At 61.1% G+C, this 56272-nt stretch carries 56 protein-coding genes and 1 tRNA gene (1 of these 57 cut by a window edge); 29 read left to right on the top strand and 28 right to left on the bottom strand.

Going from position 1 to position 56272, the window contains the following annotated elements:
• Positions 1–16 precede the first annotated feature (16 nt).
• The 4 genes from R1W01_RS06550 to R1W01_RS06565 form a co-directional block, all read right to left on the bottom strand.
• Positions 17–187: a hypothetical protein gene (locus tag R1W01_RS06550; RefSeq protein ID WP_243613531.1), complete on the bottom strand. Its 171-nt coding sequence runs from the start codon at positions 185–187 to the stop codon at positions 17–19.
• A 242-nt stretch (positions 188–429) separates the two neighbouring features.
• Entirely contained in the window at positions 430–1032 is a 603-nt protein-coding gene (gene msrQ / locus R1W01_RS06555; protein ID WP_297755155.1) for a protein-methionine-sulfoxide reductase heme-binding subunit MsrQ, read from the bottom strand.
• A 3-nt stretch (positions 1033–1035) separates the two neighbouring features.
• On the bottom strand, positions 1036–1938 hold the full coding sequence (gene msrP, locus R1W01_RS06560) for a protein-methionine-sulfoxide reductase catalytic subunit MsrP (RefSeq protein ID WP_243613533.1): 903 nt from the start codon (positions 1936–1938) through the stop codon (positions 1036–1038).
• Positions 1939–2003: 65 nt separating this feature from the next.
• Positions 2004–3503 carry an FMN-binding glutamate synthase family protein gene (locus R1W01_RS06565; protein ID WP_243613534.1) on the bottom strand — a complete coding sequence of 500 codons (1500 nt, stop codon included), beginning with the start codon at positions 3501–3503 and terminating at the stop codon, positions 2004–2006.
• A 127-nt stretch (positions 3504–3630) separates the two neighbouring features.
• On the opposite strand from R1W01_RS06565, the gene R1W01_RS06570 reads away from it, so the two are divergent.
• Positions 3631–4074: a DUF302 domain-containing protein gene (locus R1W01_RS06570; RefSeq protein ID WP_317275168.1), complete on the top strand. Its 444-nt coding sequence runs from the start codon at positions 3631–3633 to the stop codon at positions 4072–4074.
• Positions 4075–4162: 88 nt separating this feature from the next.
• Here R1W01_RS06570 and R1W01_RS06575 read toward each other — a convergent pair whose 3' ends face one another.
• Both R1W01_RS06575 and clpB read right to left on the bottom strand, forming a co-directional pair.
• Positions 4163–4504, bottom strand: a complete 342-nt coding sequence (locus R1W01_RS06575; protein WP_297755146.1) for a hypothetical protein — start codon at positions 4502–4504, stop codon at positions 4163–4165.
• Positions 4505–4708: 204 nt separating this feature from the next.
• The gene (gene clpB, locus R1W01_RS06580; RefSeq protein ID WP_297755143.1) at positions 4709–7324 is read right to left on the bottom strand and encodes an ATP-dependent chaperone ClpB; all 2616 of its coding nucleotides are present in this window, start codon (positions 7322–7324) and stop codon (positions 4709–4711) included.
• A 168-nt stretch (positions 7325–7492) separates the two neighbouring features.
• Between clpB and R1W01_RS06585 the strand changes: the two genes are divergently transcribed.
• Genes R1W01_RS06585 through R1W01_RS06595 form a run of 3 tightly spaced genes read left to right on the top strand, consistent with a single transcriptional unit; the run spans position 7493 to position 10231 of the window.
• Complete coding sequence (locus R1W01_RS06585; RefSeq protein WP_243613538.1) at positions 7493–8224, top strand: phosphatidylethanolamine N-methyltransferase family protein; 732 nt, start codon at positions 7493–7495, stop codon at positions 8222–8224.
• 27 nt (positions 8225–8251) lie between these two features.
• Complete coding sequence (pyrF, locus tag R1W01_RS06590; RefSeq protein WP_297755141.1) at positions 8252–8950, top strand: orotidine-5'-phosphate decarboxylase; 699 nt, start codon at positions 8252–8254, stop codon at positions 8948–8950.
• A gap of 27 nt (positions 8951–8977) precedes the next feature.
• Positions 8978–10231, top strand: coding sequence for a DNA polymerase IV (locus R1W01_RS06595; RefSeq protein WP_297755138.1), 1254 nt, complete (start codon positions 8978–8980; stop codon positions 10229–10231).
• Positions 10232–10233: 2 nt separating this feature from the next.
• Here R1W01_RS06595 and R1W01_RS06600 read toward each other — a convergent pair whose 3' ends face one another.
• Positions 10234–11094 (bottom strand): N-formylglutamate amidohydrolase, encoded by an 861-nt coding sequence (locus R1W01_RS06600; RefSeq protein ID WP_297755135.1) that lies wholly within the window; start codon positions 11092–11094, stop codon positions 10234–10236.
• 265 nt (positions 11095–11359) lie between these two features.
• Here R1W01_RS06600 and R1W01_RS06605 point away from each other — a divergent pair.
• Both R1W01_RS06605 and ykgO read left to right on the top strand, forming a co-directional pair.
• A tRNA-Val gene (locus R1W01_RS06605) sits at positions 11360–11434 on the top strand.
• A gap of 76 nt (positions 11435–11510) precedes the next feature.
• Positions 11511–11636 (top strand): type B 50S ribosomal protein L36, encoded by a 126-nt coding sequence (ykgO, locus tag R1W01_RS06610; RefSeq protein WP_012177066.1) that lies wholly within the window; start codon positions 11511–11513, stop codon positions 11634–11636.
• Between the two features lie 250 nt (positions 11637–11886).
• Here the strand turns inward: ykgO and R1W01_RS06615 are convergent, their stop codons facing one another.
• The 8 genes from R1W01_RS06615 to R1W01_RS06650 all read right to left on the bottom strand — a co-directional run bounded on the left by R1W01_RS06615 (position 11887) and on the right by R1W01_RS06650 (position 20705).
• Positions 11887–13107, bottom strand: a complete 1221-nt coding sequence (locus R1W01_RS06615; protein ID WP_297755112.1) for a phenylacetate--CoA ligase family protein — start codon at positions 13105–13107, stop codon at positions 11887–11889.
• 171 nt (positions 13108–13278) lie between these two features.
• On the bottom strand, positions 13279–14097 hold the full coding sequence (locus R1W01_RS06620) for an ABC transporter ATP-binding protein (protein WP_243613543.1): 819 nt from the start codon (positions 14095–14097) through the stop codon (positions 13279–13281).
• A gap of 77 nt (positions 14098–14174) precedes the next feature.
• Complete coding sequence (locus R1W01_RS06625; protein ID WP_297755108.1) at positions 14175–15455, bottom strand: ABC transporter substrate-binding protein; 1281 nt, start codon at positions 15453–15455, stop codon at positions 14175–14177.
• An 82-nt stretch (positions 15456–15537) separates the two neighbouring features.
• Positions 15538–16614 (bottom strand): branched-chain amino acid ABC transporter permease, encoded by a 1077-nt coding sequence (locus R1W01_RS06630; protein WP_243613545.1) that lies wholly within the window; start codon positions 16612–16614, stop codon positions 15538–15540.
• A gap of 6 nt (positions 16615–16620) precedes the next feature.
• Positions 16621–16902: a hypothetical protein gene (locus R1W01_RS06635; RefSeq protein ID WP_243613546.1), complete on the bottom strand. Its 282-nt coding sequence runs from the start codon at positions 16900–16902 to the stop codon at positions 16621–16623.
• A 4-nt stretch (positions 16903–16906) separates the two neighbouring features.
• Positions 16907–17908 carry a branched-chain amino acid ABC transporter permease gene (locus R1W01_RS06640; protein WP_411028149.1) on the bottom strand — a complete coding sequence of 334 codons (1002 nt, stop codon included), beginning with the start codon at positions 17906–17908 and terminating at the stop codon, positions 16907–16909.
• A 14-nt stretch (positions 17909–17922) separates the two neighbouring features.
• On the bottom strand, positions 17923–18738 hold the full coding sequence (locus R1W01_RS06645; protein WP_243613547.1) for an ABC transporter ATP-binding protein: 816 nt from the start codon (positions 18736–18738) through the stop codon (positions 17923–17925).
• On the bottom strand, positions 18735–20705 hold the full coding sequence (locus R1W01_RS06650; RefSeq protein ID WP_297755101.1) for an AMP-binding protein: 1971 nt from the start codon (positions 20703–20705) through the stop codon (positions 18735–18737). Before R1W01_RS06650 ends, R1W01_RS06645 begins: the two co-directional genes overlap by 4 nt.
• A gap of 195 nt (positions 20706–20900) precedes the next feature.
• On the opposite strand from R1W01_RS06650, the gene R1W01_RS06655 reads away from it, so the two are divergent.
• The 6 genes from R1W01_RS06655 (at position 20901) to R1W01_RS06680 (ending at position 25287) form a co-directional block, all read left to right on the top strand.
• Positions 20901–22808, top strand: a complete 1908-nt coding sequence (locus tag R1W01_RS06655) for a PAS-domain containing protein (protein ID WP_297755097.1) — start codon at positions 20901–20903, stop codon at positions 22806–22808.
• Positions 22809–22812: 4 nt separating this feature from the next.
• Entirely contained in the window at positions 22813–23517 is a 705-nt protein-coding gene (locus R1W01_RS06660; RefSeq protein WP_243613550.1) for a response regulator transcription factor, read from the top strand.
• 154 nt (positions 23518–23671) lie between these two features.
• Positions 23672–23941 (top strand): PepSY domain-containing protein, encoded by a 270-nt coding sequence (locus R1W01_RS06665; protein WP_317275169.1) that lies wholly within the window; start codon positions 23672–23674, stop codon positions 23939–23941.
• Positions 23942–23949: 8 nt separating this feature from the next.
• A complete protein-coding gene (locus R1W01_RS06670) occupies positions 23950–24465 on the top strand; it encodes a cytochrome b/b6 domain-containing protein (protein ID WP_297755091.1) in 516 nt (171 codons plus the stop codon).
• Positions 24466–24477: 12 nt separating this feature from the next.
• Positions 24478–24996, top strand: a complete 519-nt coding sequence (locus R1W01_RS06675; RefSeq protein ID WP_297755088.1) for a helix-turn-helix transcriptional regulator — start codon at positions 24478–24480, stop codon at positions 24994–24996.
• A 42-nt stretch (positions 24997–25038) separates the two neighbouring features.
• Complete coding sequence (locus R1W01_RS06680; protein ID WP_243613554.1) at positions 25039–25287, top strand: WGR domain-containing protein; 249 nt, start codon at positions 25039–25041, stop codon at positions 25285–25287.
• Here the strand turns inward: R1W01_RS06680 and R1W01_RS06685 are convergent.
• A complete protein-coding gene (locus R1W01_RS06685; RefSeq protein ID WP_243613555.1) occupies positions 25284–26483 on the bottom strand; it encodes a hydantoinase/carbamoylase family amidase in 1200 nt (399 codons plus the stop codon). The genes R1W01_RS06680 and R1W01_RS06685 overlap by 4 nt on opposite strands.
• A gap of 122 nt (positions 26484–26605) precedes the next feature.
• Positions 26606–29377, bottom strand: a complete 2772-nt coding sequence (gene fdhF / locus R1W01_RS06690; RefSeq protein ID WP_297755085.1) for a formate dehydrogenase subunit alpha — start codon at positions 29375–29377, stop codon at positions 26606–26608.
• A gap of 171 nt (positions 29378–29548) precedes the next feature.
• Between fdhF and R1W01_RS06695 the strand changes: the two genes are divergently transcribed.
• The gene (locus tag R1W01_RS06695) at positions 29549–30208 is read left to right on the top strand and encodes a histidine phosphatase family protein (RefSeq protein WP_243613557.1); all 660 of its coding nucleotides are present in this window, start codon (positions 29549–29551) and stop codon (positions 30206–30208) included.
• Positions 30209–30290: 82 nt separating this feature from the next.
• Here the strand turns inward: R1W01_RS06695 and R1W01_RS06700 are convergent, their stop codons facing one another.
• Positions 30291–30476, bottom strand: a complete 186-nt coding sequence (locus tag R1W01_RS06700) for a zinc-finger domain-containing protein (protein ID WP_243613558.1) — start codon at positions 30474–30476, stop codon at positions 30291–30293.
• An 87-nt stretch (positions 30477–30563) separates the two neighbouring features.
• Here R1W01_RS06700 and R1W01_RS06705 point away from each other — a divergent pair, with 87 nt between their 5' ends.
• Positions 30564–31496, top strand: a complete 933-nt coding sequence (locus R1W01_RS06705; RefSeq protein WP_243613559.1) for an ABC transporter ATP-binding protein — start codon at positions 30564–30566, stop codon at positions 31494–31496.
• Here R1W01_RS06705 and R1W01_RS06710 read toward each other — a convergent pair.
• Entirely contained in the window at positions 31493–33070 is a 1578-nt protein-coding gene (locus R1W01_RS06710) for a DUF5928 domain-containing protein (protein WP_297755081.1), read from the bottom strand. The two genes, R1W01_RS06705 and R1W01_RS06710, sit on opposite strands and share 4 nt — an antisense overlap.
• 148 nt (positions 33071–33218) lie before the next feature.
• Here R1W01_RS06710 and R1W01_RS06715 point away from each other — a divergent pair, with 148 nt between their 5' ends.
• Positions 33219–34037 (top strand): sulfotransferase family protein, encoded by an 819-nt coding sequence (locus tag R1W01_RS06715; protein WP_243613561.1) that lies wholly within the window; start codon positions 33219–33221, stop codon positions 34035–34037.
• Positions 34038–34092: 55 nt separating this feature from the next.
• Here the strand turns inward: R1W01_RS06715 and dapA are convergent, their stop codons facing one another.
• Entirely contained in the window at positions 34093–34965 is an 873-nt protein-coding gene (dapA, locus tag R1W01_RS06720) for a 4-hydroxy-tetrahydrodipicolinate synthase (RefSeq protein WP_297755076.1), read from the bottom strand.
• A 163-nt stretch (positions 34966–35128) separates the two neighbouring features.
• Here dapA and R1W01_RS06725 point away from each other — a divergent pair, with 163 nt between their 5' ends.
• The gene (locus R1W01_RS06725) at positions 35129–37078 is read left to right on the top strand and encodes a lytic transglycosylase domain-containing protein (protein ID WP_297755073.1); all 1950 of its coding nucleotides are present in this window, start codon (positions 35129–35131) and stop codon (positions 37076–37078) included.
• 2 nt (positions 37079–37080) lie between these two features.
• Here R1W01_RS06725 and R1W01_RS06730 read toward each other — a convergent pair whose 3' ends face one another.
• Together R1W01_RS06730 and mnmD are read right to left on the bottom strand one after the other, a co-directional pair.
• Positions 37081–37947, bottom strand: a complete 867-nt coding sequence (locus R1W01_RS06730) for a DMT family transporter (protein WP_297755070.1) — start codon at positions 37945–37947, stop codon at positions 37081–37083.
• Positions 37944–38618, bottom strand: a complete 675-nt coding sequence (mnmD, locus tag R1W01_RS06735; protein ID WP_297755067.1) for a tRNA (5-methylaminomethyl-2-thiouridine)(34)-methyltransferase MnmD — start codon at positions 38616–38618, stop codon at positions 37944–37946. Before mnmD ends, R1W01_RS06730 begins: the two co-directional genes overlap by 4 nt.
• 57 nt (positions 38619–38675) lie before the next feature.
• Between mnmD and R1W01_RS06740 the strand changes: the two genes are divergently transcribed.
• Positions 38676–39710: an NAD(P)/FAD-dependent oxidoreductase gene (locus tag R1W01_RS06740; protein ID WP_297755063.1), complete on the top strand. Its 1035-nt coding sequence runs from the start codon at positions 38676–38678 to the stop codon at positions 39708–39710.
• A gap of 10 nt (positions 39711–39720) precedes the next feature.
• Here the strand turns inward: R1W01_RS06740 and R1W01_RS06745 are convergent, their stop codons facing one another.
• Complete coding sequence (locus R1W01_RS06745) at positions 39721–40503, bottom strand: MaoC family dehydratase N-terminal domain-containing protein (protein ID WP_317275170.1); 783 nt, start codon at positions 40501–40503, stop codon at positions 39721–39723.
• A gap of 62 nt (positions 40504–40565) precedes the next feature.
• On the opposite strand from R1W01_RS06745, the gene R1W01_RS06750 reads away from it, so the two are divergent.
• Entirely contained in the window at positions 40566–40964 is a 399-nt protein-coding gene (locus R1W01_RS06750; RefSeq protein ID WP_297755057.1) for a VOC family protein, read from the top strand.
• Here the strand turns inward: R1W01_RS06750 and R1W01_RS06755 are convergent.
• The 3 genes from R1W01_RS06755 to R1W01_RS06765 form a co-directional block, all read right to left on the bottom strand.
• A complete protein-coding gene (locus R1W01_RS06755; RefSeq protein WP_317275171.1) occupies positions 40961–41521 on the bottom strand; it encodes an NADPH-dependent FMN reductase in 561 nt (186 codons plus the stop codon). The genes R1W01_RS06750 and R1W01_RS06755 overlap by 4 nt on opposite strands.
• Before the next feature lie 103 nt (positions 41522–41624).
• Positions 41625–42275, bottom strand: coding sequence for an OmpA family protein (locus R1W01_RS06760; RefSeq protein WP_243613570.1), 651 nt, complete (start codon positions 42273–42275; stop codon positions 41625–41627).
• A gap of 117 nt (positions 42276–42392) precedes the next feature.
• On the bottom strand, positions 42393–43241 hold the full coding sequence (locus tag R1W01_RS06765) for a bifunctional helix-turn-helix domain-containing protein/methylated-DNA--[protein]-cysteine S-methyltransferase (RefSeq protein ID WP_297755052.1): 849 nt from the start codon (positions 43239–43241) through the stop codon (positions 42393–42395).
• Positions 43242–43373: 132 nt separating this feature from the next.
• Here R1W01_RS06765 and nth point away from each other — a divergent pair, with 132 nt between their 5' ends.
• Both nth and R1W01_RS06775 read left to right on the top strand, forming a co-directional pair.
• Positions 43374–44018 (top strand): endonuclease III, encoded by a 645-nt coding sequence (nth, locus tag R1W01_RS06770; protein WP_297755049.1) that lies wholly within the window; start codon positions 43374–43376, stop codon positions 44016–44018.
• A complete protein-coding gene (locus R1W01_RS06775; protein ID WP_297755046.1) occupies positions 44015–44998 on the top strand; it encodes an adenosine kinase in 984 nt (327 codons plus the stop codon). The genes nth and R1W01_RS06775 overlap by 4 nt, the downstream gene beginning before the upstream one ends.
• Positions 44999–45161: 163 nt before the next feature.
• On the opposite strand, the gene ubiB is transcribed toward R1W01_RS06775, so the two are convergent.
• On the bottom strand, positions 45162–46694 hold the full coding sequence (ubiB, locus tag R1W01_RS06780) for a 2-polyprenylphenol 6-hydroxylase (protein WP_297755044.1): 1533 nt from the start codon (positions 46692–46694) through the stop codon (positions 45162–45164).
• Complete coding sequence (gene ubiE, locus R1W01_RS06785; protein WP_297755041.1) at positions 46691–47443, bottom strand: bifunctional demethylmenaquinone methyltransferase/2-methoxy-6-polyprenyl-1,4-benzoquinol methylase UbiE; 753 nt, start codon at positions 47441–47443, stop codon at positions 46691–46693. Before ubiE ends, ubiB begins: the two co-directional genes overlap by 4 nt.
• Before the next feature lie 123 nt (positions 47444–47566).
• Here ubiE and mutM point away from each other — a divergent pair, with 123 nt between their 5' ends.
• The 9 genes from mutM to R1W01_RS06830 form a co-directional block, all read left to right on the top strand.
• Positions 47567–48418, top strand: a complete 852-nt coding sequence (gene mutM, locus R1W01_RS06790) for a bifunctional DNA-formamidopyrimidine glycosylase/DNA-(apurinic or apyrimidinic site) lyase (protein WP_243613576.1) — start codon at positions 47567–47569, stop codon at positions 48416–48418.
• Positions 48419–48482: 64 nt separating this feature from the next.
• Complete coding sequence (locus tag R1W01_RS06795) at positions 48483–49259, top strand: enoyl-CoA hydratase (RefSeq protein ID WP_297755037.1); 777 nt, start codon at positions 48483–48485, stop codon at positions 49257–49259.
• 249 nt (positions 49260–49508) lie between these two features.
• Positions 49509–50432: a glycosyltransferase family 2 protein gene (locus tag R1W01_RS06800; protein ID WP_297755034.1), complete on the top strand. Its 924-nt coding sequence runs from the start codon at positions 49509–49511 to the stop codon at positions 50430–50432.
• On the top strand, positions 50433–51326 hold the full coding sequence (locus R1W01_RS06805; RefSeq protein ID WP_297755031.1) for a glycosyltransferase: 894 nt from the start codon (positions 50433–50435) through the stop codon (positions 51324–51326).
• A gap of 170 nt (positions 51327–51496) precedes the next feature.
• Positions 51497–51760 (top strand): 30S ribosomal protein S20, encoded by a 264-nt coding sequence (rpsT, locus tag R1W01_RS06810; RefSeq protein WP_243613580.1) that lies wholly within the window; start codon positions 51497–51499, stop codon positions 51758–51760.
• Positions 51761–52287: 527 nt separating this feature from the next.
• Entirely contained in the window at positions 52288–53661 is a 1374-nt protein-coding gene (dnaA, locus tag R1W01_RS06815; protein WP_243613581.1) for a chromosomal replication initiator protein DnaA, read from the top strand.
• Between the two features lie 214 nt (positions 53662–53875).
• Positions 53876–54994, top strand: a complete 1119-nt coding sequence (gene dnaN / locus R1W01_RS06820; protein WP_243613582.1) for a DNA polymerase III subunit beta — start codon at positions 53876–53878, stop codon at positions 54992–54994.
• A 61-nt stretch (positions 54995–55055) separates the two neighbouring features.
• On the top strand, positions 55056–56168 hold the full coding sequence (gene recF, locus R1W01_RS06825) for a DNA replication/repair protein RecF (RefSeq protein ID WP_297755025.1): 1113 nt from the start codon (positions 55056–55058) through the stop codon (positions 56166–56168).
• Positions 56169–56185: 17 nt separating this feature from the next.
• Positions 56186–56272 carry the beginning of a hypothetical protein gene (locus tag R1W01_RS06830; protein WP_297755022.1) on the top strand. Its footprint extends 432 nt past the window's final position, so 87 of the gene's 519 nt are visible here — the first part of the coding sequence; it begins with the start codon at positions 56186–56188; its stop codon lies off the right edge, out of view.

Below are 56272 nucleotides of genomic sequence, written 5' to 3' on the forward strand. Positions count from 1 at the left end.
CCGAAACTCCCGAACCTCAGTCCGTCGCCCCGTCTGGCGTCCCGTTGTGCGCCTCAGCGCCGCCGGTGAGGGGGTATTTACGGATAACACCAAACACCCGCAACCCCTTTTTCGCAATTTCGTCATCTTTTTTTGAATTTTCTGATTTTTCCCATGTTTTGAGGGGGTTGCACGCAATGCGTTTCAAAACAGGTCGCCATCACGCAAGAATGTTACCGCCCATCATGGGCCAGAAATGCTGCAGGTGCAGTTATCCACAGGGTTGCTCGGGAATGAGCGCCTCAGACGCCCGAGTCAGACCGAGAATCCGCCGGAATCGCGTGTCGGTATCACGTCGGTATTGCGTCTGTATCGCGTTGGTGGCGGATTCGGGGCGACAGATCGGGGCGACTCGGGTGGGCGCCCCGATCAAGGGCCCCACGGACCGAGTCAGGCAGCGCGAATGCGCCGGCGTCGGGGAATACGGCGCAGCGACAGAAGAAGAAGCACCGCGCCGAGATAGAGGAGCGGCTCGATCTGAAAGCCCTTCACCAGCATCACGTAATGCACCGCCCCTAGGATCGCGACGAGGTAGGTCAGTTTGTGCAGCGTGATCCACTTTCGCCCCAACCGCCGGACGGATGTGTTGTTTGACGTGATTGCAAGCGGCACCATGAGGAGGAACCCGGCCATGCCAATGGTGATATAGGGACGCTTCACGATGTCGGCCCAGACCTGCGAGGCGATCTGCACATCGAGGACGAACCACACGAGCAGATGCAGCGCGATATAGAAGAAGGTCAGCAGACCGAGCGCGCGGCGGAACTTCAGGAGGTTCAAACCGACGAAACGGCGTAGCGGCGTCACCAGCAGCGTCACCAACAGGAGCTGAAGCCCGGCTTTACCGATTGCGTGCTCCAGCGCCTTGACCGGATCAACGCCAAGCGCCCCGGTCATCCCCTGATAGAGAAGCCAGACCGGATAAAGCACACCGAGTATATAGAGAGGCCATGTCGGCACGCGCCTCAGCCAGAGATTCAGGTGGTCAATCATGGCTCAGAAGTTCTTGGTCAGGTCCATGCCACTATAGAGAGATGCGACCTCTTTCTCGTAGCCATTGAACATGAGGGTCGGTTTGCGCTTGGCAAAGAAGCCGCCGCCGATGGGCCGTTCCGTTGCCTGCGACCAACGCGGGTGATCCACCTCCGGGTTCACATTACTATAGAAGCCATACTCGGCGGCGTTCGCCTTGTTCCAGCTTGTCGGCGGTTCGCTATCCGTCAGGGTGATACGCACAATCGACTTGATCGACTTGAAACCATATTTCCACGGCACCACGAGACGGATCGGCGCGCCATTCTGGTTCGGGATCGGTTTGCCATAGATACCCGTCGCCATGAGGGTCAACGGGTGCATTGCCTCATCAAGGCGCAATCCCTCGACATAAGGCCATTCAAGAACCGGGAAGCGTTGGCCCGGCATTTCCTCGGGGCGCACGAGGGTTTCAAAGGCTACATACTTTGCCCCCTCTTTGACCCCGGCCATATCGAGAAGATCGGCAAGCTCGAACCCGTTCCACGGCACGACCATCGACCACGCCTCGACACAGCGGAAGCGGTAGATGCGTTCCTCGATCGTCATCTTCGCGAGAATGTCACCCAAGGCATACGAACCGGGCCGCTCCACCATGCCGTCGATCTCAATGCTCCACGGCTCTGTGGTCAGGCGGTCGGCATATTTGAGCGGGTCGCCCTTGCCGGTGCCGAACTCATAGAAGTTGTTGTAGCTCGTAATTGCTTTTTCGTCCGACGGCTCGAGCGTTTCGGCGCGCGCAGCTGGGGCGGCCAGACCGGCAAGCCCGACACCGGCCAGCCCGGCGATGATTTGGCGTCGATTCATGAAGAGCGACTCGGGCGTCACATCCTCTTGGGTCAGGTCGGGGGTCCAGCGTTTGGCCATGGTCTATCCTCTTTGGTTTCTAGAAGAAGTATCGCCCCTGCCCGCCAAAGCCAAAGCACAGGTTCTCACGTTGGCGGGAGGGAATTGTAACTTGGATAGATCTTGTTCATCGGCACGGACCGACCATTCGGCTGCACGAGGCGCACGTGGCGGCGGCGCATCTGGCGCGGTTCGGATACGCCAACGGAATGAGCGATGGTCTCCACTTCCTTGATGACCGCCTTGGCATAGCGCGCGACCCGCTTGTATTTACGTTCGACCACGAGCCCCTTTTGCAGACGTTCGTCATGCGTGGTGATCCCCGTCGGGCAGGTGTTCTTGTTGCACTTGAGCGCCTGGATACAGCCGAGAGAAAACATGAAACCACGCGCCGAGGTCACGAAATCCGCCCCCGCCGCGATGGCCCATGCCACATCGCCGGGATTAACCAGCTTGCCCGAGGCGATGACGCGGATGCGGTCATGCAGGTGGAATTCATCGCGCAGATCGACGATCAGCGGCAGCGCCTCTCGCACGGGCATCCCCACCAGATCAATCAGCGGCATGGGCGCAGCGCCGGTGCCGCCTTCGCCGCCATCAATGGTAATAAAGTCCGGCGCCATATCCGAGCCACGCCGGTCAATCGTCTCGAACAATCCACGCATGGCGTCTTCGGAACCCGCGACCGTCTTGATGCCGACCGGCTTGCCTGTGACCTCGCGAATATGGGCGATCATGTCGAGCAGGTGATCGAAGGTGTCGATCTCCTTGTGGCGGTTTGGCGAGATACCGTCCTGTCCAACGCGCAGGCCGCGGATCTCGGCGATCTCTTCGGTCACCTTGGCGCCAGGCAGGATACCGCCCTTGCCGGGCTTGGCCCCTTGCGCGAGCTTGATCTCGAACATGCGGATTTGCGGATGGGCCGCGACGGCGCGCAGCTTCTCATCCGAAAGGCCGCCGTGTTCATCGCGCACGCCGAATTTCGCGGTGCCGATTTGAAACACGAGGTCACAGCCCGCAGCGAGGTGAAACGGTGACACCCCACCCTCGCCCGTATTGAGCCAGACGCCCGCCTCTTTCGCGCCTTGGGCCAGCGCCTCGACAGCGGGGCGCGAGATCGCCCCATAAGACATGCCGGAGATATTGAAGAAGGACGGCGCGAGGAAAGGCGCGCGCGCGGTCGGCCCGATCAAAAGCGGTTCGGTCGAAGCGAATTGATCGTCGAGCGGCGGAAAGGGGTCGTTGACGAAGATCGTCGTACCCACGACGCTCAGGTTGCGGGTCGAGCCAAAAGCCACGGTATTGCCCTTGCCCTCGCCCGCCCGCGTGACCCAGTCGCGCTGTGCCCGGTTGAAGGGGAGTTCCTCACGGTCCATGGCAAAGAAGTACTGACGGAAGAATTCCCCGAGCGTCGAGAACCAATGTCGGAAGCGCCCGATGAGCGGGTAGTTGCGGCGGATCGCGTCGCCTTTCTGGACCCGGTCGATGATGAAGAGCGCCAGCGCCACCATCAGCAGCAGCCCAACCAGACCCACAAAAATCAGACCGAGAAACTCGACGATATGAAAGGCGCCGCCGACAGACATATTCAAAACTCCTGATGTTTTGTTTGATCCGCAGCCCTGTCCCATGTATCAAGGGCGCAAACCTGTATGTGTTAAGAGTGCGGTGTCTATTGGCGCGCCGCAAGGGAAAGTATTTCGGGAGGACCACATGAAGACATTTTTCCTGGCCATCGCGCTGGCCATTGGCGCGACGCTTGCTACGGCGGAGGAGACCGCGGTGACCTATACGGTCGACCAAGACTATGACGACGTCATCTTCGGCCTTGAAAGCGCGATCACCGATGAGGGGCTTCTGATCGACGCCGTGAACCATGTCGGCGCGATGCTCGAACGGACTAAGGAGGATGTCGGGGGAACACAGACCGTGTTCCTCAAGGCAGAGGTCTTTAGCTTCTGCTCGGCCACGCTCTCGCGGAAAGTCATGGAAGCGGACCCGATGAACCTCCAGTTCTGCCCCTATGGCATCTTCGTCATGCAGACCCCGGAAAACCCCGAGCAAACCACCATCGGCTACCGCATCATGCCGGAAGGGCCGATGAAAGAGGTCGAGGCTCTGCTTGAAAAGATCGTGCAGGGCGCGATTGAGATGTGAGGCGGGGGAGTAGGCCCGTTAGAAAGCGCCGTTGGTCGGAGACGATCAGCGGCGTTTTTTTGGTTTGGTTTCCGGAGCGTCTCAGAGTCTACCAGTTTCCGTTCTCTTTCGGCAGTTCCCAGACTTGGACCAGTTCCACTTCCTGTTCGTGAAGCGAAAACGAATACTCTCCGCCATCCAGCAGTTTACACTCTCCCGCACAGATCTCGACTTTCTGATCTCCAAATTGATAGGCGATCGCGCCTCTAAGAACGAAGCAGCGACATGGAGCCATAGAACCGAACGGGCCTGAGCCGTTCATCCAATCGACATCACCTGAAGACAGCACCCTGTACGAAACTCGAAACGTATCGGGGGGAAACAGCTTGCGAATTTTCTCCAGATCGAGAGGAGTTTCGCCTCCCAGTTTCGATGTGCTTCCTTTCTTCATGAGTATTCAATCCACAGCCGCTCGATGATCTCCCTAGCCAGCGCCAACTTCGCGGCCTCGAACCCATCCTAGCATATGCGTAATCCTTTACTTCCAAAACCACCAAGAAAAGCACCTAGGAATTCAGCCACCCCCCAAACAAAAACACCCCCGCAGGACCCTGCGGGGGTGTTTTGAGGTCAGCACAAAGCCGTCCCCTTTCCTTTAATGCACCACGGCGTCATCCGGCTTGGGCCGGTTGCTCGCGCCGATGCGGTCGCCGATGATGAGGCCGTCGGCGCCGACGCTGACGGGGACGGTGTCGCCGTCGAGGATCTCGCCGCCGAGGAGCATTTCGGCCAGCGGGTTCTGCAAGGCGCTTTGGATCACGCGCTTGAGCGGGCGGGCACCGAAGACCGGGTCATAGCCCTCATCGGCAAGCCATTTGCGCGCGTCCGCGTCGAGGGAGATCTCGATCTTGCGCGATGCGAGACGCTTCTTGAGGCGGGCAAGCTGAATATCCACGATCCCGTCCATATCCCCACGGCCAAGACGGTCGAAGATGATCGTCTCGTCGAGGCGGTTGAGGAATTCCGGGCGGAAATGGGCGCGCACGGCGTCCATCACATCGCGCTTGGCCTCGCTCGCATCGGCCCCATCCGGCAGCCGCGACAGCGCCTGTGCCCCGAGGTTCGAGGTCAGGATGATGAGCGTCTGCTTGAAATCGACCGTGCGGCCCTGACCATCGGTCAGCACACCATCGTCCAGGACCTGCAACAGCACGTTGAACACGTCCGGATGCGCTTTCTCGACCTCATCAAAAAGGACGACCTGATAGGGACGACGGCGCACCGCTTCGGTGAGCACCCCACCCTCGTCATAGCCGACATAGCCCGGCGGCGCGCCGATCAGGCGGGCAACCGAATGTTTCTCCATGAACTCGGACATGTCGATACGCACCATCGCGTTGTCGTCGTCAAAGAGGAACTCGGCCACGGCTTTGGTCAGCTCGGTCTTGCCAACACCCGTCGGCCCGAGGAACAGGAAGCTCCCAAGCGGGCGGTTCTCGTCGTTAAGCCCGGCCCGTGCGCGGCGCACGGCATTGGCGACGGCGGTCACGGCGGCATTTTGGCCGATCACGCGGGCATGCAGGTCGTCTTCCATGCGCAGGAGTTTCTCGCGCTCACCTTCGAGCATCTTGGAGGTCGGGATACCCGTCCAACGCTCGACCACGGCAGCGATCTGCTCGGGGCGCACGGCCTCTTCGACCGTGACGCCATCTTCCTGCGCCTCGGCCTCGGAAAGCTGTTTCTCAAGCTCGGGGATCACGCCATAGGACAGCTCCCCCGCCTTGCCGAGATTGCCTTCGCGCTTGGCGATGTCGAGTTCGGCGCGCGCCTGGTCGAGTTTTTCCTTGAGATCACGCGCGGAGGCGAGCTTATCGCGCCCGGCCTGCCATTGTGCCGTCATCTCGGCGGATTTGTCCTGAAGATCGGCGAGGTCTTTCTCGAGCTTTTCGAGACGGTCTTTCGACGCGGTGTCGTCCTCGACCCGAAGCGCCTCAGCCTCGATCTGCTTTTGCAGGATTTCGCGGTCCAGCGCGTCGAGTTCTTCCGGCTTGGAATCCACCTCCATGCGCAGGCGCGACGAGGCCTCGTCCACGAGGTCGATCGCCTTATCCGGCAGGAAACGGTCGGTGATATAGCGGTGCGAGAGCGTCGCCGCCGACACAAGCGCCGAGTCGGAGATGCGCACACCGTGGTGAAGCTCGTACTTCTCTTTGATGCCGCGCAGGATCGAGATCGTGTCCTCGACCGTCGGCTCGGCGATCATCACCGGTTGGAAGCGGCGGGCAAGGGCGGCGTCTTTCTCGACATATTTGCGATACTCGTCGAGCGTCGTCGCACCGATACAATGCAATTCCCCCCGCGCAAGCGCCGGTTTGATGAGGTTGGCCGCATCCATCGCACCATCGGATTTGCCTGCGCCCACAAGCGTGTGCATCTCGTCGATGAAGAGGATGATCTGGCCCGCGGCCTCGGTCACTTCGGTGAGGACGGCCTTGAGGCGTTCCTCGAATTCACCGCGGTATTTCGCACCAGCGATGAGCGCGCCCATATCAAGCGCGAGGAGTTTCTTGTTGCGCAGGGATTCGGGCACGTCGCCATTGATGATCCGAAGCGCCATACCTTCGGCAATCGCGGTCTTACCGACGCCCGGTTCACCAATGAGGACTGGGTTGTTCTTGGTCCGGCGCGACAGAACCTGCATGGCGCGGCGAATCTCGTCGTCGCGGCCGATGATCGGGTCGATCTTGCCCTGTTCGGCAGCCTCGGTCAGGTCACGCGCGTATTTCTTGAGCGCATCATAGCCCTCTTCGGCGCTGGCCGAGTCGGCGGTGCGGCCCTTGCGAATATCGTTGATCGCAGAGTTGAGCGCCTGTGCGTTCACCGCGCCCGTCTCAAGCGCGTCCTTGGCCTTGGATTTGACCATGACGAGCGCCATGAGGATACGCTCCACCGGCACGAAACTGTCGCCCGCTTTCTTGGCGAGGGTCTCGGCCTCGGCAAGCACCTTGGCGGTTGTGTTGTCGAGATAGGTTTGCCCGGCATCGCCGCTCACCTGCGGGATCTTCCCAATGGCAAGGTCAACCGCTTCGCGAACCCTCTCGGGCGCACCGCCAGCGCGTTTGATAAGGTTGGCCGCGAGCCCCTGCTCGTCGTCCATCAGTGCTTTTAGAATATGCTCGGGTGCAAGCCGCTGATGGCTTTCCCGCATTGCAATGGTCTGCGCTGCCTGAATAAACCCGCGCGACCGTTCCGTGAACTTGCTCAAGTCCATGGTCTCTCTCCTTTTTACAAGCGCCCGCGTCCTGAAGCGCCCGCTTTGCGGCACGCCCCTGTTTGGGCCTCGTATCTCATTTGGGCAATGCGTCACGTGGGTTCAAGGCCTATGCGACAAAACCGTCCCACTAGACAAGCGCCGGGGCGTGGACGCAGACTAATCCTTATGTCCCGTCTAGCTGATATCCGAGCCAAGAGCCGTCTTCGTGACATCCTCGAGGGCCAGCCGCAGCATATCGGCATGGCGGTCTTCATGGCCTGTGGCGCGGTGTTTCTTCTGCGCGAAGGGTTTGGCCCGGATCAATACACCCCGCTCGGCCTCGATGCGGCGCGATGGGCGATGATCGGCATTGCCTTCGCGATCCTGCATCAGGTGATCGTGGCGATTGGCTTTCGTCTTCAACTACATTGCAACCTGCTGTCGCGGCTTTTCGGGCGCTGGGACATGGCGATCTGGGCGGCCCTGTTCATGCCGCTTCTTGTGGCGCGACCGGTCTTTGTCAGTCTGGTCGGATGGACCGATTCCGTCCCGATCACCGAGTCGCGTGGCGTCGAGATCGCGCTTGGCCTCGCGCTCCTTGCCCCGGCGATCTGGGGGATGCATTCGGTTCTGGTGCATTTCACCATCCCTCGCGCCTTTGGCGGGGATCACTTTCGTGACGAGATCGCCGCCCTACCGCTCGTGAGCAAGGGCGTGTTCCGCTACGTGGACAATGCAATGTACGGGGTCGTCTTCCTTGGGCTATGGGGAATCGCGCTTCTCTTCGGGTCTTGGAACGCCCTCATCCTCGCCGCGTTTCAACACGCTTATATCTGGGTGCATATGTATACGGTCGAAGGCCCCGACATGGCGTGGATCTATGGAGACAGGGTTGAAGCGGAATCGGAACAGGGCTAAGCAACGGCGAGCCACAGGAGCCTTCCCATGACCGCAGATGACCGCCTGATTGTCGCCCTCGACGTGCCCAACGCGCTTGAGGGCTTGAAGCTTGCCGAGACGATCGGCGATGCCGTGTCCTTCTACAAGATCGGCCTTGGCATGCTGACCGGCGGGGGCCTCGCGCTCGCCAACGAACTCAAGCAGGATCATGGCAAGCGCATCTTCCTCGACATGAAGCTCTTCGATATCGGCGCGACGGTGGAAAACGCGGTGCGCGGACTGGCGCAGTTTGATCTCGATTTCCTGACCGTGCATGGCGACCCTTATGTCGTGAAGGCCGCCAAGGAAGGCGCGGCGGGCAAGGATTTGAAAATCCTTGGCGTGACCATCCTGACCTCGCTTGACCGGATTGACCTTGATGGCGCGCTTATCAAGGATGGCGATATCCGCGACCTCGTGCAGGAACGCGCGGGAAAGGCATTCGAAGCCGGGGCCGATGGTGTCATCGCCTCGCCGCAAGAAGCCGCACTCATCCGTGCCCTGCCCGAAGCAGAAGGCCGCCTCATCGTGACCCCCGGCGTGCGCCCGACCGGCGCGGCGCTTGGCGATCAGAAACGCGTCGCCACCCCGGCAAGCGCGATTTCGGATGGCGCGGACCATATCGTCGTGGGCCGCCCGGTCTGGCAAGCCCCGAGCCCGCGCGACGCCGCCCGCGCGATTGTCGATGAGTTGGCTGCTCTCTAAGGCGCTGCCCTGTGCTAGGCTGTGTTCATGCAAGCACTTTGCCGCGATTGCCTGACCTCGTTTGACACGGAGGGGCGCTGCCCCTCCTGCGGTAGCCTGCGCGTCGTGCGTCACCCAGAACTATTCGACCTCTCCATCGCGCATATGGATTGCGATGCGTTCTATGCGAGCGTCGAGAAACGCGACAATCCCGACCTCCGCGACAAACCCGTCATCATCGGCGGCGGGCGGCGCGGCGTCGTCTCAACCGCCTGCTATGTGGCGCGTATCCGAGGCGTGCGCTCGGCCATGCCGATGTTTCAGGCGCTCAAGCTCTGCCCTGATGCCGTGGTGATCCGTCCGCGCATGGAAGTCTATGCCGATATCTCGCGCAAGATCCGCGCGATGATGGACGAGATGACCCCGATCATAGAGCCTCTCTCGCTCGATGAAGCATTCATGGACCTCTCTGGCACGGCGAAACTCCACGGTGCGCCACCGGCGGTCATGCTTGCGCGACTGACCAAGCGCATGAAGGACGAGCTCGGCCTCACCGGCTCGATCGGTCTCAGCCACAACAAGTTCCTCGCCAAAGTGGCCTCGGACCTCGAAAAGCCACGCGGGTTCTCTGTTATTGGCAAGACGGAAACCGCGGATTTCCTACATGACAAACCGGTGCGCATGATCTGGGGCGTGGGGGCCGCAACGCAGGCCTCTCTTGACCGCGCAGGCATCCATACCTTTGCTGATCTCCTGCGCTGGGACGAACGCGACCTGACGGCGCGGTTCGGCTCGATGGGAACCCGGCTCTGGCATTTGGCGCGGGGCGAGGACCGGCGCCGCGTCTCGGCCAACGCACCGATGAAATCTATCTCCAACGAGACCACCTTTTTCGAGGATACCGGCAACCTCGATATCCTCGACGGGCATCTCTGGCGGATGGCGGAAAAAGTCTCGGACCGGGCCAAGGCCAAAGGCAAGGCCGGCCGGGTTGTCACGCTCAAACTCAAGCGCGCCGATCATAGCCTGATCTCGCGCCGCATTGCCCTCAGGGACGCGACGCAAATGGCCGACACCGTGTATCACGAGGCACGTGCGCTCTTTGACCATGTGGGCGATCAAGGGCCCTATCGCCTTCTCGGTGTTGGCCTCTCCGATCTTGTGTCGGCGGAGGCGGCAGACCTCTATGGCGACCTTCTCGACCCGAAGGCCGCACAACGGCGCAAGGCCGAACGCGCCACGGACGAGATTCGCAAAAGGTTTGGAAGCGACGCAATCCTCAAGGGGCGCTCCATGCGCTAACGCTACTCCGCCGCGAGACTTTGGCGCGGAAGGCCGAGTCCCACAAGCTCGGACACCACCGTGTCGATGAGAGCCTTGAAGCTGTCGAAGTTGCCATTGGGGAGAATCTCTTTCTCATCGAGATACAGCGCGCGGTCGATCTCGATCTGGATCGCGTGCTGCTTGCGGGCGGGACGCCCATAATGGCGCGTCACATAGGCCCCGGCAAAAGGTGCATTGCGCGCGACCCGCAGGCCCGCCCCGGCAAAGATCGCCTCGATCTGGTCCACGATCTCCGACTCGGCAGACGCGCCAAAGCGATCCCCAAGGACGATCTCCGGGCGCGACAGGCCCGAGCGCGCGACACTGTTCACCGCCTCGTGCGGCATGGAATGACAATCAATGAGAATCGCCCGCCCGAACGTTTCGCGCGATTCATCGAGAAGCGCCTGAAGCTGCGTGTGGTAGGGGCGCCAGTATTTCTCGATTCGCGCCTCGGCCTCGGAGAGGGGCATCTTGCCCTCGTAGATCGGCCGCCCGTTCGAGACCACGCGGGGAATCACGCCGAGCCCGGAGGCGACGCGCGGATTGTGTGGTGCCTTGGAAACCCCCCGGATCAGGGCCGGGTCGAGTTCGTTGGAATCGCGGTTGAGATCAAGGAAGGCCCGCGGCGCCCCGGCAACAAGAAAGGGCGCACCGTATTGCGGTGCACTCTCGAAGAGCTTGTCGACAAAGGCATCTTCAGAGCTTCGGATCGTATGAGCATCAAGAAGCGAGCGGCGCACGAACCATTCCGGATAGTCACAAGCACTATGAGGCGACGCAAAAACCACCGCAGAAGTCCTCTCGGACGGGCGCAGAAGTGTAAACGGGCGCTTCGGCATCGGTTCTCCTGATGCGACCGGCGCTTGCCCAGTGATAGCGGGCTCATGGCGGGGCGCATGCAACGCTCTTCAGTGTCTCCGCATCCCGCCAGACGCCATGTCTCAGGCTTTGGGTGGGACGCTTTGTTAAAAAAATATATAGCCTGAAAAAGAAAGGAACCAAAAGCCCTTGAACCCTGCCGCGATTCCTTTTAAAGACCCCGCTACCGGCGCGGAATTCCGCGCCCCTGTTTGTTCGGGGGCAAGTTTTTCAGTTGGTTAGAGTGGGCGATTAGCTCAGCGGTAGAGCACTTCGTTGACATCGAAGGGGTCACAAGTTCGATCCTTGTATCGCCCACCATTCTTATTCACCGCTCCCATGTTTGGGGGTGCCCGTTCAACCCGGCGCATGTCGCGCCCAATTGAGGAGAAAGGCCATGAAGGTCAAGAACTCGCTCCGCTCGCTCAAGCAGCGTCACCGCGACTGCCGTGTTGTGCGCCGCAAGGGCCGCGTTTATGTCATCAACAAGACGCAGCGCCGCTTCAAGGCACGTCAGGGCTAAGCCCAGACGCCTTAGCGACCCGATCAAAGCCGCCCCTCGAGGCGGCTTTTTTCTTGTCTGCTGCCGATCACCGGCCATGAAAAAACCCGCCGCGCCGGGAGGTCAGCGGGCGGGTTTTCTCATTGGAGGAGAGGTGGTTAAAGCGTTTCGAGAAAAACCTGAGGCACAGCTTTTCGCGAAACGCGTGCAACATATGAAGGTCGCGCGCGTTTCACCTTATCTTCGTGCCTCAAGTATAATGTGAAACGCTTTAGTCGTATTTTCGTTGATCTTCGATGACGATGCCATCCTTGGGAAGACTATCTGGCGCGACGATCTCGATCTTGCCCTTGAGCTTGAGCGTGTCCGCCACAGAGGCGCCATAGGCGGTGGCGTCGTCCGCCGTTGTCTCGATCTGGACGGTCATCACATCCATCTCGCCGTCGCGGGTGGCAATCACACGCGCTTTCGAGACTTCGTCATGCTTGGCCACGAATTGCGCGACCTGCTCGGGGCGCACGAACATGCCCTTAATCTTGGCGGTCTGGTCCGCGCGGCCCATCCAGCCCTTGATACGCATGTTGGTCCGGCCACAGGGGCTTTCGCCTTCCATCACCGCCGAAAGATCGCCCGTCGCGAAACGGATCAGCGGGTAATCGGGGTTGAATGTCGTGACCAGAACCTCGCCAACTTCGCCCGGTGCGACCGGGGTGCCGGTGCCGGGGGTGACGATCTCGATCAGCACACCCTCGTCGACGATCATGCCTTCCATGGCTTCAGATTCGTAGGCAACCGACCCGAGATCGGCCGTACCATAGCCCTGAAGACACTGAATGCCGCGATCGGCGTATTCCTGACGCAGAGAGGGAAAGAGCGCCCCGCCGCCGACGATGGCCTTGGTGATCTTGAGCGTCTCGCCCATCTCGTCGGCCTTATCGAGGATGATCTTGAGGTAGTCGGGCGTCCCGGCGTAGGCGGTCGTACCGATATCGGCGGCGGCGCGCACCTGAAGCTCGGTCTGGCCAATGCCCGCGGGAAGCACCTTGGCGCCGACAGCGCGTGCACCGCTTTCAAACATGATCCCCGCCGGGGTCAGGTGATAGGCGAAGCAGTTGTGCACAATATCGTCTTTGCCGATCCCCGCAGCATGAAGTGCACGGCCAAAGCGGAACCAATCGCCGCCGTTGCTGCCGGGTTCGTAGATCGGACCGGGGGATTGGAAGACGTGGGAAATGCTCTCGCGAGTCATGTCGGCATATCCCCCGAGCGGAGGATGCGCCTTCTGCGCCGCGCCGATTTCGGACTTGCGCAGAACCGGAAGCGCGACAAGATCTTCCACGCTCGTGATCTTGGCGGGATCCACGTCGGCGAAGGCTTCGGCATAGCCCGGAAGCGCCTTGGCGCGGGCGATCTGCTCGGGAAGCTTCTTGGCGATATCCGCCGCGCGGTCTTGCGCGGAGCGCGTTTCCAGGGTGTCGAAATACTGGCTCATCAGGCCGTCCTCTTCATCTGCGCGGACCCAATCACGCGGGTCGCTCTATGCCCTTTGGGCGTAGCTGTCTCGGGAACAGGGCGGGATCGCCCTGCTCGGTGATATCTTTGGTCGTGTCAGACCTTGGGCCGGATATGTCAGGCGGTCATCCGGCAACCCGCGGTCCCGTGCTTAGCTCAGCCAACGCTTGCGGCGACGATAGGAACGCACATCGCGGAACGACTTGCGGCCCTCGTCGGACATGCCGAGGTAGAATTCTTTCACGTCCGGGTTCTCGCGCAGTTCGGCAGCGGGGCCGTCCATCACGATACGACCACTTTCAAGAATGTAGCCATAATGCGCATAGCGCAGCGCGACGTTGGTGTTCTGCTCGGCGAGAAGGAAGGTCACGCCCTCGTTCTCGTTGAGGCTTTTGACGATACCAAAGATCTCTTCCACGAGCTGCGGCGCGAGACCCATCGACGGTTCGTCAAGAAGGATCGTCTCGGGGCGGGACATGAGCGCGCGGCCAATGGCAACCATCTGCTGCTCACCGCCCGAGGTATAGCCAGCCTGCGATTTGCGGCGTTCGCGCAGGCGGGGGAAATAGTCATAAACCATCTCAAGATCGCGGGCGACCTCGGCGCCGGAGCGGGTATAGGCCCCGGTCAGCAGGTTTTCTTCAACGGTCAGGTGTTCGAAGCAATGGCGCCCTTCCATGACCTGGATCACGCCTTTCTTCACAAGCCCAGCCGGGTCAAAACCCTCGAGCTTTTCACCTCGATATTGGATCGAGCCCTTCGTCACCTCACCACGCTCCGATTGAAGCAGGCTGGAGATGGCTTTGAGCGTCGTGGTCTTGCCGGCGCCGTTGCCGCCGAGAAGCGCGGTGATGCCGCCCTTGGGGACCGAAAGGCTGACACCTTTCAGCACGAGGATCACGTGGTTGTAGATCACCTCGATGTTGTTGACCTCGAGAAGGGTCTCTTCAGTGTGACCAGCGTCGAGCATGTGCCTTGTCTTTCCTGTCGCGTTTGGGATCCCCCGGCCGGATCAGGCCCGGCCGGGGAAAAGTCACTACCGTGTGCTTACTTGCACTGCGGCTCGATGTTGTTCTCGGAGGCATACGAGGCCGAGTCGGCTTCGATCAGGCCACCGATGACTTCGGTGTCGGTCGGTTTGAAGTCAGAGATCAGCGACCAGGTCTTGGTGTCCGCGTCCCACTGGGTCACACCAACGAGGCCGGGGCCACCGTGGTTTTCGCAGGAAACGTTGAACGCCGGACCAAAGTTCGGCATGCCGAGGGCCGCCATTTTCTCTTCGGTGATCTCGAGGGCTTCCATACCGTCGCGCATCATCGCCGGGGTGATGTCCTTGGTGCCGTGGATGTCCATCGCAGTTTTCGCGGCTTCTGCTGCGAGCATCGCGGCATAGAGACCACGGTTGTAGAGGACGTTACCGATCTGATCGCCAGCACCGGCTGCTTTACCCGTATCGACAACATGCTTCTGGATGTCGTCGAAGACCGGGAAGTCGCGGCCAACGTTGTGGAAGGTCAGAGCCTTGTAGCCATCCGACGCAGCGCCCGAGGGCAGCACGTCATGCTCGGCACCGGACCACCAGATACCGATGAAGTTTTCCATCGGGAAACGGATGTTCGCGGCTTCCTGAATGGCAACCTGGTTCATCACGCCCCAGCCCCACATCACGACATAGTCGGGACGCTCGCGGCGGATCTGAAGCCACTGCGACTTCTGTTCCTGACCGGGGTGGTCGACCGGCAGAAGGCTCAGCTCGAAGCCGTGCTTCTTCTGGAGCTCTTCGAGGGTACGGATCGGTTCCTTACCATAGGCCGAGTTGTGATAGACCAGCGCGATGCGCTTGCCTTCGATGTTGCCATCGTTGGTTTCGAGCAGGTAGTTGATCGCGCCCGAAGCACCGTTCCAGTAGTTCGCCGGATAGTTGAAGGTGTGGCTGAACACGTCGCCGTTTGCCGCCGAGGTCCGACCATAGCCCATGGTGTGCATCGGGATGTCGTCTGCGGTGGTTTTCGGGATCAGCTGATAGGTGATGCCGGTCGAAAGCGGCTGATACACCAGAGCGCCTTCGCCCTTGGTCGATTCGTAGCACTCAACGCCTTTTTCGGTGTTGTAGCCGGTTTCACACTCGACCATGCGGGTCGGCACACCGTTGATGCCGCCATCACGCTCGTTGAGCAGGGTGAAATAGTCGGCATACCCGTCTGCAAACGGGATACCACCCGCGGCGTAGGGGCCGGTGCGGTAGCTAAGCGACGTGAACGTCAGGTCAGCCAGCGCAGGGGCTGCGGCCATAACGGCGGCAACTGCAGTGATAATTGTCTTTTTCATCGGGTTAATCCTCCCTTTGGTTTGTCCGATGTTGTGGTCCGGGGCCTCCTCCTGCCCCGAATGGTATGGTCGCGGCCCCGCCTTAGTGCGGGAAGGGCCACAGCCGAAGTTTCTCCTTAGCCACGCGCCAGAGCTGGGCGAGACCATGGGGTTCCGCGATCAGGAAGACGATAATAAGCGCCCCCACGATCAGGAATTCGAAATGCGCCGCCGTATCCGTCGGCCAGCCGAGGCTCCCGACGAGCACGTTCTTCAGGAACACCGGCAGCAGGACGAGGAACGCCGCACCGGCAAAGCTCCCGAAGATCGATCCAAGGCCGCCGATGATGATCATAAACAGCACGAGGAACGATTTGTTGATGCCAAAGGCTTCGCCAACTTCCACGGCCCCAAGATAGACCGAGAAGAACAGCGCACCGGAAATCCCGATAAAGAAACCGGAGACGGCAAAGGCGCTTAGCTTGGCGGTCAGCGGGTTCACCCCGATGATCTCGGCGGCGATGTCCATGTCGCGAATGGCCATCCATTTCCGGCCCGTCATGCCACGCGTCAGGTTACGGGCAATGATGGCGCTCCCGACCAGGAAGACAAGGCAGAACAGGTAAACCGCCCAAGCTTCGGTGTTGGGACCGGTGACCTCGATGCCGAACACCGTGCGTTCCGGCGCGTTGATCTGACCCGAGGCAGAGTAGTTGTAGAACCACGGCACCCGGTTGAAGAGCCAGACGAGGAAGAACTGCGCCGCGAGCGTCGCCACCGCGAGGTAGAACCCCTTGATGCGCAGCGACGGCAGACCGAACAGAACACAGACAATCGCCGTGATCCCCCCCGAAAAGATGACGTGGAAGAAGATATTGATCTCGGGGAAGCCGGTCATGAACTTGTAGCAGGCATAGGCCCCCACAGCCATGAACCCCCCGGTCCCGAGAGACACCTGCCCGCAGTAGCCCACGAGGATGTTCAGACCAATCGCCGCAATGGCGTAGATCAGGAACGGCAGGAAGATCGCGCTGGCCCAGTAATCATTGATGATGAACGGGATGACCAGGAACGAGACCAGCAGCACGAAGTAATAGCGATACCGGTCGAAACGGATCGGGAATGTCTGGTTGTCAGCAGCATAGGACGTTTTGAAATCGCCCGCTTCACGATAGAACATTGTTTCTTATCTCCCCTCGACCTCGGCAACCGCTTCGGCGTTTATTTCGTGTGCGCGGTTGCGTTCTTCCGCGCTGAGTTGGTTGGTGCGGCGGGCATAGCCGGTGGCTTCTGCCGCGCGCACAAGACGGAAATAGGCAAGCATCCCAACGATCAGGCCGACAAAGGCCAGGATTGCAGCGGTGGTCATCTGGGCGGAGCCAAGATCACCCGATGTGAGGGCGATGTATCCGAAGGCCCAAAACCCAGACCACGCGACCACGTTGAGAACGGCAATCAGCTTGCTCATGATGCTACACCCTCTCGATGATCTTCTCGCCGAACAGACCTTGCGGACGGAAGACGAGGAAGAGGAGCGCGAGCACGTAGGCGAACCAGTTTTCGGTTGCACCGCCGAGCATCGGGCCGAATTGATATTCGAAGAGCTTTTCGCCCACCCCGATGATAAGCCCGCCGACAATCGCGCCGGGGATCGAGGTAAAGCCGCCAAGCATCAGCACCGGAAGCGCCTTGAGAGCGATCAGGGAGAGCGAGAACTGCACCCCGGACTTGGCACCCCACATGACGCCGGCGACGATGGCAACGAAGCCTGCGAGCGACCACACCAGAACCCAGATGAAGTTCAGCGAGATGCCGACCGACAGCGCGGCCTGGTGATCGTCAGCCACGGCGCGCATGGCGCGGCCCTGCTTGGTATATTGCGCGAAAAGGACGAGCGCGATCACGAGGATGGCCGCAACAACGGTCGCCACCATATCGAGGTTATCGATATACATCCCATAGTAGCGCGCACCTTCGGCAGCCCAACCCGCCGTCAGGTCTTCGATGGCAAAGGAGCCACCCTGCGGCAGACCAACATCGAGCGTCTTGATGTCCGAGCCCCACATCAGGTCACCAAGACCTTCCATGAAATAGGCCAGACCGATGGTCGCCATGAAAAGGATGATTGGCTCCTGCCCGACGAGATGCCGGAACACGAAGCGCTGCACACAATAGGCCAGCGCCACCATCACCACCATGGTGAATAGGATGCCGAAGAAGGCATTGATATGCCACCCAAAGTGGTGAATCTCAGTGCCCAGAACAGCGTTGATGAGGTGACTGAAAGGGACTTGCCCTTCCATGATCCCCACAAGCGTCAGAGCCGAGAAGAGCGCCATGACGCCCTGTGCGTAGTTGAAGATTCCCGACGCCTTGTAGATGAGCACGAAGCCCAGAGCGACGAGTGCATAGAGGACGCCAGCCATGAGGCCGTTCATCGTCACTTCCATGAAGTTTAGAAATGCTACGGGCATATTGCCTGTCCTCCTTAGTCGTGCGCCACGCCGAGATAGGCGTCGATTACTTCCTGATTGTTGCGCACCTCGTCGGGGGTGCCGTCACCGATCTTCTTGCCGTAGTCCATGACCACGACACGGTCGGAAAGGTCCATCACCACGCCCATATCGTGTTCGATAAGCGCGATCGTGGTTCCGAATTCGTCGTTCATGTCGAGAATGAAGCGCGACATGTCTTCCTTTTCCTCGACGTTCATGCCGGCCATCGGCTCATCGAGAAGCAGAATCGAAGGCTCCGCTGCAAGCGCACGCGCAAGTTCCACACGCTTCTTGAGACCATAGGGCAGACGGCCCACAGGGGTTTTCCGGATGGCCTGGATTTCGAGGAAGTCGATGATCTTCTCGACGAACTCGCGGTTCTCGACCTCTTCCTTCTCGGCCTTACCCTTCCAGAGCGCCTGAGACAGAAGCCCGGCGTTCATCTGGCGCAAACGCCCTGTCATCACGTTATCGAGCACGGACATGCCTTCGAAAAGCGCGATGTTCTGGAAGGTCCGGGCGATGCCCTGCTGCGCGACCTGATAGGGTTTCATCGGCGGGCGCTTCTTGCCCTTGTACCAAACCTCGCCTTCCTGCGGGACATAGAACCCCGAGATCACGTTGAGCATCGACGATTTCCCGGCACCGTTCGGGCCGATGATCGCACGAATTTCGCCTTCGCGAATATCAAAGGAGATGTCTGTGATTGCCTTCACACCGCCAAAACGCAGCGTGATGTTCTTCATTTCCATCACGGTCGGGCCGATGGTGCGGCCGTCCTCGGTGACGTAGCTTTCCTGCGTACTCATTCTGCGGCTACCTTGCTGGCGGTGGGGAAGACCTTGGCGTCGCGCAGCTCGAGCGTGGCGCTGATGCTGCCCTTGCGGCCATCCTCATAGGTGACTTCGGTTTTGGTCGAGACGGTCGTGGACCCGTCATAGAGCCCTTCCACGAGGTCTTTGAACTTCTCCGCCACGATGACACGGCGCACCTTGCGGGTCCGGGTCATCTCGCCGTCATCGGCATCGAGTTCCTTGTGCAGAACGAGGAAGCGATGGATCTGGCAGCCCGAAAGCATCGGGTCTTGCGCGACCGATTCATTCACGGCTTCCACGTGCTGCTGAATCGACTCGAGCACACGCGGGTGACCGGCAAGCTCTTGATACGATGCATAGGCGACGTTGTTGCGCTCGGCCCAGTTGCCGACCGCCGTCAGGTCGATGTTGATGAAGGCAACGCATTTGTCCTTACCATTGCCGAACAGCACCGCCTCGAGAATGTCGGGATAGAACTTGAGTTTGTTCTCGACATATTTCGGAGCGAACATAGACCCATCGGCCATTTTGCCCACATCTTTCGCGCGGTCGATGATGCGCAGGTGGCCTGTCTCTTCCTCGAAGAAACCGGCATCGCCTGTCGCGACCCAACCCTCTGCATCCTTGGTCGATGCCGTGGATTCGGGGTTGTTGTAATATTCGACAAAAACGCCCGGCGAGCGGTAGTAGATCTCGCCGTTGTCCTCGATACGGATTTCCACGTCCGGCGCAGGCACACCGACAGTATCGGCGCGCACTTCGCCATCGGGCTGCACCGTGATGAACACGGTCGCCTCAGTCTGGCCGTAGAGCTGTTTGAGGTTGATGCCGAGCGAGCGGTAGAACTCAAAGATTTCCGGCCCGATCGCCTCACCAGCAGTATAGCCGACACGCACACGGCCAAAGCCGAGCGTGTCCTTGAGCGGCCCATAGACGAGCGCATTGCCCAGTGCGTATTTCAGGCGATCCATCGCGCCGACGGGTTTGCCGTCGAGGATCTTGCCACCAACCTTCTTGGCGTGGGCCATGAAGTAATGGAACATCTTGCGCTTGAAGTTGCCTGCATCTTCCATGCGGATCATGACGTTGGTCAGCTGCGTCTCGAAAATCCGCGGCGGCGCGAAGTAATAGGTCGGCCCGATCTCGCGCAGGTCGGTCATCATCGTGTCCGCGCTTTCGGGACAGTTGACGCAGAACCCGCACCAATAGGCCTGACCGAGCGAGAAGATGAAGTCCCCGACCCATGCCATTGGCAGGTACGAAAGGATTTCTTCGCCCGCGCCAAGATTGTCGAACTCGGCCGAGTTCTTGGCGCTTTCGATCACGTTGCGGTTCGACAGAACCACACCCTTCGGCTTGCCCGTGGTGCCCGAGGTGTAGAGCATCACACAGGTGTCGTCATAGGTCAGCTTTTCACGGCGTGCCTTGAGATCGGTGATGAACTCGTCATAGGCGGCACGGCCCTGGTTCTGAATATGGCTATATTCATGGAGCGCATGGTGATCGTATTTCCGCATGCCGCGCGGATCGATATAGATCATGTGCTCGAACTGGTGCAGGTGCTCCTGGATCTCGATGATCTTGTCGACCTGCTCTTGGTCCTCGACGATCGCGAAGCGCGCGCCGCAATGACCAAGGATATATTCCATCTCTTCCGCCGCGCTGTCGTTGTAGACAGGAACCGGAACCGCGCCCACGGATTGGGCCGCGGTCATTGCGAAATAGAAATGCGGGCGGTTGCGCCCGATGATGGCGATGAAATCGCCTTCGTTTACCCCAAGGTTGATGAGACCGAGGGCCAGAGCTTCGACCTCTTTCTCGGTTTCCGCCCAGGTCCAGGTCTGCCAGATCCCGAACTCCTTCTCCCGATATGCGGACTTCTCCGCATAGAGGGTGGCGTTCCGCTGCAAAAGCGCCGGAATGGACGCAAGTCCCCCGGTCGCCTGTGACGACTGTGCCAAATTATATTCCTCCCTTAAGCCCGCCTCCACGGGCCAAATCGCCGAAGCGATTCCTATGACCAATAAGGTGCGGGAATCACACTGGTCGTCAACTTTTTCCTGAACATTTCCCAAATCTTACGAATTGTAACAGGATCGATTTGAGACTTTCCGCCCCCCGCGCCGGGTGCTAGCGAATAAGAGGGAGGACGTTCCATGGAGGCCAGCTCCGCAAGCCGACAGACGATGATCAACGCGGGTCTGAACCTGATCCAGCAAGCGTTGACCATCTATGACAGCGATCTAAAGCTCGTGGTTGCGAACCGCCGCTTCCGCGACATGTTTCGCCTGCCCGACCCGTTCAATACGCCGGGTGCCGATTTCGGCGCCACGATCCGTTATCTCGCGGAACAAGGCGAATATGGCGATATCTCTGATATCGATGCCTTTGTGCAGTCCCGCGTTGATCAGGCGATGGCCTTTGAGCCGCACTACCTTGAGCGTCGGATGAAGAACGGCCGCTGGATCAGTGTCGAAGGCTCGCCCTTGCCCGAAGGCGGCTGGGTCGCGGTCTATACCGACATCACCCGCACCAAGCGACAAGAACAACTCCTGCGCTCGCGCTCTGAGGAGTTGTCGGATCAGCTTTTGCTTTACGCAGAAGAGCTCTCAGCTACCAACCGCCAGCTCGAATCAACAGTGACGGCGCTCGAAGAAGCAAAGCGGCAGATTTCCGAATCAGAGGCCCGCACCCGGCTCACGGCGGAAATGATGCCCGCCCATATCGCTCATGTCGGGCCAGACCGGCACTATACCTACTCGAACCGCCGCCTCTCTGCTGTGATGCCGGGGCGCGGGTCCGATATCATCGGTCGCCCGATCCGTGAGGTGCTCGGCGAGATCACCTACCGCGCCATTCGCCCCCACCTCGACGAAGCATTCAGCGGGCGGCAATCGGTGTTCGAGTTTACCGATCACGAATCGACCCGCCGAATCCGCGGGGCCTTTACCCCCGATGGCAACACCGGACAGGACCGCGGCGTCTATATCCTGTCGATGGATGTGACCGAGGAAACTCAGGCCCGCGTCGCCCTGCAACAGACCCGCCGTCGCGAGATTGCGGCGCAAATGACAAGCGGCCTCGCGCATGATTTCTCAAATCTGCTGACCGTGATCCTCGGTCTTCAAAGCAAATTGCAGCGCCTCAACCGCAACAAAGAAGCAGGCGAGTTGATCGAGGCGACGCTTGCCGCGGCGCGACGCGGCGGAACGCTCCTCGATCAGATCGCCGACATGACCGGCCATCGCGCGCCAGAGGTGCAACCAACAGACATCACGCAATTCCTCACCGACTTGCACACGCTCGCCCATTCGACCCTGCCACCGGGCATTTCACTCGAGATAGACAACACGATCGCCTCCACGCCGATCCTCGTCGATCCCGGTATGTTGCAGGATTCGCTCGTCAACCTGATCCTCAACGCCCGCGATGCCTGTGACGGTGAGGGCGAAATTCGCATCTCGGCCTGCACCGTGCAGGATACATGGGTCCAGTTTCAGATTTTCGATACCGGCACCGGCTTTGGCGAAGAAGCGTTGAAACATGCGCTCGACCCCTTCTTTACCACCAAGGGCGCCGAAGGCTCCGGACTTGGCCTCGCCATGGTCTATGACATGACCAAGCTTGCAGGCGGCGAGGTCCGTATCGGCAATACCGAGACCGGGGGCTGCGTGACGCTGCGCCTGCCGCTCCGGCGTGGCAAGACCGATAGCACCCCCGGCCTCGTCCTCCTTGTCGAAGACAATGCCGACCTGCGCGGGTTGATCCGCGAAATGCTGACCGGGATGGGTCATTCCGTGATCGAGGCCACATCGGTGGACGAGGCCCAAACGCTTATCGCCGACCTGCCCGATATCTCTCTTGTGCTGTCGGATATCTCTCTCGAAGGCGCCGCTACGGGCGTCGATCTCATCCGAGCCTTGCCCGCCGACGGCGTTCCGGCATTCCTGATGACGTCCTTGCCGAAGACGCACCCGCTCTATATCGAGGGCGCGGCCCGGGCTCCGGTGCTATCCAAACCCTTCGATTCCGGCCGCTTGGCCGCTTTCCTGCATCCGAGGTAACGCGATGACCGCCCCGCTTGTGACCATTCTGGACGATGAACCGGAAATCCGCTCGATGCTCGCCGATGCGCTTGAGGATGCGGGCTTTCGCACCATGGGCTTTGGCCGCGCCACAGAGTTCGAAGCCATGCTCAAGACCACGGTGCCGGATGTCTGCCTCGTCGATCTCGGCCTGCCGGATAAGGACGGTCTCACCCTTGTGCATCGCCTCGCCCTCGAACAGGGCGCTGCCGTCATCATCATATCTGGCCGCGCCCATGTGAAGGATCGCGTAACGGGGCTCGAACTTGGGGCCGATGACTATATCATCAAGCCCTTCGATCCCGCCGAGGTCGTTGCCCGCGTCCGCGCCCGCCTGCGCAAGGGAGCCACGACAACGCCTGCGACGGGCATGGTCGCGCGGTTCAATGGTTGGACGGCCTATTTCGATCGCTATGTGCTCGAGGATGAAACCGGCACGGAAACCCCGTTCAGCCATGCCGAAGGCGAAGTCCTGCGCCTTTTCCTCGAAAGCCCCAAGCGCCTTATCAGCCGGTCCCAGATGCAGGAAATCCTCGGTGGCGCGGCGGGCGAGAGTTTTGACCGGGCCATGGACGTGCGTATCTCTCGCCTGCGCACGAAGCTGCGCGAAGATCCGAAGAACCCCCGCCTTATCAAAACGATCTACGGCGCCGGATATATCTTTCTCGGGGATGTGAACTGGGCCTGAAACGGTCCCAACCACGGTTTAGCCCCCCAAACTCGGGTTCAGAGGCCCCGCCCCAAACCTTGGTCCAATAGCGCGACCCGTCCTTCCGCCGCATGTTCGCTTGAGCAACGACACACCTGTCGCCTGCCGCAACATGACAACGAAAGGACACCTCATGCTCAAACCGCTCACGCTCGCCGCCTGCATGGCACTCGCCGCACCGATCAGCGTTCAGGCCTCGTCGGACGACAGCTATGACTATGCCCGCCTGACGCCCGAAACCAAGGCCCAGATCCGCGCCCAGCTTACCGAAAAGGGCTATGAGGTGCGCAAGATCAAGATGGATGACGGCTACTACGAAGCCTACGCCCTGAAGGACGGCGCACGCCTGGAGATCTACCTCGACAAGGATCTGAAGATCGTCAAAACTAAGTCCGACGACTGAGGCACATCATGGCACGTATCAAGGTCTGGGATCCGTTTATCCGCCTGTTTCACTGGTCGCTTGTGATCCTCTTTGCGGCGAATTCCCTTTTCGTCGATGACGACAGCACGCTGCACATCTGGGTCGGCTACGCGATACTCGCCCTTGTCGGCCTGCGGATCGTCTGGGGGTTTGTCGGCACGCCCCATGCCCGCTTTGCCGATTTTCCCCCGTCCCTCACGGGCGGTATGGCGCAACTTTCAGAGATGGCCACGCGGCGCAAACATGCCCATGCCGGGCATAGCCCGCTCGGCGCTCTCATGATCTATAACCTGATCCTGACGCTTCTTGTTATTTCGCTCTCTGGCTACCTGATGACCACCAATATGTTCTGGGGAACGGAATGGCCCGAAGAACTGCACGAGGTTGCCGTGGCCTGGGCCCAGATTTCCGTGGTCGCCCATATCGCCGCGGTCTTCTTCGAAACCCGGCGGCTCGGCGTGAACCTCGCGCGCGCGATGGTCACTGGCTATAAAAACATGTGACGGACCCACACCATGCGCCTGACCCCCAAATCGAAAACTCCGAAAGGCGTGCTGCTCCTGATCGCGGCACAGATCATCTGCGCCGTGTTCTTCCTCAGCGACGTGATCGACGATTTCCGCGGCTATGGCGTGACGGCCCTGTACGACACGCATATCCTGATCGAGAGCGCCTCGGCGGTTTTGCTCTGGATGGCGATCCTGTTCGAAATCCGCCTGTTCTTCGGCCTGCTGCGCCGCACGGCGCATCTTGAATCGAGCCTCTCCATCGCACAGGCCGCCATGCATGACGTGATCGAGGCGCATTTCGAAAGCTGGGGTCTGACACCTTCGGAGCAGGATGTCGCGACCTTCATGGTCAAGGGAATGAGCATCTCCGAAATCGCCGCCCTACGCGGCAGCGCCGAAGGCACGATCAAAGCACATATGCACGCGATCTATCGCAAGTCGGGCACCCACAATCGCGGCGAGGTTCTAAGCCTTCTGATCGACAGCCTGATGGAGGACTCACCCCCCACCAACGAGACCGCCTAAGAGCCTATTGCGGCGCGAATCGTGGTGGATTAGTCTCTGTTTATGGCTGTCTGCATCCTCTATCGAAAGACCGGCGAACGCCGCCCGCGATACTACCGCGTTGAGATCGCCATGAACCTTTTCGAAGAGATTTCCGTGTTGCGCGAATGGGGTGTGAGCGGCGGCAAGGGCCGCACGCGGATCGACCTTTTCGGCAACCTGCGCGAGGCCTCGAGCGCCGCCGACCGCTATCGTTCACGCGCGCAGCGGCGCGGCTATTCCCGCACCGACCGCGCGCTTGTCCCTGTCTAGTTCGTCAGCCGCGCCACTGCCCCGGCCAAGACCTCAAGCCCGGTGACGAGATCCGCTTCGTCCGTGTCTTCCTCAAACGCATGGCTGATTCCGTTGATCGAGGGCACGAAAAGCATCGCAACCGGCAGATGCACCGCCACGTTCGTCGCGTCATGAAGCGCGCCCGAGGGCATCTCGCGCCAACGTTCTCCGGCAACCGATCCGGCGCTTTCGGCCAGCGCACCACGCAGGCGGGGATCCATCGCCACAGGTTCAAGCCCGAGCATCGGACCATAAGAAAGCGCAAGACCGCGCGCCTCGGCCACCTCTGCGATGGTGCTGCGGATGATCTCTTCCATCTTGCCAAGCCGCTCTGAACTCCCATCGCGCCACTGCATAGAGAACACCGCCTCGCCCGGCACGATCGAGCTCGCATTGGGCCGCAACGCCACGTGCCCGATGGTCCAGACGGTCTCGGGCGTCACCACCTCGGCCAGCGCCTCATTGAGCCGCGTCGCGATCTCGGCCAGCCCTTGGAACGCATCCTTGCGCAAGTGCATCGGCGTCGTCCCGGCATGGTTCTGTTCGCCCGTGAGCGTGACGCGCATGTCGCGGATACCGACGATATCCGTCACCACGCCAACCGCCTCGCCCGCCTTGTCGAGCCAGGGGCCTTGTTCGATATGCATCTCGATGAATCCGGTGAACCGGTTTGGGTCGACAAAATCGCCCGCCATATCGGCCATCTTCGCGCGGGCATCGGCAAAACTGATCCCGGCGTGGTCGATAAAGCCATCCGCCTCGGCAAGCGGCACCTTCCCGGACCAAACCGTGCTTCCCGTGGTGACGCCGAACCGGCCTTCTTCGTCTTGAAACGATACAACAGACACCGCAGGTCCGCCCGCCTCCTGTGCCGCGCGGGCGACCTCAAGCGCAGCCATCACACCCAGCGCCCCGTCGAGCCAACCGCCCTCGGGCTGGCTATCAGAATGCGACCCGAGAAGAAGCGACGGCCCCTCGGCCAGCCCCCAGACAGAGCCGACAGGATCGACATGTACCGAAAGCCCCGCAGCCTCCATCCTCTCCATGAGCCATTTGCGCGCGGCGATGTCCGCGTCGGAATAGGCCGGGCGCACGACCCCTTTGCCAACGCCCGCCGCACCAAAGCTCCGCAATTCGTGCAACTCTGCGAGAAACCGCTCTGCGTTGATCTTCATAGCACCCCTGCCTTCTACTCTGTGAAAATACGCCCGACGAAGACGCCCCCAAAAGAAGCGGGAGTCGCATCCGAACGGATACGACTCCCTTACCACCCGCGGATGGCGAATTGCAAAAAGGCTTACTCCGCCGCGATCTGTTCTGCCGCCTCAACCCGCACCGCTGAGAACTTGAACTCGGGGATCTTGCCATAGGGGTCGATGGCCGGGTTGGTAAGCACGTTGGCCGCCGCCTCGACATAGGCGAAGGGTACGAACACCATGTCCTCGGCCACAGCCCGGTCGGCCCGCGCCATGATCTCGATGGATCCGCGCCGCGTTGTCAGGCGCACCATGCCGCCCGGCTCGACCCCAAGACGGCGCAGCGTCTTGGGATGCAGGGAACAGTTGGCCTCCGGCTCGACCGCGTCGAGCACCATCGAGCGCCGCGTCATCGACCCGGTGTGCCAATGCTCAAGCTGCCGCCCCGTGGTCATGACCATCGGGAATTCCGCGTCTGGCGCCTCGTCCGGTGGGATAACGGCGGCGGGTGTGAACCGCGCTTTGCCCTCGGTGCGCGGGAATCCATCGCCGAACACAATCGCCTGACCGGGATCTTCCGGGCTCAACGACGGATAGGTAACGGTCTCGGTCTTGAGGCGCTCCCACGTGATATTGTTGAGCGACGGCATGGTGCGCTTCATCTCGGCAAAGACTTCGCTCACGTCCGCATAGGGCCAATCAAGACCAATGCGGCGGGCAAGCTCGACCGTGATCGCCCAGTCTTCGCGCGCCTCACCCGGCGGCGTGACGGCAGGGCGCACACGCTGGACCTGACGATTGGTGTTGGAGACCGTGCCGTTCTTCTCATAAAGCGCCGAGGCCGGCAGGATGATATCGGCAAAGTTCGCCGTCTCAGTAAGGAAGATATCCTGCACAACAAGGAGGTCGAGCTTGGCAAAGGCATCGCGCGCATGTTCGACATCGGGGTCGGACATGGCCGGGTTTTCGCCTTGGATATACATGCCCTTGATGTTGCCCGCATAGACCTGATCCACGATCTCGGTCACGGTCAGGCCCTTCTCGTTCGAGAAATCCCCCATGCCCCAGACCTCGGAGGCCAGCGCACGCGCATCATCATCGGTGACCGATTTGTAGTCGGGCAGGAACATCGGGATAAGCCCCGCATCCGACGCGCCCTGCACGTTGTTCTGACCGCGCAGCGGGTGCAGGCCTGCGCCCGGCTTGCCAACATTGCCCGTCATAAGCGCCAGCGAAATGAGGCAACGCGAATTGTCCGTGCCGTGGATATGCTGCGACACACCCATGCCCCAGAAGATCATCCCGGCCTTGCCTTCCGCAAAGGTCCGCGCGACTCGGCGGAGTTGCTCTGGGGAAACGCCGCAGATCTCGCTCATCGCCTCGGGGCTGAAGCCCTTGAGGTGCTCGCGCTCCGCGTCCCAATTCTCGGTCCAGCGGTGGATATACTGGCTATCGTAAAGGCCCTCTTCGACGATCACATGCATGATCGCGTTGAGCATCGACACATCCGCGCCGGGGCGGAACTGCACCATCTCGGTCGCGAACCGACGCAAGCCAACGCCGCGCGGGTCCATCACGATGAGCTTGCCGCCGCGCTTGGTGAACTGTTTGAAATAGGTCGCGGCGACGGGGTGGTTCTCGATCGGGTTGGCCCCGATGATGATCGCCACATCCGCGTTCTCGATCTCGTTGAACGTCGCGGTCACAGCGCCCGACCCGACGTTTTCCATCAGCGCCGCAACCGACGACGCGTGACAAAGACGCGTGCAGTGGTCGACGTTGTTATGGCCAAAGCCCTGTCGGATGAACTTCTGGAAGAGATAGGCCTCTTCGTTGGTGCATTTCGCCGAACCGAACCCGGCGACGTTGCGCGGGTTCTCGTCACGCAGGTCCATGAACCCTTTGGCCGCGAGATCAAGCGCCTCGTCCCAGGTCGCCTCGCGGAAATGGGTCGAGAGATCACCGGGATCGACGTTGAGCCCCTTCGCCGGGGCATCCTCGCGCCGGATAAGCGGCTTGGTGAGGCGATGTGGGTGGTGGATATAGTCGAACCCGAACCGCCCCTTGACGCAGAGACGGCCTTCGTTCGCCGGGCCGTTGATGCCCTCAACGTATTTGACCTTCCCGTCCTTGACCTTGAGGCTGACCTTGCAGCCCACACCACAGAACGGACAGACGCTTTCGGTCTCGCTATCGAAATCGGCGCGATCCCCGACCTGATTCTCGTCCACCACGGTCGCGGGCATGAGCGCGCCCGTCGGACAGGCCTGCACACATTCACCGCAAGCCACACAGGTCGAAGCGCCCATCGGATCGCTGATGTCGAAGGTGGGATAGGCGTCATGTCCACGGCCTGCCATGCCGATCACGTCATTGACCTGCACTTCGCGACAGGCCCGCACGCAAAGACCACAAGAGATACAGGCGTCGAGATTGACGCTCATTGCCACGTGCGAATCGTCCAAGAGCGGGATGCGCCCCTCTTCGATCTTGGGGAATCGGCTCTCGGTGACGCCGTTGAGATCGGCCATGTCCCAAAGATGGGCGGATTTGTCATGTGCGTCCTCGCGCGGCGGCTGATCCGCGACAAGCATCTCGACCACCATCTTGCGCGCGCTTTCGGCGCGGCTGGAATTGGTGGTGACAACCATGCCCTCGGCGGGTTCGCGAATGCAGGACGCAGCCAGCGTGCGCTCACCCTCGATCTCGACCATGCAAGCCCGGCAATTGCCATCGGGGCGATAGCCCGGTGCGGGCTTGTGGCACAGATGCGGAATCACGAGACCGCGGCCATTGGCGACTTCCCAGATGGTCTCGCCGGCCTGAGCCTCGACGGTTTCTCCATCCAGCGTGAAGGTGATGGTCTTGGACATGACAAACTCCCTATTCGCGGCCACTCTATCCTAGCATAGCCGGAACGCGAGTCGTCCAATCCGACAAGCCAATGCCGATTTGCGCCAAGGCGCACGCGACGGAACAGGTTTTCCCCCTTCCGCTTCACGCCCCGAAACAGTAGGCAAAAGCGGCAAGTTGAGAGGTTCCCGATGCCCCACATCACCCTTGTGCGCCACGGCCAAGCCAATACCGCGGCCCGCGACGAAATCAGCTATGACAGGCTCTCTGATCTCGGCCATCAGCAGGCCCGCTGGCTCGGCGCGCATATGGATGCGACGGGGGATCGGTTTCAGCGTGTCTATTGCGGCACCATGCGACGCCACGAAGAAACGGCGCAGGGCATGAATGTCGCCCCCGAGGCCGCGATCATCCGCGATCCACGCCTCAACGAGTTCGCCTATTTCACCCTTTCACAGCTCATGGAAGAGCAACACGGCCTCTCAGTCCCGTCCGAGCGCGAAGAGTTCGTGCGCCACCTGCCTGCGGTGCTTGGCGCATGGGAACGGGGCGAGATCGAGGGCGCGCCGGAGAGCTTTGATTCGTTTTATGGCCGCATCCGTGACGCCATGGCAGAAATCGCCGCCGGAGAAGGCCGCGCGCTTGTCGTGACCTCGGGCGGGCTTATTGGCACGGTATTGCGGCAGACGCTTTCGCTTGATGTGACGGGCTGGGCCTCTATGTGCCTCGCGATCATGAACACCTCGGTGCATCGCTGGCAGATGGTTCTTGATAAGCCGCTTCTGGTGCAATTCAACGGCGTCCCGCATCTCGAGACGCCAGATCGCCACCACGCGCAAACGCATCTTTGACAAAGAAAAAAGGGCCTGCGAAAGCCCTTTCACGCGATGTCGAAATCACGTCAGACGCGCCTTCGACGGCGCTTGGCGAGGATTAGGCCGCTGCGTCGTCGGCAATGCTCGTGTGGATGAACTTGCAGTCGCAATAGGGGCATTCGACCCAGCCTTGTTCGCGCGGAATCTGCAGGTAGACGCGCGGATGCCCAAGCGCGCCTTCACCGCCATCACAGGCCACCTTGTAGCTGTCTACGATCTTGGTCTCGGGGGCTTCGGTTGTCATCTTTGCTGGATCCTTCCGGTTGTCGTTCCGCTCTGGCTTGGATATGCGCAAATATGCGGCAAGCACAGCGTCGGAGCAAGAGCAGCCATGTCACAGAATGCCATCGAAATTCGCAACCTGCGCAAAACCTATCGGGGCAACAAGGGCACACCTCCCAAAGAGGCCCTCAAAGGTGTCGACCTCGACATCCCAAAAGGCTCGATCTTTGGCCTGCTCGGTCCCAACGGGGCAGGCAAATCCACGATGATCAACATTCTTGCCGGCCTTGTTGTGAAATCCTCTGGGGCGGTGCGTATATGGGGCTTCGATCAGGATCAGAACCCGCGCCAGTCTCGCGCCGCGATCGGGGTCATGCCGCAGGAACTCAACCTTGATCCGTTCTTTACCCCGCGTGGTACGCTCGAGGTGCAGGCCGGTCTTTATGGCGTTCCCAAAGCCCAGCGCCAAAGCGACGCCATCCTCGAGATGGTAGGCCTCTCAGACAAGGCCGAGGCCTACGCCCGTACGCTTTCAGGCGGGATGCGCCGCCGTCTCCTGCTTGGCAAGGCCTTGGTCCACGAGCCGCATATCCTCGTCCTTGATGAGCCAACCGCGGGCGTCGATATCGAACTGCGCCAGATGCTCTGGAGCAATATCCGTCGCCTCAACGAAGAACGCGGCATGACCATCATCCTGACAACGCATTACCTCGAAGAAGCCGAGGAGATGTGTGACGAGATCGCGATCATCAACCACGGCGAGCTTGTGGCGCGCGACAGCACCTCGAACCTTCTAGGACGTCTCGACCAGCGCACGCTTCTGATTGACCCCGCCGCGCCGCTTCCGGCCTTGCCGGAGCTTGCCGGAATCACGGTCGAGACCCGAGGCGACGGCACATTGGCCCTGACCTACCACGCCAAGGAAAAGAACGCGGGCGATGTGCTTGAGATGTTGCGCGAGGCAGGGGTGCGCATTCGCGATATCCGCACCGAACAGGCCGACCTCGAAGATGTCTTCCTGTCGCTGACCGCCTCGCACTAATCCTCGAAAAGGTGTTGCGTGCTGGCGATGGCTTCGGCGCTGTCGCGATCAACCGATAGGAAATCCATCAGAACACCGATGTGATCGTCGGTGCTGTCGATCTCGCGCATGCGCACGTGATTCTCGAAGTTCGCATCGCGGATTCGGTCGCTCTCGAGCACCATGTCCTGACGGATCGTCGGCAGGATGCGTTCGATCGTTTCCTGCGGCGTCTGTGACCCGGCAAGCCCGATCCGCGTTGCGTGACCGATGAGGTAATCATCCGAGAACTTGCACTGAATCTCGAGAAGCCGCGTGCGCGACCGGTCTCCAAAGAAATCGTACAACAGGTCAAGCGAGGACGGATCGAGGCAGACCACGAGCCGGTTCGTATCGTAATAGTCAAACAGCATCCGCATGAGGGCACGGCGATGTCGTGTGCGTTTGCCAAGCGTGCCCTGAATGCCGCCGAGATCGGGCAGCGGCGTGCTTTCTTCGTTGAAGAGATAGGCAATCGACGGCACGCCGGTCTGGGCGTGGATGCTCTCTAGAAGACGCTTGGCGACGTGCCATTTCTTGCACACGATGATCATCAGCTCGCGGTCGCGCCCGAGCGTCGATTCCGTCTCCCAGAAGCGCGTTGCAAACCGTCTCCCGATCCGCCCGCGCCCGGTCAAAAAGCGGAACAGGCTCGGCCCCTCCGCCGAAATCTGGAACGACACACCAGTTTCACCAAACAGCGTCCCAAGCCGCTCTTTCAACTCGACCGCTTCAGAGCTGATCTTGCGGGCGAAAAGGAAATCCTGACTCAAAAGCAGATCATAGTGATCGTTGTAAAAGGTAAGCGGCATCCCGTAGTCGGTAAACATCAGGAAAGTGAGCGTCCGGGTGCGGATTTCCTTTTCCGGCACAAGATGGCGCACGATGGTCTGAAAGAACGTTTCGTCCGGGATCCACGTGGTCCGAAAGAACCGCATCACATCTCGGCGCGCACGTTTGAAATCAAGAACCTTTTCAATGGTTTCCCGCCGCAGACACCACCATTGCGATCCAATCTGCACTTGGATATCTGCCGGAATCTCGCGAGTCAGGCCAAAGCGTTTCTGGAAATTATAGGTGGTGTAGAACCGCCATTTCTGGGTCCGTTCGTTGAACCAATGCCGATAGATCAGGCGGTCTTTCTTCATCCCCGTCTTGATCCAGTCGCTTTCGAAGAAATCGAAACTCTCGATCCAATCGCAATCGTTCTCGTCGAGATAGCTATGGATGTAGTCAGCGGTCTTGATCGGCTGGCAATCGCCCGACAGCATGTAGAAATGCGTTGCCCGCGGAAAGGTCTCGACAGCGGCCTCAACGGCGTAAAGCGTCGCCTCGACGAGGGACCACTCGCCCCAACCGCATTTGATCCGCCGCTTGGCAAAGGCGACATTGGGATTGTCCTTGAGCCCCTCGCGGATCGTCTCAAACGCCTCGCGCTTGGCCCGCGCATCGAAATGGATCGAGATATAGTCGCCCTTCGATGTGAGCATCTGGGCCTGTTTGACAATCGCCTCCGGGTCTTTGTGACAGAGTAGAATGAAGGCGATTTTTGCCATAACGGAAACCTGCACCCTGGATTTACATTGATTGTTTACCTCAATAATGCTGAACGGACGTTGAATAAACAGGATTTCTTTGCTTTTTTATCCCCAAATCAAACTGTGGCCGCTTTGTCGGACGACAGGATAATCGGAGACAATCTATATGGGCTTTCCCGGGACTTGGATGACCGAGAGCGAAACCGTCGTGTATCGGGTCGTTCCCAAATGCGCCTGCTCGACCATCGGCCAGATCATGTACTACTCCGATCATGGCGAATTCTTTGATGGCGATATCCACGATGCCGAGGGTGGTATCCACAAGTGGGCAATCGAGGCGAGTCAGGAGCCGATCACGCGGAACGTCGTGGGGCATGAATCCTACGCTTTCACCTGCGTGCGCAATCCCTACACGCGCATCCTGTCCTCCTTCTTCGACAAGATCTGCGGCATTCAGCGCAACGGCCGCCGCTATCGCGGCAACCTCGTGCCGACGCTGGTGCAGAAATACGGGATCGAGGTTGGCGGCGACGATGGCAAGCAGGAGTTCGACCAGATCAAGAGCTTCCGCCGCTTCCTTCTCTTCGCCCGCGACACCATCCGCTGGCGCCGCCCGATGGATCCGGACATTCATTGGTCCGCCATGTCGGGCCATGTCTCGACCTTCATCGTCAATGGCGGACGCTACAACAACATCTTCTGGACCGAGAAGTTCAACGAAGGCATGCAATCCGTCCTCGACGCGATCGAGACGCCGCATTCCGTCGATCTCGAGCAGATCCCGCGCTTCAACGAATCCGAGGGCCACGGCCCCAAGCGCGCGCACCCGGTCGAAGACTATTTCGACGACCTGTCGATGCATCTCGTCTATGAAATCTACAAGCGCGACTTCCAGCTCTTCAAATACGATTTCGAAGACCCGTCCAACAAGATGCCCATCGGCGAGATCGACCTCGACGAGATCCACGCCAAGCTTGGCGACTGAACGACAAAGCCGCGCCCCTTAGGGACGCGGCCTTTCTCTTCGATCTCGGAAATCCTCAGATCAGGCCGGCATGCGCCATCGCGGCATCGACCTGCGCGCGCACCGCGTCGGAAAGCCCAACAAGCGGAAGGCGTACTTCCTCGTTGCAAAGACCAAGCTTCGACATGGCGTATTTCGCCCCGACAAGCCCCGGCTCGGCGAAGATCGCGATATGGAGCGGCATCAGGCGGTCCTGATACTCAAGCGCCTTGGCATAGTCGCCCGCAAGCGTCGCCGCCTGGAACTCGGCACAGAGGCGCGGCGCAACATTCGCGGTCACAGAAATACAGCCCACACCGCCATGCGCGTTAAAGCCAAGCGCAGTCGCATCCTCGCCCGAAAGCTGGATGAAATCTTTGCCACAGGTGATCCGCTGTTGCGGTACGCGGGCAAGATCGCCCGTCGCATCCTTGACGCCGACAATGCGCGGCAGCTCGGCAAGCTTGCCCATCGTCTCGGGACTCATGTCAATGACCGACCGGCCGGGGATGTTGTAAATGATGATCGGCAGTTCACAGCAATCATGCACCGCGGTGAAATGCGCGATGAGGCCCTGCTGCGTCGGCTTGTTGTAATAGGGCGTCACGACAAGAATCGCGTCCGCACCAACCTTTTCCGCGTGTTGAGCAAGGCGGATCGACTCAAGCGTGTTGTTCGATCCTGCCCCGGCAATGACCGGCACCCGGCCCGCTGCGGCGCGCACGACTTCCTCGACCACCTGCTCGTGCTCGCGGTGCGTGAGCGTCGGGCTCTCGCCAGTGGTGCCGACCGGCACGAATCCGCTCGTGCCTTCACCGATATGCCATTCCACGAGTTTCTTGAGCGTCTCAATATCCAGCTCGCCGTTCGTGAACGGCGTGACGAGTGCGGGAATAGACCCTTTGAACATGACACGCTCCTTTTCTGCGGTGTACTGGCGAAACGCCCGGTTGATTTCAAACCGCGCGGACCCTACCCCTAGGGGGTGGTCTTGCCAAGTTTGTGATTTGTGGCACGACCCGCGCAGATTTATGGTTCGGTTCTATCCTTTGTCACATTGGAAAATGCAAGACATGTTGCGCCTTCTTCCCGTTGTTTTCGTGACCTTCCTGACCGCAATCCCCGTTGCGCTCAGCGCCGAGACCCCGATTGCGCGTGCGCTGGACGCCGTGCGCGCCAGAGATTGGCCCGCCGCAGCCGAAGAAGTGAAGGGCGCTGGACCGGTCGCGCGCGACATCGTCGAATGGCACCGCCTGCGCACCGGACAAGGCCGCCCGAAGGAGGTGCTCGCCTTCCTTGCCCGCCGTCCGAGCTGGCCCGGGCTTCCCTATTTGCGCGAGAAATCGGAAGACGCTTTCGCCTCGGCAAGTACCAATGACCTCGCCGCGCTCTTTGCCTATGGCCCGGCCCAGACCGCCGAGGGCGTGCTCTTGCAGGCGCGTTTCCTTGAGCGACAGAACCGCGAAGACGAGGCCAAGGCGCTTGTCATCAAGGCCTGGACAAGCATGGCCGTCGGACCCGGTGCACATGATGCCTTTCTCGATCGCTATGGCCGCCTCTTGCGCGCCCATCATGAGGACCGGATGGATTTCGTCCTCTGGCAAGGCTGGGAGAACAACACCAGTCGCATGATGCCGCTGGTGAATGACGGCTGGAAACGCCTCGCCAAGGCGCGGCTCGGCCTGCGCCAGCAGGTCAATGGCGTTGATGATCTGATCGCCGCCGTCCCCGCGAATCTGCGCGATCATCCGGGGCTGAACTACGAACGCTTCCTGTGGCGCGCGCGCAAGAATCGCGACGCCTCAGCCATCGAGCTTCTCCTCTCCGAAAGCGAAGCCGGGAAACTTGGCCGCGCTGAGGAATGGGCCGGACGCCGCCGAGGCCTCGCCCGCGAAAAGATGCGCGACGGTGCCTATGGCACGGCCTATCGCATCGCCGCAACGCATGGGCTTTCGCCGGACGTGGGCTATGCCTATTCCGATTGCGAATGGATCGCGGGCTATATCGCCCTGCGCTTCCTCAACAAGCCCGGCATCGCGGCCCAACATTTCGTCCGCTTCAAACAGTCCGTCGAAACCCCGATCTCGCTTGGACGCGCGGGGTATTGGCTTGGCCGCGCCTATGAGGCGATGGGCGACGCCGAAGCGGCCCAGCGCGCCTACCGCGAAGGCGGTGAACACCAAACGAGCTTTTACGGCCTCCTCGCCGCCGAGAAGGCCGGCATGCCCCCAAGCAGCGATCTGCGCGGAGACGAGGTTTTCCCCGATTGGAAAACCGCCGCCTTCACCCAAAGCTCGGTCCATGAGGCCGCGCGCCTGCTCCTTGAGGGGGGCGAGCTTGCTCTGGCAGAGCGGTTCTGGCTCCACCTTTCCGAGACACAGGACCGCGAAACGCTTGGCCAGATGGGCACCATGGCGCAAGAGCTCGGCGCACCGCACGTCGCCGTCATGCTTGGCAAGAAGATGGCCCAGCGCGGCATCGTCCTTCCGGGGCCCTACTATGCGCTACACCCGCTGGTGAACGCCCGCCTTCCCGTGCCTCCTGAAATGGCCCTCGCCATCGCCCGCCGTGAGAGCGAATTCGACCCTTCCGTTGTCAGCGGCGCAGGGGCGCGCGGGTTGATGCAGGTGATGCCCGGCACCGCACGACAGGTCGCCGCCGCCATTGGCCAGCCCTATAGCCACGCGTGGCTGACCTCGAACCCAGAGTATAACGTGACCCTCGGCACGTCCTATCTCGCCGGGCTGGCGCGGGAATTCGATGGCAACGTGATCCTGATCTCTGCGGGCTACAACGCCGGACCAAGCCGTCCGGAACGCTGGATGCGTGAGCGTGGCGATCCCCGCCGACGCGGCGTCGATATAATCGACTGGATCGAACACATCCCCTTCTCGGAAACCCGCAACTACGTCATGCGCGTCGCCGAGAGCCTGCCGGTCTACCGCGCGCGTTTGGGGCGCAACCCCCATCCCGTGCCGTTCAGCCAGGAACTCGTCGGAAGCACCATCCGCGCCACCCGGTAGCCCTACCCCGCCTGCCGCTCCCGCCAGAGGGTAAATAGCCCTGCCGCCACGATGATCGCCGCGCCGATGGCCACGTTGGTGCGCAGCGTCTCGCCAAAGGCAAAGATCCCGAGCGCCGAGGCAAAGGGCAGTTGCAGATAGGCAAAGGGCTGCACCGCGCTGGCCTCGGCATGGTCATAGGTCTTGATCAAGAGCCAATGCCCAAGCACCCCGGTAATACAGAGCGTGATCATCCAATACCAATCCGTGCCGATGATCGGCTCCCAAAAGAACACGCCCACGGCGGTCATGCAGACCATGCCGACGGTACCCGTATAGAAAAAGCTCACAGCCGAGCCGTCATCCGTCGCGACATAGCGCGTCGCCAACCCGTAAACCGCAAACATGAGCGCGCCGACGATGGGCACGATGGCCGCGGGCGAAAAGACGCCATAGCCGGGCTGCAGGATGATGAGCACCCCGATAAGCCCGACCCCGATCGCCGCCCAACGCCGCCAGCCGACACTTTCTCCAAGGATCGGCCCCGAAAGCGCGGCAATCATCAGCGGGTAACAGATAAAGATCGCATGGGTCTCGGTAAGACCCAAAAGCGTGAAAGACACCACCGTGACGACGATCTCCGCCGCCAGTAGCGCACCGCGAAACACCTGAAGCCAGAGATGCTTGGTCTTGACCGCCTTCTTTAATCCCCCCGGACGCCGCGCCGAAAGCGCAACGACAAAGGCGGCAAAGAACCAATAGCGGATCATCACCACGAGATAGGCGTTATACTCGCTCGCCATATAGCGCGAGATGCCATCCTGCATCGCAAAGACAAAGGTCGTCAGGCACATCAACAGGATGCCGAGGCGGTTGTTCATGCCGCTCATCCGCGCTTCCTCGCAACGCTCATATGGCGCTTGCGGCCAAAGCCGGGAACGCGCGTGACATCGAACCCCGCCGCGTCGAGCCCGCGCCGCACAAACCCCGCCGCCGTATAGGTCGCCGCGCTGCCGCCCGGTTTGGTATGTCGCCCCACCTCTGCCATGAGGTCAGCGTCCCAGAGTTCCGGGTTCTTGGCCGGGGAAAACCCGTCAAGAAACCATGCATCCGCGACAAAATCCTGTTTCGCCAGCGTTTCGCGCGCATCCCCGATCACAACCCGCGCCTCGACGCCCTCAAGCGTGGCAAGCGTCGGGTCCTCCCCCCACGCAGACACGAGGCGCGCGGCATAGGGCGCAAGCTCGGGAAAGGCCTCCAGCGCGCGCGCCATCTCATCGGCGCTCATCGGAAAGCCCTCGAAACTCGTGAACCGAAGCGGCCCGTCAACGCCCGCACCCTCCCAAGCCGCCCAAGTGGTCAGAAAGTTCAGCCCCGTGCCAAAGCCCAATTCTGCAATATGAAATCCCGGCACGAAGCGTTCCGGCAGATCATTGCCCTGAAGAAACACATGCCGCGTTTCCGCAAGCCCGTTGTCGAGGCTGAAATACGGGTCGTCAAACCGCGTCGATACAGGGATAGCGCCATCGCGCCATTCCAGATTTGCTCTCTGGTCGCTCATGTCGGGATGCCTTAAACCGTCCGCGATGAGCATTGGTCCAAGGCGAGGGGTTTGGCAATGGTGGATGTGACCGTAATGGGCGCCGGGGCGTTTGGCCTCTCGGTCGCGTGGTCCTGTGTCAAACGCGGCGCCTCGGTGCGCGTGGTGGACCGCTATGGCCTCGGCTCCGGCTCGTCCGGTGGCACAGTCGGCGCGCTTTCTCCGCACACGCCCGAGAACTGGAACGACAAGAAAGAGTTTCAGTTCCAGAGCCTCATCATGGCCGAAGACTACTGGTCCGAGATCGAAGACGTGAGCGGCCTGCGCTCGGGCTATGGCCGCGTTGGGCGGCTTCAGCCAGTCATGAACGCGCGTGGCCTCGAGCTGGCCCACGCCCGCGAAGACACCGCCCGCGACCTTTGGCGCGGCAAGGCGGCATGGCGCGTGATCGAGGCTGCGGAAGCCGGCGACTGGGCACCCCTGACGCCGACAGGCTACCTCATCCACGACACGCTCTCCGCCCGCATGAGCCCGCGTATGGCCTGCACCGCTCTGGCGGCGGCGCTGCGGGCGAAAGACACTGAAATCGTCTCTAACACGGCTGAAAATGGAAAAGTGGTCTGGGCGACCGGCTGGCGCGGGTTGGTCGATCTTTCCGAGGAGATGGGCCGCATGGTCGGCAATGGTGTCAAAGGGCAATCCGCCCTTCTGCGCCTCTCGCGCCCTGACGCACCACAACTCTACGCCGACGCCGTGCATATCATCCCGCATGTGGATGGCACCGTCGCCATCGGCTCCACCTCCGAGCGCGACTTCGACGCACCGGACACGACCGACGCGCTACTCGACGAGGTGATCGCCCGCGCCTTCGCCGCCGTGCCTGCCCTCGAGGGGGCCGAAGTCATCGAGCGTTGGGCCGGGGTCCGCCCCCGCGCCAAGAGTCGTGCGCCGATGCTTGGGGCGCACCCGACCAAACCGGGGCAGTTCATCGCCAATGGCGGCTTCAAGATCGGCTTTGGCATGGCACCCAAGGTTGGAGAGGTCATGGCTGACCTGATCCTCGACGGAGAGGACAATATCCCCGAGCCCTTCAAACCCGAGGCGTCGCTCTAGAGTCCTGACCCTAACCCGCCTCGGCGATCACGCACTGCCGTCCATCCGGCCCCCGAACCCAGGCCGCATTGTCATCGCCCCAACAGAATTCGGCCCTCTCGAAATGCATGAGCGGCGCGGTCGCACGGAAAGAGAACCGCCGCAGCCCGCCAAGCCGCTTTTCGGCCAGGAGCATCAAAAGCTGCGCCAAGAGCGGCCCATGCACCACCAGCCCCTCATAGCCTTCGACATCGCGCGCATAATCGAGGTCATAGTGGATGCGATGGCCGTTAAAGGTGAGCGCCGAGTAGCGGAACAACAGGGTCGAATCGAACCCCCTCTCCTCAACATGGATCTCGTCTCTCCGCGCCCTGGGTGGCACGGGCTTTGGCGCGCCGGGCATCGGGTCTTCGCGATATACAAGGTCTTGGAACTCGGTCACGCAAAGCGCCCCCGCCTGCTCCACATCATGACGTAGTTTGACAAACCCAAGCGGCCCTGTGCGCCCTTCCTTGTGCTCGGCAGAGGCAACCGTGGTCGTTTTCACCGCCTCGATCCCGGCCTTCAGCGGCGTGTGAAACTCAAGCTGCCCACCCGCCCACATGCGGCGCGGCAATCCCATGTCGGGGATGATCCCGCCAACCTTTGGATGCCCATCCCGGCCAAGCGCGCCGGGCGGCTGTGCATCCCAGAAATAGAGATAGTGAAAAAACGGTGGCAGGGCGTCGCCCGTCCCCACCTCTGCGGGCAGGTCAAGCGCGGTCAGGCAGGCCGCCGCGCGGGCGGGATCCATGGGATCGGTTTGACGGTGCATTGAAGTCTCGGCATTGTGCATAGCCAGACGCTAAGTCAGCCCCACAGGAGGCACAAGACCGGATGACACCCTCTCTCGCCTCCCTTGATCACCTCGTCCTGACCGTCGCGGATATCCCGGCCACTTGCCGGTTCTACGAAGACGTGCTTGGCATGACCGCAACGCGCTTTTCCCCCGCCGATGGCAGTACGCGCTGGGCTCTTTCCTTTGGGGCACAGAAAATCAACCTGCATAGGGCCGGGGCGGAATTCGACCCCAAAGCCGCCTTTCCGACGCCCGGCTCGGCCGATCTCTGTTTCCTCTCCAAGACGCCGGTTTCCGAGTGGCAAGACCACCTCGCAGCCAAGGACATCCCGATAGAAGACGGCCCGATCACACGCACAGGTGCAACCGGGCCGATCCTGTCGATCTATATTCGTGATCCCGACGGCAATCTCATCGAGATCAGCAACGTGACTTAGGCGGCTGTCGCCTTGGCAACCGCGTTGCGGTGCACCTCATCGCGCAGGTTCTCCATGAGCGGCTTGAGAAGCACCTCATAATTGTCCGCAATACGGCCCTCGCCATTGAACTGATCCATCGCGGCCGCGACCATGATCTCCGGCCCATGCACAATCCGCGCCGGGAATGGTGCCATGGCAAGGCGCAGGTTGTGGAGCGCGCGTGCCCCCCCGGCCCGGCCCGCAGCGGCACTCATGATGGCAACCGGCTTGCCCGCCCAAGGTTTCACATCCGAACGGCTGATCCAATCGAGCGCGTTCTTGAGCACGCCGGGAATACCGCCGTTATATTCCGGTGTCGAAATGAGTACCGCATCCGCCGAAGCGATCTCGGCAACGAGAGTCTTCACGCTTTCGGGCAACCCCTCTGCGTCCTCGAGATCCCCGTCATAGAGCGGCAGCGCGAGGTCCGCTTCGACGAAGTCCACGTCGCCGTAAATCCGCACCGCCTCGCGCAGGAGTTTGCGGTTGGTCGAGCTTTTGCGAAGCGCCCCTGAGAGGCCAACAATCTTGGTCATTTTGGTCATCCTGATCTGCGTGTCCTAGCTTTGATACCAAAATAGACCCCCGTCCTGCGAACACAACTTCGCAAAATGAGGGGTGCCTGTGCAAATATGCAGATTAGCCCTGAGGCAGGATCACGATCTCGACCCGACGATTCTGCGCCTTGCCTGCTTCCGAAAGGTTAGACGCCACCGGATCGCTCTCGCCGCGCCCGATCGTCTCGATCCGGTCAAAGGCAACGCCCGCATCCATGAGCTTGTCCGCCACCGCCTCGGCACGAAGCTCCGAGAGGTTCTGGTTATACTCGGCCGAAGCGGTGTTGTCGGTATGGCCAATGACCTGCACGATAGAGTTCGGATATTTCTGCAGGCTCTGCGCCACCACGCGAAGGTCATCTGTCAGACCCGGCTGCACCGCGTAGCTGTCCGAGGCAAAAAGGATATCCTGCGGCAGGGTCACGATAAGGCGGTCGCCCGTGTTCTCAATCTGCACATCGTCATCAAGGTCTTCGCGCAGCTCCGCTTCCTGCTTGTCGAGCGCACTCCCGACAAGCGCCCCGGCCCCGGCACCAACCGCTGCACCCACCGCGACGTTGCTATCGGTGACAGCCGCTATCCCGGCACCAAGGATGCCGCCAAAGATCGCGCCCTGCTTGGCTTGGCGGTATTCGTCCCGCGCCTCGCCATCCCCGGTCACATAGGCCGGATCGGTACAGGCTGTGACACCGGCAAGCGACAGCGCACAAATCGACAGGATGGATTTCTTCATGACAGGGCCTCATATGCTCGTTTTGCCCACCATTGCGGTGGTTTTGGCCCAATATAAGCAAATCCCCGCCAACTCCCAAGAGGCAAGCCTGAACTGGTCGGCAGGAAGGTGCCTAGCCTACCCCGCCTCGGCCTGTGCGGTCTCATAGGCGAGCAGCGCGCGCTTGACCGGCAGACCCCAGTGATAGCCGCCCAAGCCGCCGGATTTGCGCATCGCCCGGTGGCACGGGATGAGCCAGCTCACCGGGTTGCGCCCGACCGCCGTACCAACCGCGCGCACCGCTGCGGGCTTGCCGATCGCCCGGGCGATTTCCGAATAGGTCGTGACCTCGCCCGAGGGAATCCGCATGAGCGCCTCCCAAACCTTGATCTGCAACGGCGAGCCGATCATGTGCAGCGGCGTCTTGCCCTCCGCACCGGCCTTGCCCGCATAAGCGCTCTCAACCCAAGGCCGAAGCCGCTCCGGTGCCTCGACGAATGCCGCCTCCGGCCAGCGTGACGTCAAATCCTGCATTGCTTCGGCCTCGCCCACCTCGGCGGCAAAGCCGATGCCGCAAATGCCCTTCTCCGTACCCATGACAAGCGACAGGCCAAACGGGCTCGGGAACCAGCCCCAGTAGATCACGAGCCCCGCGCCCTTGCGCGCGAACTCGCCCGGACTCATCGCCTCCCAGCGCAAAAAAAGATCATGCAACCGCCCCGACCCCGAAAGCCCCACGGCGTTTGACGTGTCGAGCGTGGTGAAATGATCATGCAAAAGCGCCTTGGCGTGGCCAAGCGTTAGGTATTGCTGAAACCGCTTCGGCGACACCCCGGCCCATTTGGTAAAGAGCCGTTGGAAATGCGCCGGGCTCATCCCCATTTCCCCCGCAAGATCCTCGAGCGATTTCGCCTCGTCACCTGCATCGATACTCTCGATCGCGCGGCGCATGACATTGAAATGATAGCCCTGCTCCATGTCGCTCATGGTCCGGTCCTCTTGCTGGCATGTGTCTATCGACAATACGCGCCTCCCCCCGACGGTTCGACCCGAATATTGCGCAAAGCTGCGGCATTGCGGGGCTTGTGCGCCCGTGTCGCCCCGTGCATGTAAGTGCGCATGGCCAAGCAACTTGATTACCACACGATCCGCGAGATCTTTACCCGCTTCCACGCCGCCGAGCAGGAACCCAAGGGAGAACTCGACCACGTCAACGCCTATACGCTCGTCGTGGCCGTGGCGCTTTCGGCGCAGGCGACCGATGCGGGCGTCAACAAGGCGACCAAGGACCTCTTCAAGATTGCCGACACACCGCAGAAGATGCTCGACCTTGGCGAAGAGCAACTGATCGAACATATCAAGACCATCGGCCTTTACCGCAACAAGGCCAAGAACGTCATCAAGCTCTCACGCATCCTTGTCGAGGAGTATGATGGCGAGGTGCCCTGTTCTCGCGCCGCGCTCGAGGGGCTTCCGGGTGTTGGCCGCAAGACGGCCAATGTCGTGCTCAACATGTGGTGGCGTTATCCGGCCCAGGCTGTCGATACCCACATCTTTCGCTTTGGCAACCGCTCCGGCGTCTGCCCCGGTAAGGATGTCGTCGCCGTCGAGCGCGCCATCGAAGACCATATTCCGGTGGATTTCCAACTCCACGCCCATCACTGGATGATCCTGCACGGGCGCTATGTCTGTAAGGCACGCAAACCCTTGTGCAGCACCTGCCTCATCCGCGATCTCTGCCTATTCGAGGAAAAAACCCTATGAGCAAGTACCAGGTTGTCGGCATCGGCAACGCCGTTGTCGATGTCATCTCGCAATCCGACGACGCCTTCCTAAGCCGCAACGGCATTCAAAAAGGGGTCATGCAGCTCATCGAGCAGGAGCGCGGCGAGATGCTCTATGACGCGATGACCAACCGCACGCAATCGCCCGGCGGCTCGGTCGCCAATACCATCGCGGGGCTTGGCAGCCTCGGCCTCTCCACCGGTTTTATCGGCCGCGTGCATGACGATGAGCTTGGCCGGTTTTACGCCGACGGCATGGCCGAGGACGGCACCGTGTTCGTCAATCCGCCGGTGCCGGGCGGCGAACTGCCGACTTCGCGCTCGATGATCTTTGTCTCGCCCGATGGCGAGCGGTCGATGAATACCTATCTCGGCATTTCCGCCGAACTTGGCCCCGAGGATGTGCCGGACGATGTGGCGGGCCAAGCCGACCTCCTGTTCCTCGAGGGTTATCTCTATGACAAGCCCAAGGGCAAGGATGCCTTCGAGGCCGCGGCCCGCGCCTGTCGCGCAGGCGGCGGCAAGGCCGGCATCGCGCTCTCCGATCCGTTCTGTGTCGAGCGTCACCGCGCCGATTTCCGCCGCCTCGTGAAAGAGCTCGATTTCGTGATCGGCAACGAACATGAATGGCAGTCGCTCTATGAAACAGACCTCTCCAGCGCGCTGGAACAGGCGGCGGCCGAGGTGGGTATCGTCGTCTGCACGCGCTCGGGTCACGATGTTGTCCTCGTGCAGGGCGACGAAGAGGCCGTGGTGCCTGTGACAGAGATCACCCCGGTCGATGCCACCGGCGCAGGCGATCAATTCGCTGCCGGGTTTCTCTATGGGGTGGCCACGGGGAAGACCCTCGAGGTTGCCGGGCGCATGGGCTGTCTCTGCGCCGCCGAGGTGATCTCGCATTACGGTGCGCGGCCCGAGGCGGACCTGCTCGAGATGTTCAAGGCCGAGGGCCTCGTCTAACGCTGGTCTCAAGCGGAGCGCGCCCTAGGGCGCGCACAGGTTTAGCAGGCCCTGCCGGGGCCTGCGATGGTCGCAACGCCGTGACCCTGCAAAGCAGGCTCACGACAACGCGACCTGGCGAGGCGCTGCCTCGCGCTCCGGAGTATTTTCACAAAGGGGAAGATCAAAGGAGCAAGAGCGCAACCGCCACCGCAACCCCCGAGGCCGCAACACCCCCTGCCGCGCCAAGCGTGATCCATGGCCAGAGGCGGCGCTTTTCATCCTGCGGCGGGCTCGCCTGTGCGATGAGCGCGGATTCGACGAGATCCGGAAGGCGCGGACCGAACCGGGCCAAGACCCTTCCTGTCTTCAGGAGATCGCGCGCAAGGGCGCGCGGGCCGAGGCTCTTCTTGATGTACGCCTCGACCTCGGGCTTGGCGACATCCCAGATGTTGAGGCTCGGATCGAGCGAGCGTGCCACGCCTTCGACCACGACCATCGTGCGTTGCAGGAGGATCAGCTCGGTGCGCGTCTCCATGCCAAAGCGTTCTGTCACCTCGAACAGGTAGGAGAGCAGCCGCCCCATGGAAATCCGCGTGGCATCCATGCCGAAGATCGGTTCTCCAACCGCACGCAACGCGCGGGCAAAGGCATCCACATCGCGATCCGCCGGGACATAGCCCGCCTCGAAATGCACCTCAGCAACGCGTTGGTAATCACGCTGGATAAAGCCGAACAGGATCTCGGCATAGACCCGGCGGGTATATTCGTCGATATAGCCCATGATCCCGAAGTCATAGGCGATGATATCGCCATTGGCCGCGACCTTGAGATTGCCCTGGTGCATGTCGGCGTGGAAGAACCCGTCGCGCAGCGCGTGGCGCAGGAAAAGCGACAGAACACGGCTCCCAAGGGCGTGCCGGTCATGCCCTGCTGCATCAAGCGCCGCGTTGTCACCAAGCGACACGCCCTCGGCCCAGCTCATGGTCATCACCCGACGGCCCGAAAGATCCCATTGAATCCGGGGCACCTGAAAGCCGGGATCGCCGGCGGTATTGTCGGAAAACTCGCTCGCACTCGCACTTTCGAGGCGCAAGTCCAACTCGCCCGTCACCACCCCGTCGAAATGTTCGATCACGTCGCGAGGGCGCAAGCGGCGCGAGGCGGGAGAGAGAAACTCGATCACATCCGCCGCGAAATAGAACGCATCGACATCCTTGCGAAAGGCGCGCTCGATCCCCGGACGCAGAACCTTGACCGCGACCTCTTCGCCGGTCTCGGCAAGCTGCGCCTTATGCACCTGCGCGATGGAGGCGGCGGCAACCGGTTCGGAAAACGCCGAGAACACCTCGTCGACCGGGCGGCCAAGCTCATCCTCGACGGCGCGCTTGGCTGTGGCAACCGGGAAGGGCGGCAGGCGATCCTGCAGCACGCGCAGCTGCGTCGCAAGCTCCGTGCCAACCACATCGGGCCGTGTCGAGAGCACCTGACCGAACTTGATATAAGCGGGGCCAAGCGCCGTCAGCGCGCGGGTGATTGGCGGCATGGCCGGGTCGCCCTTGATCCCGAGCCAACGAAACGGCCAGACCAATGTGCGCGCCGCGATACGGATCAACTTGGGCGCTTCGAACGCATCAAGGACGGCGCGCATCGCGCCTGTGCGCTCGAGCGTTGCGCCCGTCCGGATCAATCGCCAGAGATTATGCGGCCCCTTCAAATCTTCCACCCCGAATGCAGCGCCGCGATCCCCATCGAGAGGTTGCGATACTTGGCGTTCTCAAAGCCCGCCGCCTTCACCATGTCGAGGAAGGTCTCCTGATCAGGGAACTTGCGGATCGATTCCACGAGATACTGATAGCTGTCGCGATCCCCGGCAATCGCCTGCCCCATGCGCGGGATGATGTTGAAGGAGTAGAGATCATAGGCCTTCTGCATCATGTCATTGGGGATCTGGCTAAACTCGAGCACCATGAGCCGCCCGCCGGGGCGCAGCACGCGATACGCCTCGTTGAGAGCCTCCTGCGGTCGCGTCACGTTCCGAATGCCAAAGGAGATCGTGTAGACATCAAACGTATTGTCCTCGAACGGGAGCGCCATCGCATCGCCCACGACCCAATCGAGGCTCGAGGCCATCTGCTCCGCTTCGGCGCGTTTGCGCCCCTCGACAAGCATCGGCTCCGTGAGGTCGAGCACCGTGGCATGCCCGGTTCCCGCACGGTCGAGAAAGCGGAAGGAAATATCGCCCGTGCCGCCCGCCACATCGAGCAACCTCTGCCCCGGGCGCGGCGCGAGCCAATCCATCATCGCGTCTTTCCAGATGCGGTGAATTCCGACGCTCATCACATCGTTCATGATGTCATATTTCGAGGCCACCGAGCCGAACACGCCCTGCACGCGCCCTGCCTTCTCGTCCTCGCGGACAGTCTCGAAACCGAAATGGGTTGTGTTGGAGGAGGGATCACTCATGACAGACGCCTTCTTTTGTCGCGCCCTACATATAGCGCAGGACAAAGGCATACAATGCGCCGCTCTACCCTGCGCGCTCAAAAGCCGCTAAACCCTTTCGAAATTCATCCTCACGAGGCCCTCATGCCCGAACTGCCCGAAGTTGAAACCGTCCGCCGCGGCCTTGCCCCTTCGATGGAAGGCGCGGTGATTGCGCGGGCGCAGGTCAATCGCCCCGATCTGCGCTGGCCCTTTCCGGAGCGCATGGCCGAGCGCCTGACCGGGGCGCGGGTGCTGATGCTGCGGCGACGGTCGAAATATATCCTCGCGGATCTCGACACGGGCGAAACCCTCCTGATCCATCTCGGCATGTCCGGGCGGATGACGGTCTCGGGCGATCCCTTGGGCCAGTTCGTCCATGACCACCCCGCGCAAGAGAAACATGACCACGTGATCTTTGACATGGAGAACGGCGCCCGGGTGACGTTCAACGATCCCCGTCGTTTCGGCGCGATGGATCTCCTGACAACCGCCGAGGCCGACACCCACGCGCTTCTTGCGTCGCTCGGGCCAGAGCCGCTCGGCAATGCATTCGACGAAGAGTACCTCGTCCAGCGACTCAAGAACCGGCGCACGCCGATCAAAACCGCCCTTCTGGATCAACATATCGTCGCCGGTCTTGGCAATATCTACGTCTGCGAGACCCTCTACAGGGGCGGCGTGTCGCCACGTCGCAAGGCCGCGAACCTCTCGGAAAAGCGCATTCGCACCCTCGTCCCGATCATCCGTGAGGTGCTTTCGGACGCCATCGAGGCGGGCGGTTCTTCCCTGCGCGATTTCCGCCAAGCCGATGGAGAGCTTGGATATTTTCAGCATAGTTTCGATGTGTACGGTCGCGAAGGCGCGCCCTGTCACCGGTCGGGATGCGGCGGCACGATCGCCCGAATCACCCAATCGGGCCGGTCGTCCTTCTACTGCCCGCAATGCCAAAGATAGCTTGAACCACGAAGCAACAATGGTAAGGAATCGTCCCTGACCGGAACAAAGGAAAGCTTCACTCATGGCTTTTGAGACGATCATCGTCGAAATTGAGGACCACGTGGCCCTCATCAAACTGAACCGCCCGAACGCTCTGAACGCGCTCAACCAACAGCTCATTACCGAACTGGCGACGGCGCTCGAAGAGGCAGACGCCAATGACAAGGTGCGCTGTATCGTTCTGACCGGGTCGGACAAGGCCTTCGCCGCTGGCGCGGACATCAAGGAAATGTCCTCGATGACCTACGCCGAGGTGAACGCTTCGAACCTCTTTGCCTCGACCAATGATCGGATCGTGGCGATCCGCAAGCCGATCATCGCCGCTGTCTCCGGCTATGCGCTGGGCGGTGGATGCGAACTGGCCATGGCGTGCGATTTCATCATCGCCTCCGACACGGCCAAGTTCGGCCAGCCCGAGGTCAATCTCGGTGTGATCGCCGGGATTGGCGGCACCCAGCGCCTGACCCGCCTTGTTGGCAAATCCAAGGCGATGGATATGAACCTCACCGGCCGCTTCATGGACGCCGAAGAGGCCGAGCGTGCAGGTCTCGTGAGCCGCGTTGTGCCCGCCAAAAAGCTGATGGACGAAGCGATGGGCGCCGCCCAGAAGATCGCCGAGAAATCCATGATCGCGACCCGCGCCGCCAAGGAAGCCGTGAACCGCTCCTACGAGACCACGCTCGCCGAGGGTCTCTTGTTTGAGCGCCGCCTCTTCCATTCTCTGTTCGCGACCGACGATCAGAAAGAAGGCATGGCCGCCTTCATGGAAAAGCGCACCGCGCAGTTCCGCGACAAGTAACTCAAAGCGCGACTAACCCATCATGAGGGCAGGCTTCGGCCTGCCCTTTTTGTTGGCGGGAGGGCCTTGCAACCTCCGGGTTCGGTCCGATCCGGTGCCGAAAACCCGCACCACCGCAATACCGACGTGATACCGACGCGATACAGACCCTTGTTTTTCGCGCTTTCAAACTCGTAAGAATGAAGAAACGACCTCGCTATGCAGGCGCGTGCCGGGCCGTCCTGTCATCGTCGTCGTCGGAACCGCTCAATGAGTCCTTCCCCAAATCGCACCCCCCCGTCCTCGACCTGCGTCGCGATTTGCACCTGTGATCGACATGCCCACCTGCACAAACTCCTGTCGCATATGCCGCACAGCTTCGAAGGTCAGCAGGTCACGATCTTTGTCGCCGACAACGGCAATGCCAGCGCCGCCAAGACCCTCGACCCGTTCCGCGATCGGTTCGACATTCACTATCTTCGCGTCGCGCAATCCGGGGTTTCACCGGCCCGAAACGCCGTCCTGCGCGCCGCCTTTGATGCGGGCTATGCCTTTGTCGCCTGCATCGACGATGACGAATGGCCAACGCCGCAATGGCTCACCAGCCTAAGCGCCCCCGGCCTTGCAGGGCAGGCCGATATCGTCATTGGCCCGTCCAAGGCCGACCTGCAACAGAACGATCCAAGCTGGATCATCGACGGTGCGCTGCTCGACCGCTATGGCCTCTTGTTCGGCACCCATAACATCCTGCTAAGCGCCGCCGTCATGCCCCCCTCCGAGACGGACTGGTTCAAGGATGAGTTCGCCCATAGCGGCGGCGGGGATTGGGAATTCATTACGCGGATGGCAAAGGCCGGCGCCCGGCTGGCCTATGCGCCTGATGCGCTGGTGCACGAACATGTGCCCGCACGGCGTAAGACGATCCGCTATTTCCTATCGCTCGGTGTGCGCGAAGGCACCACCTTCGTCAAAGCCGCCCGCCTGCAAAACAAGGGCAGACTGCGCCCTGTGTTGCTGTCCCTACGCGAGATGCTGCGCAAGATCGGGTTCGGGCTGTATCACATCGCCCTCTCTCCGACCGCGCGCTGGCACCTTGTGCGCGCAGGCATGGATTTCTCTGCCGCCGCCGCGATTCTCCCGGCCCTGCTTGGACAGAGCTTTGCCTTCTATGGCCGTGAGCGGACGCGCTCCTGAATGGAATCGCCCCCCCGCATATCCGTCGGCGTCGCCCTAAGCACATGTGACAGACCCGCCTATCTGCGCCACTTGCTCGCAACCCTGCAAAACGATCCAACCAGCCCCGAGATCGCCATCTACGTCGCCGACAATGGCCATGCTTCGATGCAAGAGATCGCTGCCGAGTTCGGCGTACAATACCGTCGCATCGACGCACCGGGCATCTCGGTGTCCCGCAATGCGGCGCTCGACATGGCTGTATCTGGCGGGCACGCCTATATTGCCTTTATCGACGATGATGAATGGCCCGCGCCGGGCTGGCTCGCCGCGCTCCTTGAAACCGCAACACGCCAAAAGGCCCAGCTCGTCGGTGGCCCGGCCCTGCCCGATCCGAACGCCACCATTCCGCAATGGCTTCATGAGGGCGATTATCTCGCCAAGGGACCGGACAACTACGGCACCTACAATCTCCTGATCGAGACCGCCGCGCTGCCGCCGCGCGGAGAATGGTTTTCCGATCATTGCAATCTCGTCGGTGGCGAGGATGACGAGATGATCCGCCGTATTCGCGCAAAAGGTGCCCGGTTTGTCTACTGCGAGGCGGCCCTCGTCTATGAACACGTGCCGCCAAGTCGACTTCACCCAAGCCGCTATGTACGCAACGGCCTGCGCCAAGGCGCCACCGCGGTCGCCGCCATGCGTTTCCGTGGCGTCTCGCCCCTGCGCATGTGGCAACGAATCTTGGCCCGCGCGTCTCGAAAAACTGCCTTCGGCCTCTATCACCTGCTCCTCATCCCAACCGGCTATTGGCACCTTGTTCAGGCCCGAAAGGACTTTGCCACCGCCCGCAGCCTGATTCTAAGCGGTCTCGGCAAACGCTATGTCTTCTATAGCCGTGATGCAGACCACTAGGGCCGCCACAGTTTCCTGTTTGCATCCTTGGCAAAAACCTCTATAGACCGCCGTCATACATGCGCGTGCAGCCCGCTCAGGCTTGAATCGATTCTCCCCAGACGGAGAGATCCCGTTCGGGTCGTGGCACGCATTTAACGAACTGAACAAACGACAAGGATCTTAGATTCATGGCAAATTCGCCCCAGGCAAAGAAACGCGCGCGTCAGAACGAACGCCGCTTCGCCGTCAACAAAGCTCGCCGCTCGCGCATCCGTACTTTCCTGCGCGGCGTTGAAGAAGCCATCGCATCCGGCGACAAGGAAGCAGCGACCGCAGCTCTGCGCGCAGCTCAGCCCGAACTGATGCGTGGCGTCTCCAAAGGCGTTTACCACAAGAACACCGCGTCGCGTAAAATCTCGCGCCTCGCAGCGCGCGTCAAAGCGCTCGGCTAAGGCGTTCGGCCGGATTTTACGGCCAACTCGTTGATAGAAAAGGCGTCCTGCATGGGACGCCTTTTTTGCATCTTTTAGGCATCTTCAGGGCGCGAGAGATTCTTTTCCACAAAACACAGAGTCAAGTTCGAAGATCGGTTGCCCGAGCCGTAATCCAGTTGCTAATTTCAGACCTGCGAGTCACTTCGCCCTGGGGGGACAGGTTCACACAACGGTCGATTTAGACCGCTCTATTCGATACGGCACCGATGCCTGCTTCGGAGTTTCGAGTCGGATCAAGAGGTTCTTGTTGTGCGACGCCATCGGCGTCATGTCTGTCTTCTCTTCATCAAGCGCAACCTGCGCGCACGCTAAGCCTACCCGCCATGTGGGGACATGGACGGGGTCAAGAAGGCTTTGCCTGTGCAGGTTGAAACGTTGAAGGCCCCAAGACCGTGACACGCGGGAATTGCTGGTATCGTGGGCAACCACGCGGGGCTTCTGCGGCCCATGTATATATAGGGCTTAAGGCCTGGGAACGGGGACAGATGACGAAAGAACAATGGGGTGCACTGCAACAGGATCTTCTCAAGACGGTGGGCGAGAACAACTACAAGACATGGATCGCACCGATTGAGTTTGCCGAAGTGAGCGAGGGCGTCGCGACGTTCCATGTTCCGACCAACTTCATCGGCAATTACGTCTCACAGAATTTCGGGGATTTGATCCTGCATCGCCTGACCAGCCTTGGCGAGCAGGTTCAACGCATCCATTTCACCGTCGCCGCCAACTCGACCGCGCGTCCGGGCCCCCGTGTCGTGTCCTCCGCGGCCCCGTCCGAGGACTCCAAGACACCGGCACCTGCCGCAAAGCGGGGGGATTTGCCGGGCGCACCGCTCGATCCGCGCTTTACCTTCGAGACCTTCGTGGTCGGCAAACCGAACGAGCTTGCCAACGCCGCCGCGCGCCGCGTTGCCGAGGGCGGTCCGGTGACGTTCAACCCGCTCTTTCTCTATGGCGGCGTCGGCCTTGGTAAAACGCACCTCATGCACGCAATCGCATGGGAGCTGCAATCGCGCCGTCCGGATCTCAACGTGCTTTACCTCTCTGCGGAACAGTTCATGTACCGCTTTGTTCAGGCCCTGCGCGATCGCAAGATGATGGACTTCAAAGAGCTTTTCCGTTCGGTCGATGTTCTCATGGTGGATGACGTGCAATTCATCTCGGGCAAGGATTCGACACAGGAAGAATTCTTCCACACGTTCAACGCCCTCGTGGATCAGAACAAACAGATCATTATCTCCGCCGACCGCGCACCGGGCGAGATCAAGGATCTTGAGGACCGGATCAAATCGCGCCTGCAATGCGGCCTCGTCGTCGATCTGCACCCGACGGATTACGAACTCCGCCTCGGCATCCTGCAATCCAAAGTCGATCAATATCGCGCGCAGTATCCCGAACTCGTGCTTCAGGACGGCGTGCTCGAATTCCTCGCTCATCGCATCTCGACCAACGTGCGTGTGCTTGAAGGCGCTTTGACCCGTCTCTTCGCCTTCGCCTCGCTTGTCGGCCGTGAAATCACCATGGATCTGACTCAGGACTGTCTGTCTGATGTCTTGCGGGCCTCCGAGCGCAAGATCACCGTCGAAGAGATCCAGCGTCAGGTCTCCGAGCACTACAATATCCGCCTGTCCGACATGATCGGCCCCAAGCGCGTTCGCACGTTGGCCCGCCCGCGTCAGGTCGCGATGTACCTGAGCAAGCAACTGACCTCGCGCTCTCTGCCCGAGATCGGCCGCCGCTTTGGTGGGCGCGATCATACAACGGTCATGCACGGCGTGAAGCGCATCGAAGAGCTGCGCACGCAGGACGGCCAGATTGCAGAAGACCTCGAGATGCTGCGCCGGACGCTCGAAGCCTGAGCAACGTCCCGATACAAACACGCGAAAGCCACGCCCGTAAACGGCGTGGCTTTCGCCGTTTCGGCCCCTGTCCCCTTGATCTTGGCCCAAATACTCCCGCCAGAGGCGCCATCCACCTTGACGCCCCCGACGATTAAGCCGACAAAAGCAAAAAAGCTTGCGTCAGAAGGGGAAACAGCTAGTTTGCCCCTCCCGGCAACCGGAGGATATCGGTATGAAAATCAGCATCGAACGCGCCATCCTGCTCAAGGCTGTCAGCCAGGCGCAATCCGTCGTGGAACGACGCAACACCATCCCGATTCTTGCCAACGTCCTGATCGAGGCCGAAGGCAACACGGTGCAGTTCCGCGCCACCGACCTCGACATCGAAGTGGTCGACAAGGCGCCCGCCATGGTCGAACGCGCCGGGGCGACCACTGTGGCCGCAACGACGCTGCATGAAATCGTCCGCAAACTGCCCGATGGCGCACTTGTGACGCTGACCGACGATGGCGCGTCCGGTCGTCTGACCGTCGAGGCGGGCCGCTCCAACTTCTCGCTGGCCACTCTGCCCAAAGAAGATTTCCCGGTCATGGCCTCGTCGGAATATGCGTCGAACTTCTCGGCTCCCGCGCCGGTGCTGCGCCGCCTCTTCGACAAATCGAAATTCGCTATCTCGACCGAGGAAACCCGCTATTACCTGAACGGCGTCTACATGCATGTCTCCGACGGTGAAGGCGGCAAGGTGCTGCGCTGCGTCGCGACCGATGGCCACCGCCTCGCCCGCATTGATGCCGACCTGCCCGATGGGGCCGCCGACATGCCCGGCGTGATCGTGCCGCGCAAGACCGTTGGCGAGCTGCGCAAGCTTCTCGAAGATGACGAGATGCAGATCGCTGTTTCTGTCTCCGAAACCAAGATCCGTTTCGCGACCCCCGACATCACCCTGACGTCCAAGGTCATCGACGGCACCTTCCCCGACTACACCCGCGTCATTCCGCAGGGCAACACCCGCAAGCTCGAGGTAGACGCCGCCGAATTCGCGCAGGCCGTGGACCGTGTCGCGACGGTTTCGTCCGAACGCTCTCGCGCGGTGAAACTGCAACTCGATGAAGACCGCCTCGTCCTCTCCGTCAATGCCCCCGATAGCGGCGCGGCAGAGGAAGAACTTGCCGTGGCCTATAGCGACGAGCGCCTCGAGATCGGCTTCAACGCCAAGTACCTGCTCGAAATCGCGAGCCAGGTCGACCGCGAGAACGCTGTCTTCATGTTCAACTCTGCCGGTGACCCGACGCTCATGCGCGAAGGCAACGACACCAGCGCGGTTTATGTCGTCATGCCGATGCGCGTGTGACGGGGCGCGGAATTTTCCCAGAATTCCGGCCCGTTTTCTTTGAAAGAAAACGGACGCGCCCATGACCCGCCTCGCGATCACCCATCTGACGCTGTCGCATTTCCGCTCGCACCGCAAAGGCGCGATCGATTGTGATGCGCGGCCCGTCGCGATCTACGGGCCGAACGGCGCGGGCAAGACCAATATCCTCGAGGCGATTTCGCTGTTTTCGCCCGGTCGCGGCCTGCGCCGCGCCAGCGCCGAGGACATGACCCGCCGCCCTGAAGCCTTGGGATGGAAGTTGACGGGACATCTTCACTCCCTCGACCGCCTGCACGAGATCGAGATCTGGTCCGAAAGCGGCGCGGCCCGGCAATTGCGCATCGACGGCAAGACCGCCCCGCAAACCGCCCTTGGCCGCATCGCCCGCGTCCTCTGGCTCATCCCCGCGATGGACCGGCTCTGGAACGAAGGAGCCGAGGGACGCCGCCGTTTCCTCGACCGCATGGCGCTCTCCTTCTTTCCGGCCCATGCCGAGGCCGCGCTCGCCTATGAGAAATCCATGCGCGAGCGCAATCGCCTCCTCAAGGATCAGGTCCGCGATGCCGCTTGGTACGGTGCGCTTGAATCGCAGATGGCCGACGCCGCCGAGGTTATTCACGCAAATCGCCTCGCGACCATCGCCTATCTCGCCTCCGCACAGGCCAATGCCGAGACCGCTTTTCCCGTCGCTGACCTGAGCCTGATCCATGCCGAGGGCGATATGCCCGACACCGCCGCTGCCCTGCGCGCCGCCTTTGCCGAAAGCCGCCCCCGCGATCTCATGGCCGGTCGGACGCTCATCGGCCCGCATCGCAGCGACCTTGACGCCACATTCGCGGCCAAGGGTGTCCCGGCCCGCGATTGTTCCACTGGTGAGCAGAAGGCTCTCCTGATCTCGCTGATCCTCGCCAATGGGCGGGCGCTCGCCGCAGAATTCGGCGCGCCGCCAATCCTCCTTCTCGACGAGGTCGCCGCCCATCTCGACGCCACCCGCCGCGCCGCGCTCTACGATGAAATCTGCGCCCTCGGTGCGCAGGCCTGGATGACGGGGACCGGGCCGGAACTGTTTGCAGAACTCGGCGAGCGGGCGCAGCATCTGGAGGTTACGGAAGAGGGCGGACTCAGTAAGATACGAAACCTTTCCTTGGAATAATGGGGGGCAATCACCAAATGGCTCGACGATCTGAAGAGGACATACGGGTTGAAATAGATCAGGCAGATGCGGTTTTGCGTATTTTTGAAGAATATCAACGACGT

Origin of the sequence: Shimia sp. FJ5 (assembly GCF_032918335.1) — a bacterium.
Taxonomy (GTDB): domain Bacteria; phylum Pseudomonadota; class Alphaproteobacteria; order Rhodobacterales; family Rhodobacteraceae; genus Shimia; species Shimia aestuarii_A.

Bases quoted from the DNA above. Each gene is read 5' to 3' on its own strand.
- msrQ (WP_297755155.1), bottom strand. From the start codon at position 1,032: ATGATTGACCACCTGAATCTCTGGCTGAGGCGCGTGCCGACATGGCCT.
- msrP (WP_243613533.1), bottom strand. From the start codon at position 1,938: ATGGCCAAACGCTGGACCCCCGACCTGACCCAAGAGGATGTGACGCCC.
- R1W01_RS06565 (WP_243613534.1), bottom strand. From the start codon at position 3,503: ATGTCTGTCGGCGGCGCCTTTCATATCGTCGAGTTTCTCGGTCTGATT.
- R1W01_RS06570 (WP_317275168.1), top strand. From the start codon at position 3,631: ATGAAGACATTTTTCCTGGCCATCGCGCTGGCCATTGGCGCGACGCTT.
- R1W01_RS06575 (WP_297755146.1), bottom strand. From the start codon at position 4,504: ATGAAGAAAGGAAGCACATCGAAACTGGGAGGCGAAACTCCTCTCGAT.
- clpB (WP_297755143.1), bottom strand. From the start codon at position 7,324: ATGGACTTGAGCAAGTTCACGGAACGGTCGCGCGGGTTTATTCAGGCA.
- R1W01_RS06585 (WP_243613538.1), top strand. From the start codon at position 7,493: ATGTCCCGTCTAGCTGATATCCGAGCCAAGAGCCGTCTTCGTGACATC.
- pyrF (WP_297755141.1), top strand. From the start codon at position 8,252: ATGACCGCAGATGACCGCCTGATTGTCGCCCTCGACGTGCCCAACGCG.
- R1W01_RS06595 (WP_297755138.1), top strand. From the start codon at position 8,978: ATGCAAGCACTTTGCCGCGATTGCCTGACCTCGTTTGACACGGAGGGG.
- R1W01_RS06600 (WP_297755135.1), bottom strand. From the start codon at position 11,094: ATGCCGAAGCGCCCGTTTACACTTCTGCGCCCGTCCGAGAGGACTTCT.
- ykgO (WP_012177066.1), top strand. From the start codon at position 11,511: ATGAAGGTCAAGAACTCGCTCCGCTCGCTCAAGCAGCGTCACCGCGAC.
- R1W01_RS06615 (WP_297755112.1), bottom strand. From the start codon at position 13,107: ATGAGCCAGTATTTCGACACCCTGGAAACGCGCTCCGCGCAAGACCGC.
- R1W01_RS06620 (WP_243613543.1), bottom strand. From the start codon at position 14,097: ATGCTCGACGCTGGTCACACTGAAGAGACCCTTCTCGAGGTCAACAAC.
- R1W01_RS06625 (WP_297755108.1), bottom strand. From the start codon at position 15,455: ATGAAAAAGACAATTATCACTGCAGTTGCCGCCGTTATGGCCGCAGCC.
- R1W01_RS06630 (WP_243613545.1), bottom strand. From the start codon at position 16,614: ATGTTCTATCGTGAAGCGGGCGATTTCAAAACGTCCTATGCTGCTGAC.
- R1W01_RS06635 (WP_243613546.1), bottom strand. From the start codon at position 16,902: ATGAGCAAGCTGATTGCCGTTCTCAACGTGGTCGCGTGGTCTGGGTTT.
- R1W01_RS06640 (WP_411028149.1), bottom strand. From the start codon at position 17,908: ATGCCCGTAGCATTTCTAAACTTCATGGAAGTGACGATGAACGGCCTC.
- R1W01_RS06645 (WP_243613547.1), bottom strand. From the start codon at position 18,738: ATGAGTACGCAGGAAAGCTACGTCACCGAGGACGGCCGCACCATCGGC.
- R1W01_RS06655 (WP_297755097.1), top strand. From the start codon at position 20,901: ATGGAGGCCAGCTCCGCAAGCCGACAGACGATGATCAACGCGGGTCTG.
- R1W01_RS06660 (WP_243613550.1), top strand. From the start codon at position 22,813: ATGACCGCCCCGCTTGTGACCATTCTGGACGATGAACCGGAAATCCGC.
- R1W01_RS06665 (WP_317275169.1), top strand. From the start codon at position 23,672: ATGCTCAAACCGCTCACGCTCGCCGCCTGCATGGCACTCGCCGCACCG.
- R1W01_RS06670 (WP_297755091.1), top strand. From the start codon at position 23,950: ATGGCACGTATCAAGGTCTGGGATCCGTTTATCCGCCTGTTTCACTGG.
- R1W01_RS06675 (WP_297755088.1), top strand. From the start codon at position 24,478: ATGCGCCTGACCCCCAAATCGAAAACTCCGAAAGGCGTGCTGCTCCTG.
- R1W01_RS06680 (WP_243613554.1), top strand. From the start codon at position 25,039: ATGGCTGTCTGCATCCTCTATCGAAAGACCGGCGAACGCCGCCCGCGA.
- R1W01_RS06685 (WP_243613555.1), bottom strand. From the start codon at position 26,483: ATGAAGATCAACGCAGAGCGGTTTCTCGCAGAGTTGCACGAATTGCGG.
- fdhF (WP_297755085.1), bottom strand. From the start codon at position 29,377: ATGTCCAAGACCATCACCTTCACGCTGGATGGAGAAACCGTCGAGGCT.
- R1W01_RS06695 (WP_243613557.1), top strand. From the start codon at position 29,549: ATGCCCCACATCACCCTTGTGCGCCACGGCCAAGCCAATACCGCGGCC.
- R1W01_RS06700 (WP_243613558.1), bottom strand. From the start codon at position 30,476: ATGACAACCGAAGCCCCCGAGACCAAGATCGTAGACAGCTACAAGGTG.
- R1W01_RS06705 (WP_243613559.1), top strand. From the start codon at position 30,564: ATGTCACAGAATGCCATCGAAATTCGCAACCTGCGCAAAACCTATCGG.
- R1W01_RS06710 (WP_297755081.1), bottom strand. From the start codon at position 33,070: ATGGCAAAAATCGCCTTCATTCTACTCTGTCACAAAGACCCGGAGGCG.
- R1W01_RS06715 (WP_243613561.1), top strand. From the start codon at position 33,219: ATGGGCTTTCCCGGGACTTGGATGACCGAGAGCGAAACCGTCGTGTAT.
- dapA (WP_297755076.1), bottom strand. From the start codon at position 34,965: ATGTTCAAAGGGTCTATTCCCGCACTCGTCACGCCGTTCACGAACGGC.
- R1W01_RS06725 (WP_297755073.1), top strand. From the start codon at position 35,129: ATGTTGCGCCTTCTTCCCGTTGTTTTCGTGACCTTCCTGACCGCAATC.
- R1W01_RS06730 (WP_297755070.1), bottom strand. From the start codon at position 37,947: ATGAGCGGCATGAACAACCGCCTCGGCATCCTGTTGATGTGCCTGACG.
- mnmD (WP_297755067.1), bottom strand. From the start codon at position 38,618: ATGAGCGACCAGAGAGCAAATCTGGAATGGCGCGATGGCGCTATCCCT.
- R1W01_RS06740 (WP_297755063.1), top strand. From the start codon at position 38,676: ATGGTGGATGTGACCGTAATGGGCGCCGGGGCGTTTGGCCTCTCGGTC.
- R1W01_RS06745 (WP_317275170.1), bottom strand. From the start codon at position 40,503: ATGCACCGTCAAACCGATCCCATGGATCCCGCCCGCGCGGCGGCCTGC.
- R1W01_RS06750 (WP_297755057.1), top strand. From the start codon at position 40,566: ATGACACCCTCTCTCGCCTCCCTTGATCACCTCGTCCTGACCGTCGCG.
- R1W01_RS06755 (WP_317275171.1), bottom strand. From the start codon at position 41,521: ATGACCAAGATTGTTGGCCTCTCAGGGGCGCTTCGCAAAAGCTCGACC.
- R1W01_RS06760 (WP_243613570.1), bottom strand. From the start codon at position 42,275: ATGAAGAAATCCATCCTGTCGATTTGTGCGCTGTCGCTTGCCGGTGTC.
- R1W01_RS06765 (WP_297755052.1), bottom strand. From the start codon at position 43,241: ATGAGCGACATGGAGCAGGGCTATCATTTCAATGTCATGCGCCGCGCG.
- nth (WP_297755049.1), top strand. From the start codon at position 43,374: ATGGCCAAGCAACTTGATTACCACACGATCCGCGAGATCTTTACCCGC.
- R1W01_RS06775 (WP_297755046.1), top strand. From the start codon at position 44,015: ATGAGCAAGTACCAGGTTGTCGGCATCGGCAACGCCGTTGTCGATGTC.
- ubiE (WP_297755041.1), bottom strand. From the start codon at position 47,443: ATGAGTGATCCCTCCTCCAACACAACCCATTTCGGTTTCGAGACTGTC.
- mutM (WP_243613576.1), top strand. From the start codon at position 47,567: ATGCCCGAACTGCCCGAAGTTGAAACCGTCCGCCGCGGCCTTGCCCCT.
- R1W01_RS06795 (WP_297755037.1), top strand. From the start codon at position 48,483: ATGGCTTTTGAGACGATCATCGTCGAAATTGAGGACCACGTGGCCCTC.
- R1W01_RS06800 (WP_297755034.1), top strand. From the start codon at position 49,509: ATGAGTCCTTCCCCAAATCGCACCCCCCCGTCCTCGACCTGCGTCGCG.
- R1W01_RS06805 (WP_297755031.1), top strand. From the start codon at position 50,433: ATGGAATCGCCCCCCCGCATATCCGTCGGCGTCGCCCTAAGCACATGT.
- rpsT (WP_243613580.1), top strand. From the start codon at position 51,497: ATGGCAAATTCGCCCCAGGCAAAGAAACGCGCGCGTCAGAACGAACGC.
- dnaA (WP_243613581.1), top strand. From the start codon at position 52,288: ATGACGAAAGAACAATGGGGTGCACTGCAACAGGATCTTCTCAAGACG.
- dnaN (WP_243613582.1), top strand. From the start codon at position 53,876: ATGAAAATCAGCATCGAACGCGCCATCCTGCTCAAGGCTGTCAGCCAG.
- recF (WP_297755025.1), top strand. From the start codon at position 55,056: ATGACCCGCCTCGCGATCACCCATCTGACGCTGTCGCATTTCCGCTCG.